The organism is Frankia sp. ACN1ag (genome assembly GCF_001414035.1).
GTDB lineage: Bacteria > Actinomycetota > Actinomycetes > Frankiales > Frankiaceae > Frankia > Frankia torreyi.
Genome location: NZ_LJPA01000048.1, coordinates 1 through 47,541 on the forward strand (window position 1 = coordinate 1; position 47,541 = coordinate 47,541).

Consider the following 47,541-nt stretch of genomic DNA (forward strand, 5'->3'; position numbering starts at 1 on the left):
CCCCGAGCCGGTCCCGCGCCTTCGTGATCGCCGTGGTCGCCGGCACCTTCACCGGCCCGGCACTGTCTGCCAGCCAGTCGTCGGCGACCTTCACCTGCCGCATCACCTCGTCGTAGCCATCCGAGGGGAACAACGCCAACGCGACCACGTACCGGACCATCAGCGCCGCGGGCAGGTCCCGCGTCCGCTTCTCGCGACGACCGGTCTCGGTGACCACCCGGTCGACCAGCGCGTCCGGGAACTGCGCCGCCAGCACCCCCAGCCCGACCCGGTNCACCAACCGGTCCTCGGGCTTCTCCTTCACCTGACCGCGTCTCGGCACCCCTCGAACCTACACGATCAGAACCTAAGTTCCTGGTATTGAGCACGGGCACCATGGTGCCGTGCCTGGAGAATATGAGCAGAACCGTGACACGAGGTCCGGTGCTGAGTAGTGTGGTCGCGAACATCGACACCACCGGGAAAGGTTTTCCCGCCCGGCGAGGAGGCCTAGATGACCGCGCCCGCTCCACCGGCCCCGCGGGTCCGCCGTCCGTGGTACCGCCAGTTGTACGTGTGGGTCCTCGCCGGTATCGCCGCGGGCATCGTCGTGGGTCAGCTCGCCCCGGATTTCGCGGTCCGCCTCCAGCCGCTGGGCACGACCTTCGTCGACGCCATCAAAATGGTCATCGCGCCCATCGTGTTCTGCACCGTCGTCGGTGGCATCGCGCAGGTCGACAACCTGCGCAAGGTGGGCCGCGTCGGCCTGAAGTCCATCGTCTACTTCGAGGCCGTCACCAGCCTCGCGCTCCTGCTCGGCCTGGTCGTGATGAACGTGTTCCGACCCGGCGACGGGGTGCACGCCAACCCTGCCGCCCTCGCCGTCAACGACACCGTCGGCGGCTACATCAAGCAGGGCAGGAGCGAGGGCTGGGGCCACTACCTGTCCGACATCGTGCCGGGCAGCGTGGTCGGCGCCTTCGCCGACGGCGACATCCTGCAGGTGCTGTTCTTCGCGGTGTTGTTCGGGATCGCCCTGAACCTCATCGGGTCCGCCGGCACCGGCATCGCGTCCGGGATCGAGCGGGTCGGTACCGCGATGTTCCAGGTGATGNGGATCATCATGTACGCGGCTCCCGTCGGCGCGTTCGGGGCCATGGCCTTCACCATCGGCAAGTACGGCGTCGACACCCTGACCAGCCTCGGCAAGCTCATCGGTATCTTCTATGGCACCTCGGTGTTCTTCGTCCTCGTCATTCTGGGCGCGATCGCCGCCGCCGTCGGCGTCAACATTCTGCGGCTGCTGCGCTACATCCGCGAGGAACTGTTGATCGTCCTGGGCACCTCCTCCTCGGAGCCGGTGCTTCCCCAGCTCATGCGCAAGCTCGAAGCGCTCGGCGCCCCCCGACAGGTCGTCGGGCTGACCGTGCCCACCGGATACTCGTTCAATCTCGACGGCACCTGCATCTACCTGACCCTCTCCGCCCTTTACCTCGCCCAGGCCGTCGACGCCGACCTGTCGATCGGCCAACAGCTCGCCATCGTCGGTGTGCTCCTGCTGACCTCGAAGGGCGCCGCGGGCGTCACCGGTTCCGGATTCATCGTCCTCGCCGCCACCCTCTCCACGGTCGACACGATTCCGGTGGCCGCCATCATGCTCATCTTCGGCATCGACAAATTCATGTCCGAATGCCGGGCACTGACGAACGTCTGCGGGAACACTCTCGCCACCCTCGTCGTGGCCCGCTGGGAAGGCGTCCTCGACACCGAACGCATGCGCCAGGTCCTCGCCCACGGCTCCACCGAACCGCCCGCCCTCGTCGAACCGCCCACCCTCGTCAAGGCACCTCGAGACGTTGCCGACCGTCCGGGGGCGGGCCACCCATCCGCCGACCCGGATGACGCGGAACTGACGGAGGCGGCCGCGATCCCCGTGCCCCTGACCAGGCAGGAACCCGGGAACTGAGGTAAGCCCGGAGCCCAGCTAGCGCTTGACGGCGACGCCGCCGTAGCCGGCGACCTGGACGTCGGTCAGGTCCGCCGCGCTGCCGTCGGGACGCCAGCGGTGCACGATCTGCACGCCGGGGTCGATCAGGTCCAGGCCGGCGAACAGCCCCTCGACCTCCGCACGGCTCCGTAGCTGCAGCGGGATGCCCTGCCGGTGGTAGGTGTCCATGAGCCGCGACGCGGCGGGGGGATCGAAGTCGGCGGACAGGTGGGTGAGGACGAGGTGGCTGCCGGGCGCCAGGGCATCGAGGAGCCGGCGCAGGATGCCGTGCGGATCGTCGGTGTCCGGGATGAACGGGAAGATCGAGATCAGGGACAGGGCGACCGGGCGGGACAGGTCGAGCGTCTCGCGCAGCTCCGGGGCGTCCAGAATGCGCTCGGTGTCGTGCAGGTCGGCGTCGATGTAGGCGGTCCGCCCCGCCGGGGTGCCGGTGAGCAGGGCCCGGGCGTGGGTCAGGACGATCGGGTCGTTGTCGGCGTAGACGACCCGGGCGTCGGGCGCGATGCTCTGCGCGGCCTCGTGCAGGTTCGGGCTGGTGGGGATGCCCGTACCGATGTCGAGGAACTGACGGATCCCGACCTCGCCGGCCAGGTACCGGGTCGCCCGAATCATGAACTCCCGGTTCTGGCGGGCGGCGATGCGCGCGTTCGGGAACACCGACAGGGCCTGCTCGGCGGCCTCCCGGTCGGCGGGGAAGTTGTCCTTCCCGCCCAGGTAGTAGTCGTACATCCGGGCCGAGTGCGGCTGGTCGGTCTTCAGCGCCACCGGGACGTGCTCGTCCGCGAGGGACTTCCACCACTGCCCGTCCGTCGTGGCCCGGTCCGTCGTGGCCCGGTCCGTCGGCTGCTCGCCAACCGGGTCGGGTAGATCCGCGCTCGACACCACAACCAGCCCCCTCACCTTTTGCGACGATCCCTCCCGAATGATCCTAATGGGCGTCTGTGCGCTGCGTGCCAACGTGGTGCGAAGGAGTGACCGTGTCCGCGAACGCGGTCGCCGCGGCCGCCGGTCACCGCAGCAGGACCGAGGGCGGACGAGCCGTTCGCGGTCGGGTCTGGGGTCGCCGCGGCGGCGACCCCGCGTTGGGACAGGGCGGCGCCGGTGAGGATCACCACCGTGCCGGCCGGCTCGTTCCACGTCAGGCTTTCGCCGAGGAGCAGGACCCCGGCCAGCGTCGACACGACGGGGACGACGTAGGTGACCGTCGCCGCGACCGTCGCGCCCGCGTCCCGGACGAGCCCGTACTGGAGCAGGAACGCCCCACCCGTGCCGAGGACGCCGAGAACCAGCACCGCGAGCAGCGATCGCGTGGGGAAGCGGGTCGGGAGGTCCGAGAAGGCGGCGGTAACGACCACGAGTTCCACAGCCCCGGCGGCAAGCTGACCGGTCGAGAGCGCCAGGCTCGAACACCCCGAACCGGTCAGGAAACGCCGCACGTACACCCAGCCGACGCCCATGCTCGTCGCCGCGGCCAGGGCCAGGGCCATTCCGGTGATGCTCTGTCCCGCCGTACCATCCCAGACGCCGAGCACGACCAGGACGCCGAGAAAGCCGATCAGCAGGCCGGCGAGTTGACGTCGGACGGGCCGCTCACCCGGGAGGGCGACGAGCGAGGCGAGCGTCGTGAACAGCGGCGTGGTCGCGTTGCAGATCCCGGTGAGTGCCGAGGGGATCCGCTGCGCGGCGAAGGCGAACAGGGCGAACGAGGCCGCGTTGAGGAACATCGCCGCCACCGCGAGGTGCGCCCACAGCCCGAGCCCGCGTGGCAGCCGGTCGCGTCTGAGCACGAGGGTGGCGGTGAGGGCGGCCGCCCCGAAGGCGACCCGGCCGAACGCGACCTGCAGGGCGGGAAATCCCTGCGTGCCTACCTTGACGAGGAGAAAGCTGAGTCCCCAGATCGTCGCCAGCAGTCCGAACCGCATCCGCCAGCCGACCCTGGGCAGTGCTCGGCCGGCGACGTGCGAGGACAAGGGCTTTTCGTCGGCCTGGCCACGACTCCCGGCGGCCGGGAGCGACGCCTGCGGGCTATGACGGAATGGTGGCGGCATCGGCCCATCATTGGCGCGCCCCGGCGGAGAGAACAAGGTAAACCTACTAATGAGCACCGCGTAGCATTGCTTATATGTTGAACCTGGAACGATTGCGGGTCCTGTGCCTGGTCGCCAGGTACGGATCGGTCGGCGCAGCCGCGGACATGCTTCATGTCACCACCTCGTCGGTTTCCCAGCAGATCGCGAAGCTGGAGCGGGAGACGGGCACTGACCTGCTGCTCCGCCACGGCAGGGGAGTCCGGCTCACAGCTGCGGCGACCCTGCTGGTGGACCACGCCGAGCGCATCCTGTCGATGATGAGCGAGGCGGAGGCGCACCTTCACGCGCAGCTCGGCAAGGTGGTCGGCACGCTGACTGTCGGCGCGTTCCCGACCGCGGCCCGCGGATTGTTGCCGGCCGCGCTGCGCCTGCTGGGAGAGCGGCATCCCAGCCTTGTTGTCCGGGTCGAGGAGATGGACTTCCAGAGTCCCCTCGTGCGGGTCGGTCGGGGTGAGCTGGACCTGGGCCTGGTGCAGGACTGGGAAAACGCACCGATGACCCTGCCGGACGGACTCCACCGCGCCACGCTCATGGCGGACGTCGCGGAGGTGGCGCTGCCCGCCGACCATCCGCTCGCCGGGCCCGGCCGGGACTGGATCGCCGTCGACGAGGTGCTCGGCGAGCGCTGGATCAGCCGGACCGTGGGTTCCACCTGCCACGACTGGCTTATCCACACGCTGCGGGCCCACGATGCCCAGCCCCGGATCGAGCACACTGTGATCGAGTACTCGACCCAGCTCGCGATGGTCGCCGCGGGCATGGGGCTTGCGATGGTGCCTCGGCTCGGTCAGGGTCCGGTGCCGGCCGGGGTCCGCGTGCTCCCGCTGCGCCCGGTCCTGGGCAGGAGCATCTACGCCGTCTGGCGCGCCGACAACGCGGGTCGCCCGGCGGTGCGGCACGCGGTCGCGGCGCTGCGGGCCGCGGCACAGTCCGCGTGACGGGTCTGGTGGCACCGGGAGGTGAACGGATGTTCCCGTACGACACCGTCTCTTCCTGGATAGCCGTGCCGACGGGGCAATACGGGCATAATGGGTTCTGGTAACTCGGTACGGTATTTTGCCGTACCTGGGTGTTGTCACCAGGTTCCGGGATCGTTACGCTTCCCCTGCGCCGGTTCGAGATGCGCCTTTTCGGGCAGCCGGCTGAATCACGGGGGTTCACTTTCTGCGTCGGTGCGATGGGCCGCCGACCGTTGTGGGCTGTCTCGCGGGACGGGCCCGGCTGGTTGTTCTGTTCTCTTTCGCCGGTCGGATTCTTGCATGGGCCGAGATGCGGCCGTGCGGACAGGAAAGGTGGAAAAATGTCCCTTTACCACACCGAAATCCAGTGGGGCGGTCCGGGCGCGGACTGGCACAAGGACAGCGATCTGCAGATCGTCATCAGCAACCGGAACGGCGTCGTGCCCCAGTCGGGCCGGCCCGCCACCGGGACCCAGGTGTCCTGGTCGGGCCCGCAGGGGAACGGAAGCGTGACCTTCTTCAACGACGGCGTCTCGTTCCAGGGCACGGCCCAGTTCCCGAACGAGGGCCCGGTGGGCTACCGCGGAACGGCCGCATCGTAGGCGGCTCCATGGTGTGACAGCCGGTCGCGGTACGTGTGACCGCGGCCGGTTGCACGCATGTCGTTGTGCCATCGGACCGGCGCTGCTGCCAAGACCGCGGCGCAGGCGCAGGTCACCGCGATCACCTGGGGCACGACCTGAAGACGTTAGGCGGGCGCCGGGTCGGCGTCGACCGCCGGACCCGACGGCCACAGCTCGATCGCCCGCTCCACGGCGCTGCGGATGAGCGTGCCGTCGACGGTCAGCGTGGACTCGGCCAGGCCCCGGGCCGCCAGCGAGGTCGTGAAGGTGACCGGACCGGGCGGCGGCAGCGGTCGCAGCCAGTAGCGCAGCCGGGTCCGGCCCGGGACGCTCGAGGAGCCGCCGAAGGTGAGCGTCGCAACGGGCGTCGGGCCGGTCGCGTCCGGGCCGAGACCCGGGGGCAGCTCGAGGGGCGAATCCGGGCCGGTCGTCTCGGTACCGTCGGCAAAACGTACCCGCAGGGGCACCCGCACCGGGGCCCCGTGCAGCCAACCACGGTTCGGCGACAGCTCGGCCTCGCCGGGATCCCCCCGCCGCAACAGCACCTCGACGGACACCGCGACACCGTCCGCGCAGGCGGCCAGCCCGGCGAGCACGACGACGGTGTCGGCCGTCCGACCGATGACCGCCGTGACCGGGACGACGCCCGGAACCACGTTCTCCGGAGGGCCGTCCGCCCCGGCCTCGGCGGCCCAGGCCTGGAAGGCCGAGAACGGCTCGTCCGCAAAGGAGCTCACCCCCCGAGGATCGCCGATCATCGCGATGGACACGCCGAAATCGGCACGCATCGCCGGAAACCTCGACGCCGCCCGCCCGACGCGTCGACGTTCCCGCGGGCCGGGCCCCGTCGGGGCCCGGCCGGAGGAGAGGATCAGGCCATGACCGAGGACGCCGCACCGCCGCACCCCGCGCCCGCGGGGCCCGTCCAGTCCGAGCCACCCGCCCGGTCCGAGCCGCCTGCCCAGCCAGAGCCGCCTGCCCAGCCAGAGTCGTCCTGGCAGCAGGTGGGGGCGCGCAATCCCGAGTGGCTGCCGTGGGTGCGTGAGCTGCACTCCATCGCCCAGGCCGGGCTCGCCTACTCCCAGGACCCGTACGACCTCGAACGGTTCTCCCAGCTCCGGCGGCTCAGCTACGAGATCGCGGCCCACTGCACCGTCGTCACCGTCGAGGCTGCGGAGGGCCTTTTCGGCGGTGAGGTCGGCTACCAGACGCCGAAGGTCGACGTGCGCGGGGTGCTGTTCGACGGCGACCGGATCCTGCTCGTCCGCGAGAAGGAGGATGGCGGCTGGTCGCTGCCCGGCGGCTGGGCCGACGTCGGCCTCACCCCGGCCGAGGTCGTCGTCAAGGAGATCTTCGAGGAGGCCGGGCTGCGCGCCGAGCCGGAGCGCCTGCTCGCCGTCCTCGACAAGCGCCGCCACGCCCACCCGCCGTACCCGAACGACACCTACAAGATCTTCATCCGATGCCGGGTGGTCGGCGGGAGCCTCGGTGGCGGGCTGGAGACCTCCGAGGTCGGCTGGTTCCCGCGCGACGCCCTGCCGCCGCTGTCCGAGAAGCGCAACACCACCGGCCAGCTAGCCATGATGTTCGGCTACCTGGACGACCCCACCGCCCCGGCCGTCGTCGACTGAGCCGGCTCCGGGTATCCCCGGCATCCGGGTATCCCGGCATCCGGGCTGTACCAGTAGCCGGGAGGCGTCAGGGCGCGGCGCCGAGCGCTGCGGTGAGCCTGGTGGCAAGGTCGTCCATCACCGCCGGCGGCACCCATTCGGCCTCCGGACGGCGCAGGAACGTGAAGACGTCCGGGCCCTGGGCCGCGGCGGGCAGATCCGCGGCGCGCGGCACGACGTGGATGTGCAGATGCTCGAACCCGGCGGCTTCCGAGAACGCGGCCACGTAGGTCTTCACGCAGCCGGTCACCTCGACCAGCGCCCGGCTCAGCCGCCAGGTCAGGACCCCGAGCTCGGCGGCCTCGGCCTCGGTGAGCTCCGCCGGGGAGGTGACGTGCCGCCGGCTGACCAGGACCAGCCACCCCGGCAGCGCCGTGCGGATCGCGTGCGCCGCCCGCCAGCCCGTCCCGATCAGCACCCGCTCCCGCGGCGGCAGCCCGGCCAGCGCCGCGTTGCCCGCACACGAATAGCAGTCATTCTCTCCCACGGCCGACGCCACGCTGATGCCCATCGCCGCCCCGCCTTCCCAGCGAAGAATGCTTCACGCCTCGCCTGATGATGCGTTTCGATCCGCGTATTCAGCATCGAACACCCAGGTATCGCATGCGCCTCCACGTGCAGGTCCTGCCACGCACCGCCACAACGATGCGACGCGGAAGGAGGTTGTTGCCGGTCCCCACAGGATAAGATCATGCGCCTGGCGGGGATCGATGAACGCGCACAGGCTCAGGTGCTGGTCGATCGACTGCTCGAGCAGCCGGATGATGCTGCCGACCGGGTCGTTGCGGTCCTGCATGCGCATGCAGCCGCGCTCGCCTGGGTGCGGGACTCTGTGGGCCTCTACCCGGCGTCCCCGGAGATCGCGGCTGTGCTCAATGATCTTGCCGGGCAACTGCGCGACGTGGGCGACGAGCGTGATCCGGTCGCCGTTCTCGGTCAGGCTGCTGTTGATGCGCCCGCTGCGTACCGGGCCGCCGCAGCCGCGTGAGCGGCTACATCCTCGGTGCTCTTATCCGGCGGTCGGCGCACAGCGACAGCAAGGGGCGGACGTTGAGTAGGAACGGGCGGCGTCAGGCGGTGAACAGGCTGCTGGCCCAGAAGTCCTTGGGGTCGCGGACGCCGGGCGGGATCGCGAACACGGCGCTGCTGGTGTGGACGATGTACTCGTTGAGCGCGTCCGACGCGGCGAGCCGGCGCTGGATCGGGAGGAACCCGGTGCGGGGGTCGCGCTGGAAGGCGATGAAGAACAGGCCCGCGTCGAGCTGCCCGGTCTCCTGGTTGACGCCGTCGGTGTAGGAGTAGCCGCGGCGCAGGATCGTCGCGCCGCCGTTGGTCGACGCGGCCGCGAGCCGGATGTGGGCGTCCGCGGGGATGACCGGCTCGCCGTCGGCCCCCTTGGCGGTCAGCGGGACCGGGTCGAACTCCTCGGCCGCGCCCAGCGGCGCGCCGCTCGCCTTCGTCCGCCCGAACACCTGCTCCTGGTCCAGGAGGAAGTCGCGGTCCCAGGACTCCAGCAGCATCCGGATGCGGCGGGTGACGACGTAGGTGCCGCCGCGCATCCACGCCTGGTCGCCGTCCGCGCCGACCCAGACATGCTTGTCCAGCGACGCGGTGTCCTCGCGCTTGACGTTGTTCGTGCCGTCCTTGAAGCCCATCAGGTTCCGCGGCGTGTCCTGGCCGCTGCTGGTCGTGCTGGTCCGGCCGAAGCCGAGCTGGAACCAGCGCAGCACGGCGGTGCCCTGGGCGAGGCGGCGCAGGTTGCGCACGGCGTGGAAGGCGACCTGCGGGTCGTCGGCGCAGGCCTGGACGCACAGGTCGCCGCGGCTGCGTAGCGGGTCGAGGTTGTCGCCGGGCAGCGGCGGGATGTCGGCGAGCGCCGCGGGCCTGCGCCCGGCCAGGCCGAAGCGTCCGTCGAACAGGCTCGGCCCGACTCCGAAGGTGATGGTCAGGTTGCCGGCGGTCAGCCCGATCGCCTCGCCGGTGTCCCGCGGCGGCGAGTGCGGCGCGGCGGCGTCGTCGGCGACGGCCTGCCCGGCGGCCATCCGGGCGGCGGCCGCGGTCCATCCGACGAGCAGCTCGCGTAGCTGGTCCCGGCTCACCCCGGCGGAGACGTCGAAGGCGGCGAAGGCGAGCCGGTCCTGGGCGTCGGTGGTGATCCCGGCCTGCTGCGCGCCGTGGAACGGCACGACGCCCCGGGGCGCTGCGGCGGTCGCGGACGACGAGTCGTCCGAACAGCCCGCGGCGGTGGCCGCGACCACGCCTGCCCCGGCAAGGCCCGCGGCGCCGAACAGCGCCCGCCGGCGCGACAACGCGACTTGCTCGGCCATGTCGATACCCCTTCTCCCGTGGGTCAGGGGGTTCTCCCACGGGCCGAGGGGTCAGGCTTCCGCCCGCCCCTCGACCCCTCTGACCTGGTCGTTCGCGGTGCACGGCCGCCCGCGCACCGCCCTGCCTGTTCTGCGGCCCGGCTCTCGCCGGGGCGCGGCCTAGCTGACGACGACGCCGGCGACCTGGGACAGCGGCTCGGCCAGCGCGTCGACCGCCTGGGACAGTCCGCGGCGCTGGTCCTGCGTCACCTTGTCGTAGCTGACGTAGCCGGTGCCCTCCTTGTACGGGGCCAGCGCCTTGTCCATCGCGGTGAAGCGGGTGCGCACGGTGCTGGCGAGCTTCGGGTCGAGCGACTTCAGCGCCGGCTCCAGCAGCGTGAACGCCTTGTTCGCACCCTCGACGTTGCCCTGGATGTCGACGAGGTCGAGCTTGCTGTACCGCTCCTCCTCGCCGGTGATCTTCGTCTTGCCGACCTCGTCGAGCAGCGTGGTGGCGCCGTTGGCGATCTGCGCCGGCTGGAAGGTCGTCTTCGCCACGAGCGTGTTGAGCTTGCCGACGTCGGTGTTGAGCTTGTCGGCGATCGGCCCGGTGCCCGCCAGCGAACGGTCGGCGAAGATCGCCTTCTCCAGTCGGTGGAAGCCGGTCCAGCTCGCGGCGTCGGGGGCGTCGTCGATGCGCGCGTCGATCGCGGGGTCGAGGTCCCCGAACGATTCGGCGACCGGCTCGATCCGCTCGTAGGCCAGCCGCGGCGCGGCGTAGAGCGTGGCCGCCCGGTCGAGGTCGCCGGCCTTCACCGCGGTCACGAGCGCACCGGTCGAGGTGACCAGGTCCGCGACCTGCTGGCGGACGTAGGTGGCGTAGCCGGTGGTCGCGGTGGTCAGCGCCGTGGTGACCTCGGCGCTGTGGGTCGCGGCGGGGGCCGAGCCGGCGGCCTGGGTGACGGTGAAGTCGACCTTCTCCGTGTCCGCGCCGGGGCAGTAGAGCTGGTACTTGCCGGCCTTCACATTCAGCGAGAACGTCCCGGACAGGCCGGGGGTGATGTTCTCCTTCTCGCCGATGATGGTGTCGCCGTCGACCAGCTCGGCCTCGGTGACGGCATCCGCGCCCTTGTTGACCACCTTGAATATGGTCGGGCCCGACGGAATCGTCGACACGTCCGGCGTACACGCCTTCGAGGTGATCGTGACGTTGACCGTCTGTTTCGCCCCGGCGGCGGCGCCCGAGCCCCCGGAACTGCCCGAGTCACTTCCTCCGCAGGCGACGGCGCCCGTCGCGATCACAACGGCGATGGCGCTATACGCGACAGGTGCGCGGCGCACGTGTGCCCCCACTCTTCTCTCTTCCGGATCAGTGAAATGGATATGCATGGCGACTGGTCCCATGTGACGGCAGGGACCTGACCGGCGGCCCGGGGGCGGTCACTGGGCCGCGGGCGCCGGGTCGGTGGCCGGCGCGCCCGTGGCGTCCCGCTCCGCGGTGGTCGTGGGCCGAGGGGCGGCGGGCGGGCGGCGACGGGCCGGCCAGGCGACGTACGCGGTCAGCGGCACCAGGTACACGAGCCAGGCGATGACCTCGGCGACCACGGGTCGGGGCTGCAACCCCAGCACTCCGGTCAGCACGCTCGCCAGCGGCGTACCCGGTCGGACCAGCCACGACAGGTCGAACGTCCGCTGCTGGCCGATGTTGAGCCAGCCCGCCTCGTGCGCGGTATGCGCCGCGGTCGCCAGCAGGCCGGCCGCGATCAGCACGAGGACGAGGCCCGTCACGCGGAAGAAACGCGCCAGGTTGACGTGCACGCCGCCGCGGTAGATGCCGAAGCCGACCGCCACGGACACCAGCACGCCGAGCAGCGCGCCCCCGCCGGCGGTGCCCGGCGAGCTGCTCGCGTTGAACGCCGCGATGAGGAACACGGCCGTCTCGAATCCCTCGCGCAGCACGGCCAGGAAGGCCATGAACACCAGCGCCCGGGTCGAGCCGGTCTCCAGCGCCGACGCCGTGGCCGACTCCAGCGACCCCCGCAGGTCGCGGGAGTGACGCCGCATCCAGACCACCATGTAGGTCACCATGGCCACCGCGATGAGTCCGATGACCGTTTCGAGCCCCTCCTGCTTGCGCTGGGGCAGCTCGCGGTCCAGGACGTGCAGCGCGATGCCGATGCCCAGGCAGAGCAGCACCGCGAGCGAGACGCCGAGCCACACCTGGCGCAGGGCGTCCCGGCGGTCCCGCTGCCGGAGGAAGGCCGCGACGATGCCGACGATCAGCGACGCCTCAAGGCCCTCCCGAAGGCCGATCACAAACGTGGGAAGCAAACCCTGCCTCCGTCTCTGTTCGCCCGCGACTTCCCGGCCTTGCGGATGTGCGGCCCGTCACCTGCGGTTAACCTCAGCTAAGTTAGGGCAACCTAACGGCGTTGGCAAGAGAACCGTGACGGACGGGGCGGGCCGGGGCATCGCGGCCGCCGGGTGGGCCCGCCGCGCCCGCCACCTGCCCGAACGACGGTCACGCCCCGCCGCGGGCGTCGCCGGTCCGCCACCAGCCGACCACTCCGCCGGGCGAGGTGGGGTCGCCCGTCCACCCTGCGCGTCAGGCAGTCACCAATGGTGTGCGGATGAACCGTCACGGTGGCTTTTCGGGCCGCTTTCCGGCTCCGCGGTTGCTCGGGCGGACGGATCCTGCGCGTTCGCCGGAAAAGTGACTCGTTCCCGAGCAACCTTCACTAACCCGACCGAAAAAGGGGAAATGGCGACTGATCGGTCGGGATGACAGGAATCACACCGCTCCGGCGGCCGGTGCCCAGCGACGGGGCTGCCCGTTACTCACGGTGGTCGACCTGGAGGCGTGCGGGGTCTCTACGGTGGCCGAACGGTTGCGGCCGCATCGGTCTGCGACCGGGGGCGATGTCGACGGTCGGCCGGGACGGTCCCGGATGTCCCTGCTGTGCAGCTTCGTGCGTGCATCCGCATCTACGGATCAAGATGCGTTCTGGCACACGTAGATGCGTTTATTTTTAGCAGAATGCTCCGCTTTTGCGGATCCGTAATCTTCGTTTTCGGGTGGGGTGTGAGGATCCTGGGCGGACTGCGCCGTTCATCGCGGTCCGGTCGGAAGGTGGCATCCTTCCGTATCGTCGACACTGCCCGCCTTAGTTGGCACAACAGCTCGTCCCGGATGCTCGGGTCGCCGCAGATGTCAACGAAATGAACGCGGGATCTCGTGGATTATGCTCGCCTGGAAGTTCATGCTTCCGGCGCGTGGTCTTCCCCGAGGTCGCCGCGAATCGCTGGCGAGGCCGGCCATTTCGTGGTCGGGTATCGGTGATGCGGCTGCGCAGGCGGTCCGCTTCGTGGCTGCCGGCCTGATCGTCAGTCCTGCGCCAGATGGGGACGGACATGAATGAAGATCGTGAGAGTTCCAGTATGACGGACGGAAGCGGATCTTATAACGGAGCGCATTTCGTCGGACGCGAACAGCGCTCGCCGGAGGGGGCGGCAGACTATGTGGTGGACGGTGGAGTGCCCACCGTGACCCGATCGGCCTCCAGTGGCGAGATCCCGCCGATGGCGCGGCCCTATGTAGCCGCCGGCGCCCTGTTCTTCGACGACGACGGCCGAGTCATGCTCGTCGAGCCGTCCTACAAGCCCGGGTGGGACATTCCGGGCGGTTTTGTCGAGCCCGGAGAATCTCCGTACTCCGCCTGCGTGCGTGAGGTGGAGGAGGAACTCGGCATCACCCCGCCGATCGGCGAGCTCCTCGCGGTCGACTGGGCCCCGCGTCCCAAGGACGGCTGGCTGGAGGGGGAGATGCTGCTGTTCGTCTTCGACGGCGGCCTGCTGCCCGCCGCCTGGCGCGAGCGCATCCGGCTCGACATGGATGAGCTCGTCAACTTCGCCTTCGTGCCGGTGGACGAGGTCGACCGGCTGCTCCCGCCGTTGCACGCCCGCCGGGTCGCCGCGGCCGCCCGCCTGCGGCGCACCCCGCACCGGGCCGGCTACCTGGAGCACGGCGAGCAGATTCCCGTCCAGACCCTGGCGCGTGGGACGGCTGGGCGTAGCGCGGTGCGCCGTCCTCCCGACCCCGCGCCCGGTCCCGAGCTCGCCGACTGGCCGGCCGATCTCGGTGCGCTGTCCGTCAACACCCGGGAGAGCCACGGCTGACCGATCCGTGGGCTCGGCCCGATCCGTGGGCTCGGCCCGCTCTGCGCCCGCGGCGAGTCGGGGTCGGCGGCGAGTCAGGCTGGGTCGATGGCCAACTCGGCAAACGACGCGACGCAGTGATGAGTGCCGGCGACGTGGTGCGGCTCGCCGGGCCGCAGGACAGCGACGGTGGCGAACCCGGCGGCCCCCGCGGCGTCGAGTTCGGCGGACACGTCGGACAGGAACACCGCGCGCGGCGGCGTCACGGCGAGCTCGGCGGCGATCCGGCGGTAGGCGGCCGGATCGCGTTTGGGCCCGGCGCTGTCGATGTCGAAGTATCCGTCGAACAGGCTGGTCAGATCGCCCGCCGGGGTCGCGGCGAACCAGGCCCGCTGGGCGCGGGCCGAACCCGACGAAAACACCGCCAGCCGGACCCCCGCCGCGTGCCAGCGCCGCAACGCGGGGGCGACATCGTCGAACAGCTCACCGTCGAGCTCCCCGGCCGCGAAACCCGCTGCCCAGATCAGCCCCTGCAGCGCCTTCAACGGCGCCACCTTGCGGTCATCGTCGCTCCACCGGGCGAGCGCGGCGACGACCCGCTCCACCGGCGCGTCGGCCTCACCGAGCAGCGACCGTGCCTCGGTGACGATCCGGCGCACCTCGGGATCATCACCGTGCTCGCGGACCCACGGCCCCAGCCGCGCCCGGGCATACGGAAACAGGGTGCCCAGCACGGCGGCGGTGGGACTGGTCGTCCCCTCGATGTCGAGCAGGGCGAGCCCGGCGCTCAGGCGCGGCGGGTTCACGAGGCTGCGGCCGGCCCTTCGGTGGCCGGCGCTCCGGTGGCCGGCGCTTCCGCCGCCGGCTGGGCGGCGCTCGCGGCCCGCCGGGCGAGGGCGTCGAAATCAGGAATCCGGGTGGCGATGTCGCTGCCGGTGAACGCGCCGACCCAGCCGTCCTCGGCGCGGAAGAACCGGACGGCGGCGAAATCCGGATCGACGCCCATGTCGAACCAGTGGGTCGTGCCCTTCGGCACGCTGATCAGATCGCCGGCCTCGCAGCGCACCGCCTGCACCCGATCGTCGACGTGTAGGTAGAACACGCCGCTGCCGGCGGCGAAGAACCGGATCTCGTCGTCGTCGTGGGTGTGCTCGGCGAGAAAACGCTCCCGCGCGGCGGCCGCCACCTCGCGCCAGTCGGCCGCCGCGGTCGGGTGCAGGGCGGCGACGTCGACGAGGACGAATCCCTCGGCGGCGGTCAGCGTGTCAATCCGCGAGCGGTAGGCGGCGAGGATTTCCTCGGTTCCGGCGCCGGCCGGCAGCCCGGGGGCCAACGGCCACCGCTCGAAACGCACGGATATTCCGGTCAATACCGCCGCGATCCGCGCGGGATCGGCGGTTTCTTCGAGAAGGCGCGGCCGGGTATCGGCCGTCCACGTCGTGAGATAGGTCATCGCCCGTCAATGTTCCGCCGGGCCGGGATGCGGGTCAAGGCCGGTGTCCGGTGCCGCCGACCGGGTGTATCCCGGTCGTTTCGCCGGGCGCGACCCACGGTCATCGGTTACGGTCCGATCATGGTAGATGCCGGCGACCCCGAGCCGCGGCCGCTGGTCTGGACGGGCACCTCGCTGCGCCTGCTCGACCAGACCGCGTTGCCCGAGACGCTGGTCCACCTGGAGGTGGACGACCCGGACGAGCTGGTCGCCGCGATCCGCCGGCTGGCCGTGCGCGGGGCACCCGCGCTCGGGGTCGCCGGGGCGTTCGGCGTCGTGCTCGCGCTGCGTAACGCCGAGCGTGACGGCTGGGCACCCGGGCGGCTCGACGCGGCGCTGCGCCGTTTGCGGGCCGCCCGGCCGACCGCGCTGGCGCTCGCCGCCGGCGTCGACGCGGCCGCCCGGCGCATCCCCGACGGCCTGCCGGCGGTGCTGGCGGTGGCCGAGCGGCTGGCCGCCGAGGACGAGGCCGCCAACCGGGCGATCGGTCGGCACGGCGCCGACGGCGTGCTCGCCCGCACGACCCGGCGCCCCCTGCGGGTGCTGACGCACTGCAACACCGGCTCGCTCGCCACCGCCGGATGGGGGACCGCGCTCGGCGTCATCCGCGAGCTGCACGCCCGCGGCGCCGTCGAGGTCGTCCACGTCGACGAGACGCGGCCGCTGCTGCAGGGCAGCCGGTTGACCGCCTGGGAGCTCGCCCGGGCCGGCATCGACTGCCGGATCCAGGCCGACGGCGCCGCCGCGGGCGCGATCCTGCGCGGCCTCGTCGACGTCGCGCTGGTCGGCGCGGACCGGATCGCCGCCAACGGGGACGTCGCGAACAAGGTCGGCACGGTCGGGATCGCGCTCGCCTGCGCCTACGCGGACATCCCGTTCGTCGTCGCCGCGTCGCGCTCGACGATCGACCCGGACACCCCGTCGGGGACGGACATCCCGATCGAGGAGCGCGACGGCGCGGAGGTACTCACGCTGGCCGGCCACCCGATCGCGCCGCCGGGCGTCCGCGGCTTCAATCCCGCGTTCGACGTCACCCCCGCCCACCTGGTCAGCCTCCTCGTCACCGAGGACGGCGCGAGGCCCGGCGGCCCGCTCCCCACGGTCACCTGACCGTCCGCTCCGCCGGATGGTCTCGGCGTCACCCGACCGTCCGCTCCGCGCTGCGCACGGCCCACTCGCACAGCCACTCCACCGCTTCGGCCCGGTGCCGGGCGGCGACCAGGTCGGTGCCCCAGACGTACATCCCGTGCCGGGCGACGAGGACCGCGGGCGTCGCCGGGTCCCACGCCGCGCTCACCCGCCCGGCGAGCACGGTCATGTCCTGGCTGTTCGCGACGACCGGCAGCCGGACCGGATCGCCGTCGGCGGCGCGGCCGAGCGCCTTGAGCATCTCGTGGTCGCGCAGGGTCAGCCCGGCCGGGAACCGGTCGGCGGCCAGCACCGAGGCGACCGTGTGCAGGTGGACGACCGCACCGGCCCCGGTCAGCGCGATCAGCCGGGCATGCAGGACGGCCTCCGCCGACGGCCGCCGCAGCGGGCCGCCCGCCGCTCGCGACCTGCCCGCACCCGGCGGCTGCGCCAGCTCGGTCGGCACCCCGCTGGTCGGCGCCCCGCTGGTCGGCAGCCGTCCCGTCGGTACCCCGGCGCCGTCCAGCTCGACGACGTCGGTCGCGGCGAGGGCACCCTTGTCCAGGCCGCTCGCGGTGACGAGGATCCGCACGGGATCCGTCCCGACGACCACCGAGAGGTTGCCGGAGGTCGCCCGCATCCAGCCGAGCCGCGCGTAGCGCGCCGCCTCCCCGGCGAGCGCGGCGCCCGGTTCGAGCCCACCGCCGCCGTTGCCGCCGTCATCCCTGAAGCTGTCGTCGCCGGGCGCCGCCGGTGCCGTGGCCATGCCCATGGCGCGAGTATGGGCGCGCGGCGGGCCCATCGCGGCACATCCGGCCCGGCCACCGATGGCTCACACATGATCATCTGGCGGGGTTGAGGACCCTGTGAAACGATTCATGCGCTTGGAGTAACTAGGTGGACGTGTCCTCCGGCCGCGGCCGGGGCGGTCCCGGCGGCGGAGGGGGTGCCGTGTGCGCAGGTATCTGGTCGAAGGTCTCGGAACGTTCGTGCTGGTCCTCGGCGGGGTGGGGACGGCCGTGCTGGCCCGCGACGCCGTGGGCGTGCTCGGGGTCGCGCTGGCGTTCGGGCTTGCGCTGCTCGTGTTGGTGTACGTGATCGGGCCGATCTCCGGCTGCCACGTGAACCCGGCGGTGACCCTCGGGCTGCTGCTGTGCCGGAAGATCGAGCCGAGGCACGCGCTCGGCTACGTGGCGGCGCAGTGCGTGGGCGCGATCGTCGCCGCGGGCACGGTCTGGCTGCTCGCCGACGCGGGGCCGTTCGGGTACTCGCCCGGCCTGCAGGGGCTCGGCGCCAACGGCTACGGCGTGCACTCGCCGGGCGGCTACGGTCTCGGCGGCGTCTTCCTCGTCGAGATCCTGCTCACCGCGCTGCTGGTGTTCACGGTGCTCGGCGCGACCGACGTCCGGGCCCCGTTCGGCTTCGCGGGACTCGCGATCGGGCTGGTCCTCGTCCTGTGCAACCTGATCAGTATCCCGCTCGACGGCACCTCGGTGAACCCGGCCCGCTCGCTGGGTCCGGCCGTCTTCGTCGGGGGCTGGGCGCTCGGGCAGTTGTGGTTGTTCATCGTGGCGCCGGCGATCGGCGCCGCCCTCGCCGCGGCCTCCTACCTCGGCCTGCGCCCGGGATCGCAGGTCAGCGCGTCCACCGCCGAGGCCGAGCTGCCGCAGGAGTCGCTGAGCCGGATCGCCCGGGAGACCGCCCGGCTCATCCGCGGCGGCGTCGAGTAGACCAGATCGGCGAGGGCTCAGCCCTGGGCGGCGTCGGCGAGCGCGTCGGCGGTCGCCTCGATGAGCTCGTCGGCGATGAGCCCGACGGTGACGCGCAGGTGGTCGCCGTCCAGCGGGGCCGCCTCGAACGGTGTGCCGGGCGCGGCCCCGATGCCGCGGGCGGCGAGCGCGACCAGGGCGACCTGTTCGTCGGCGACGTCGACCCACAGGTTGATGCCGTCCGCGCCGACCGCGCGGACCCCGCGCGCGGCGAGCGCGGCGAGCATCCGTTCCCGGCGCGCGGTGTAGCGGGCGCGGGCGGCGGCGAGCGTCCGCTCGGTCGCCGGGTCCGCCAACAGCTCGGCGAGGACGGCCTGCAGCAGCCGGCTCGACCACCCCGGGCCGAGCAGGCGGCGGGTGGCCACCGCCTCGACGGTGGCGGCGACCCCGCCGACGGCGGCCAGGCGCAGGTCCGGGCCGTGGCTCTTGGAGAAGCTGCGGATGTGCACGCAGGATGCCGGCAGATGGCGGCCGAGGCTCACCGGCGCCGCGAGGGCCACGTCGCCGGCGTGGTCGTCCTCGATCACGGTCACCCCGGTGCCGGCGAGCAGCTCGGCGAGTTCGCGGGCGCGGTGCTCGGTCATGCTCACCCCGGTCGGGTTCTGCGCCCGCGGTTGCAGGTACAGCGCGACCGGGCGGGTGGTCAGGGCCTCGCGCACCGCGTCGGGACGCACCCCGGCGGCGTCCGACGGAAGCGCGACGACCTCCGCTCCGACCAGTTCCAGCAGGTCGAGCAGCGGCGGGAAGCAGGGGTTCTCCACCAGCACCCGGCTGCCGTAGCCGACGAGCGAGCCGGTCACCCGGTCGAGGGCGTCCATGGCCCCGTCGACCACCGTGATCGCCTCGGGAGAGAACGGCCAGCGGGCCCGTAGTGCCTTCTCCAGTTCGGGCAGCACGGGGTCGTCGAGGTAGCTGGTGGTCAGGTTGCCGCGGGCGATCCGGGCCAGCGCGGGGGCGAGGTCGGGCAGCAGCGCCGGGTCGGGCGTTCCGGTGGAGTAGTCCCGCCCGATCCGGCCGGGACTGCGGGTCACCCGCCGGTAGCGCCGCGCCCCGCCGACGGTGGGCGCGGCGCTCTCCAGCACGAAGGTCCCGGCCCGCCCGCGCGGCACGATGACCCCGGCGCGCGCCAGCGTGCGCCAGGCCTGGCTCACCGTGGTCGGGCTCGTCCCGAGGATCGCAGCCAGTTCCCGCACGGTGGGCAGCCGGGCCCCGCCGGGCAGGCTCCCCGCGGAGACCAGCCGGCTCACCGCCCCGGCGATGCCCCGCGCGGAGCGGTCGTCCACCGCGGCGGCGATCAGTTCGAGCATGGCGTTCGTCCCCTGCCTGTAACAAATGGTAACAACAGGACGATTGTCCGGGTTGAAGTGTGACAGTAGTCTGCGGTCAAGCAAAACCGATCCTCCGGCGTGCGCGGACCGGCGGCGGGGTAAGGCGAATGGCGCCGGACCGGCCCGCGGCGGTGCGCCGAACCGGTGCACGGCGGATCTGACACGACAAATTTCTACGGCAGACCGTCGGGCGAACACGCAGCGGCCCGGCCGGCCGGCGACAGGGGTGGTGCAGGCATGTCCAGGGTGATTCGAGCCGCTCTCGTCCAGGCCCGCTGGACCGGCGACAAGGAAACGATGATCAAGGCGCACGAGGAGTACGCCCGCTCCGCCGCCGCCGCCGGGGCGAAGGCGATCTGTTTCCAGGAGCTGTTCTACGGCCCGTACTTCTGCCAGGTGCAGGACCCCGCCTACTACGCCTACGCCGAGTCGATTCCCGGGCCGACGACCGAGCGTTTCCAGGCGTTGGCCGCGGAGCTCGGCCTGGTCATGGTGCTGCCGATGTACGAGCAGGAGCAGCCCGGCGTGCTGTACAACACCGCGGCCGTCCTCGACGCCGACGGCCGCTATCTCGGCAAGTACCGCAAGACCCACATTCCACACGTGACCGGGTTCTGGGAGAAGTTCTACTTCCGGCCGGGAAACCTGGGATTCCCGGTCTTCGACACCGCGATCGGGCGGGTCGGCGTCTACATCTGCTACGACCGGCACTTCCCCGAGGGCTGGCGGGCGCTCGGCCTCAACGGCGCCGAGATCGTGTTCAACCCATCGGCGACGTCGCGTGGCCTGTCGAACTATCTGTGGAAACTGGAGCAGCCGGCCGCGGCGGTCGCCAACGAGTACTTCATCGGCGCCATCAACCGGGTCGGGATCGAGGACCTCGGCGACGACGACTTCTACGGCACGTCCTATTTCGTCGACCCCGAGGGCGCGTTCGTCGACGGCACCGGCGACGCGCACGAGCCCGAGCTGATGGTCCGCGACCTCGACCTGGACCTGCTGGCCGAGGTGCGCAACCGCTGGGCCTTCTACCGGGACCGCCGGCCGGACGCCTACGGCGACCTCACCGCCCCCTGACCCCACCCCGCCGCAAGGAGGGATCTGACGCATGAGAACGCTCATCACGGGTGGGACGCTGGTCGGACCGCTCGGCGCGGCCCCGACGGACGTGCTCGTCGACGGCGAGACGGTGGCCGCCCTGCTCGCCCCGCCGGCCGCGCTCGATGCGTCCGCCCGGGGTGCGGCCGGCGGCGGGCCGGCGGCGAGCGGCGTGGGCCGCCCGGCGGTCGACGCCGACCGGGTCATCGACGCCACCGGCAAGTACGTCATCCCGGGCGGGGTCGACGTGCACACCCACATGGAGCTGCCCTTCGGCGGCACCGCGGCCTCCGACACGTTCGCCACCGGCTCGGCCGCCGCGGCCTGGGGCGGCACGACCACGATCGTCGACTTCGCCGTGCAGCGCACCGGCGAGGTCGTCGAGGAGGGCCTGGCCGCCTGGCACGCCAAGGCCGAGGGGCAGTGCGCGATCGACTACGGCTTCCACATGATCATGGGTGGGGTCGACGAGGCCGCGCTCAAGGCGATGGACTCCCTCGTCGCCCACGAGGGCGTCACCAGCTTCAAGCTGTTCATGGCCTACCCCGGCGTGTTCTTCAGCGACGACGGCCAGATCCTGCGGGCGATGCAGCGCGCCGCCGACTCCGGCGCCACGATCATGATGCACGCGGAGAACGGCCTGGCCATCGACGTCCTCGTCGCGCAGGCGCTGGCCCGCGGCGACACCGACCCGATCCACCACGGCCTGACCAGACCGTCGGCGCTGGAGGGCGAGGCCACCCACCGGGCGTCCGTGCTCGCCCAGGTCGCCGGCAACCCCCCGCTGTACTTCGTGCACCTGTCCGCCTCCGAGGCCCTCGGGGTGGTCAGCGCCGCCCGGGCCGCCGGGCGCAACGTGTTCGCCGAGACCTGCCCGCAGTACCTGTACCTGAGCCTGGAGGAGCACCTGGGCGCCCCCGGCTTCGAGGGCGCCAAGTACGTCGCCTCTCCGCCGCTGCGCACGAACACCGCCCCGCACGCCGACGACCTCTGGCGGGGGCTGCGCACCGACGACCTCGCCGTCGTCTCCACCGACCACTGCCCGTTCTGCCTCAAGGAGCAGAAGGAGCTCGGCCGCGGCGACTTCTCGAAGATCCCGAACGGGATCGGGACCGTCGAGCACCGCATCGACCTGATCTACCAGGGCGTCGTCACCGGGAAGATCTCACTGCAGCGCTGGGTCGAGACCTGCGCGACCACCCCGGCGCGGATGTTCGGCCTTTACCCGCGCAAGGGCGTCATCGCCCCCGGCTCGGACGCGGACATCGTCGTCTACGACCCGAACGCGACGACGACGATCAGCGCCGCCACCCACCACATGAACCTCGACCACTCGGCCTGGGAGGGCTTCGAGATCGCCGGGAAGGTCGACACGGTGCTCTCCCGCGGGTCCGTCGTCGTCTCCGGCGGGCAGTTCAGCGGCCGTGCCGGCCACGGCCGCTACGTGCCCCGCGGCCTGTCCCAGTACCTGCGCTGACCTGCGCTGACCTGCGCTGACCTGCGTTGACCTGCGTTGACACGGAAGAGGAGGTGCGGCGATGCGGACGATCGGCCATCTCATCGGCGGGGCCGAGGCGGCGGACGCCGCCGGTCGCTACGCGCCAGTGTGGAACCCGGCGACCGGCGAGCAGCAGGCCCGCGTCGCGCTCGCCTCGGCGCAGGAGGTGCGCGCCGCGGTCGGCGTCGCCCGCGCGGCGGCCCCGGGCTGGCGGGCGACGCCGCTCGGCCGCCGGGCCGAGGTGATGTTCCGCTTCCGCGACCTGCTCGACGCCGGCCGCAAGGAGGTCGCCCGGCTGCTGACCGCCGAGCATGGCAAGACCCTCGACGACGCGCTCGGCGAGATCGCCCGCGGCCTGGAGAACGTCGAGTTCGCCTGCGGCGCCCCGCACCTGCTGCGCGGCGGCTACTCGGAGGAGGTCTCCGCCGGCGTCGACGTCCACGAGGTGCGCCAGCCGCTCGGCGTCGTCGCCGGCATCACCCCGTTCAACTTCCCGGCGATGGTGCCGCTGTGGATGCTCGCGAACGCGCTGGTCTGCGGCAACGCGTTCGTGCTCAAGCCCAGCGAGCGCGACCCGTCCCCGGCGCTGTTCCTCGCCGAGCTGCTGGGGCGCGCCGGGCTGCCCGACGGCGTGCTCAACGTGGTGCAGGGCGACAAGGTCGCCGTCGACGCGCTGCTCGACCATCCCGACGTCGCCGCGGTGAGTTTCGTCGGCTCGACCCCGATCGCCCGCTACGTCTACGAACGCGCCACCGCCGCCGGCAAGCGGGTGCAGGCCCTCGGCGGGGCGAAGAACCACATGGTCGTCCTGCCCGACGCGGAGATCGCCGCGGCGGCGGACGCCGCGGTCTCCGCCGCCTACGGCTCGGCCGGCGAGCGTTGCATGGCGGTGTCGGTGGTCGTGGCGGTCGGGGAGGCCGCCGACCCGCTGGTCGAGGCGATCGCCGCGCGGGTGCGCGGCATCCGGGTGGGACCCGGGTATGACGCGGCCAGCGAGATGGGGCCGCTGATCACCGCGGCGCACCGGGACCGGGTCGCCGCCTACCTCGACACCGCCACCGCCCAGGGGGCGAGCGTCGTCGTCGACGGCCGCACCGACCCCGCCACCAGCGGCCCCGGCTTCTTCCTCGGCGCGAGCCTCGTCGACCACGTGCGGCCGACCAGTGCCGTCTACACCGACGAGATCTTCGGGCCGGTGCTCGCCGTCGTGCGGGTCGCCACCTACGACGAGGCACTGCGGCTGATCGAGGACAACCCGTACGGCAACGGCGCGGCGATCTTCACCCGCGACGGCGGGGCCGCCCGGCGGTTCACCGCCGAGGTGCAGGCGGGGATGGTCGGCGTCAACGTGCCGATCCCGGTGCCGGTCGCCTACTACAGCTTCGGCGGCTGGAAGGGTTCGCTGTTCGGCGATCTGCACATGTACGGCCCGGACGGGATCCGCTTCTACACCCGGACCAAGGTCGTCACCTCCCGCTGGCCCGACCCGGCGACGAGCTCGGTCGACCTCGGCTTCCCCCGGACGCGGTGACGCGGTGGACGTCGGAGTGGTGCTGCAGACGAACCCGCCCGCCTCCCGGGTGATCGACCTCGCCCGGCAGGCGGAGAACCTGGGCTTCAGCCACGTCTGGACCTTCGACTCCCACCTGCTGTGGGAGGAGCCGTTCGTCATCTACAGCCAGATCCTCGCCGCGACCCGCAAGGTGCTGGTCGGGCCGATGGTGACCAACCCGGCGACCCGCGACTGGACGGTCACGGCGTCGCTGTTCGCCACCCTCAACGAGATGTTCGGCAACCGGACGATCTGCGGGATCGGCCGGGGCGACTCGGCGGTGCGGGTCCTCAACGGCAAGCCCACGTCCCTGGCCACCCTGCGGGAGTGCATCGAGGTCGTGCGCGAGCTCGCGAACGGGCGCAGCGCGCAGGTCGGCGGCAGCACCGTGCGCTTCCCGTGGGGCGCGGCGAGCCGGCTCGACGTCTGGATCGCCGCCTACGGGCCGAAGGCGCTGGCGCTGACCGGGGAGATCGGCGACGGGTTCATCCTCCAGCTCGCCGACCCGGACATCGCCGCCTGGACCATCCGGGCGGTGCGCCGCGCCGCCGAGCGGGCCGGGCGGGACCCGGCGGCGGTGAAGTTCTGCGTCGCGGCGCCCGCCTACATCGGCGCCGCGGACCCGCTGTCGCTGGCCCACCAGCGCGACCAGTGCCGCTGGTTCGGCGGGATGGTCGGCAACCACGTCGCCGACCTCGTCGCCCGCTATGGCGCGGACGGCTCCGTGCCGACCGCGCTGACCAGCTACATCGCCGGCCGCACGGGCTACGACTACAACGAGCACGGTCGGGCCGACAACGCCCACACCACGTTCGTCCCCGACGAGATCGTCGACCGGTTCTGCCTGCTCGGCCCGCCGGAGGCCCACATCGAGCGGCTGGCGCAGCTCGCCGAGCTCGGCGTCGACCAGTTCGCCGTCTACCTGCAGCACGACGCCAAGCTCGCGACCCTCGAGGCGTACGGCGAGACGGTGATCCCCGCCGTCGCCGGCACGGTGCGCGCCACCTCCGCCGGCACCCAGCCCCCCGCCCCGGTCACCCCGGCGACCTCGGCGCCGTCGGCGACGCCGCCCGCGGTGTCTCCTGCAGGGCCGCCAGCGGACCCGACTCCGGCGGCCGGCGGATGACCGACGCCGCCCTGTCGACGGCCGCGGCGGCGACCGTGGCCGGTCCCGCCACCGGGGCCACGCCCACCGGCGACCCCGCGGGCCCCGACCCGCTCGGCCTGCCGCCGCGGCGGCAGGCCGCGGGCGTGGCGGCGCGGGACCGACTGCGCCGGGGTGTCCTCGCGCTCGTCGCGCTCGTGCTGCTGTGCGCCGTGTGGGAGGGCTACAAGGCGGTCGGGTCGCCGCAGGGCACCCGGCTGTGGGGCGCGCCGGTGCTGCCGCGGACCACGGACGCGGCCATGCCGCACGTCTGGTCGGTGCTGGCGGAGCTGGGCCGGCCCGAGCTCAGCCTGCGCGACGACCGCACCGTCGGGGAGTCGGTGCTGCGTGGGATGTGGTTCTCGCTGCGGGTGGCGCTCGCCGGCTTCGGGGTCGGGGTCGGGGTCGGCGTGCTGCTCGCCGTCGCGATGGCCCGCCTGCGGGTGCTGGAGCGCGGGCTGCTGCCGTACGTGATCGCCAGCCAGACCATCCCGCTGGTCGCGCTCGCCCCGCTGGTAGCCGGCTGGGGCGGCCGGCTGCACCTGGGCGGTCTGGACTGGCAGCGCTGGATGTCGGTGGCGCTGATCGCCGCGTACCTGGCGTTCTTCCCGGTCGCCGTCGGGATGCTGCGCGGGCTGCAGGCGCCGGCGGCGGAGTCGGTGGAGCTGATGCGCAGCTACGCGGCGTCGTGGTGGCAGACGCTGATCCGGCTGCGGCTGCCGGCGTCGGTGCCGTACCTGATGCCGGCGCTGCGGCTCGCGGCGGCCTCGGCGGTGATCGGCACGGTCGTCGCCGAGATCTCCACCGGCACCCGCGGCGGCGTCGGGCGACTGATCATCGACTACTCCATGTCGGCGAGCAGCGACGCGACCCGGCTGTACGACGCGGTGCTCGGCGCCGCGGCCATCGGGCTGGTCATGGCCGCCGCGGTGGCGCTGTTGGAAGCGGCGGTCGGCCGCCGGTGGGGCCGTCATGCCTGACGGGCCGCGCGGGCGGCGCACGGAAGCGAGGACGAGCGGCATGACGGCGGAGGCGGTAGTGGAGGCGGTGGCGGCGGCGGAGGAGGAGGCGGCGGTGGTGGTGCGCGGGGTGACGAAGGCGTTCGACGTCGCCGGGGCGGCGCCCGCCGTGGCACTGACGGACATCGACCTGACGGTCGCCCGCGGCGAGTTCGTCTCGCTGATCGGGCCATCCGGCTGCGGGAAGTCGACGCTGCTGCGGCTGGTCGCCGACCTGATCCCGCCGACCCGCGGGGAGATCCTCGTCGGCGGCCGGCCGGCCCGCCAGGCCCGCCTCGACCAGGACTACGGCATCGCCTTCCAGCAGGCCGGCCTGTTCGGCTGGCGCACCGTGCTCGGCAACGTCGAACTGCCGCTGCAGGTCCACGGGATGCGCAAGGCCGAACGCCGGGCCCGCGCCCGGGAGCTGCTCGACCTGGTCGGGCTCGCGGACTTCGCCGGCCACTGGCCCGGCCAGCTCTCCGGCGGCATGCAGCAGCGGGTGGCCATCGCCCGCGCCCTCGCCGAGCGGCCCCGGCTGCTGCTGCTCGACGAGCCGTTCGGCGCCCTCGACGAGATGACCCGCGAGCGCATGCAGGCGGAGCTCGCCCGCATCCGGCGGGAGACCGGGACCACCGTCATCCTCGTCACCCACTCGATCCCCGAGGCGGTGTTCCTCTCCGACCGGGTGGCGGTCATGTCGGCGCGGCCGGGGCGGATCACGGCGATGGTCCCGGTGGAGCTGGCGGCGCGGGCCGGCGTGGGCCGCGGCGTCGACAGCACCGACCTGCGGGAGCAGCCCGAGTTCTTCGCCGCGGTCACCGCCGTGCGCGAGGCGCTGCGCGCCGGCGAGTCCGCCCTGCTGCGCGTTGCGTCGGGCGGCGGCGCGCCGGCGGGGGCAGGTCCGGCGGGGGGAGGTCCGGCGGGAGTCGGTCCGGCGGGGGGAGGTCCGGCGGGAGTCGGTCCGGCGGGAGTCGGGGCTTCGTGAGCGGGGTTCGGCCGACCGCCCGGGTGCTGGCCCGCGGGCGGGCGATCCTGCCACCGCTCGTCGTCGCGGTCGTCGTCCTCGGCGCCTGGCAGGCGTTCGTCGACCTGGGCGACGTGCAGCCCTACCTGCTGCCGAGCCCATCGGCGATCGCCCACCAGTTTCGCGAGCACGTCGGTCCGATCCGGTCGGCGGCATGGGTCAGCGGGGTCAACGCGGCGGTGGGGTTGGCCCTCGGCGCGGTCGCGGGGCTGGTCGCGGCGATCGTGGCGGCGCGCTCCCGGCTGATCGACGGGATGCTCGCCCCGGTCGCCGCCGCGATGAACGCGATCCCGATCATCGTGCTGGCCCCGCTGTTCAACGCGATGTTCTCGACGACGTCGTCGGTGCCGCGGCGCGCGGTGGTCGCGGTCGTCGTGTTCTTCCCGGTGTTCGTCAACACCGCCCGCGGGCTGCGCGAGGTCGCCCCGGTGCACCGCGAGCTGATGCGCAGCCTCGCGGTCGGGCCGTGGCGGTTCGCCCGGACCGTGTCGCTGCCCGGGGCGCTGCCGTTCTTCTTCACCGGGCTGCGGCTGGCCTCGTCGCTCGCGGTCATCGCCGCCGTCGTCGCCGAGTACTTCGGCGGCCGGCAGAACGGCCTCGGTTCACGGATCACCTCGGCGGCGGCGAACAGCGCCTACCCCCGGGCGTGGGCGTTCGTCGTCGCGGCCTGCCTGCTGGGCCTGCTGTTCTACCTGGTCGTCCTGGCGGTGGAGAGGGCGGCGATGCCCTGGCGCCGACACGCCGGTCGGTAATGCCACCAACCGGGAATCCGGCATTTATTCACAAGGGGTAACGGGAGCGATATGAGAAGGAAAAGGACGCTGGGTGGGCTCGCGGCCGGGTTGGCCGCGGTGCTGGCCCTGGCCGCCTGCGGCTCGGACGGGGGCAGCAGCGGCTCGGATGCGTCGACGACCGGCACCGGGGCGAAGCTCACCCCGGTGAAGCTGCAGTTGCAGTGGTTCACCCAGGCGCAGTTCGCCGGCTACATCGCCGCGAAGGAGAAGGGCTTCTACCGCGACGCCGGTCTCGACGTCAAACTGCTGGAGGGCGGCACGGACATCGTGCCGCAGACGGTGCTGGCCCAGGGGCAGGCCGACTTCGCCGTCGCCTGGGTGCCGAAGGCGCTGGCCTCCCGCGAGCAGGGCGCGCAGATCACCGACATCGCGCAGATCTTCCAGCGTTCCGGCACCCGGCAGGTCAGCTTCGCCGACGCCGGCATCAGCGGGCCGGCCGACCTCAAGGGCAAGAAGGTCGGCAACTGGGGCTTCGGCAACGAGTACGAGCTGTTCGCCGGCATGACCAAGGCCGGTCTCGACCCCGGCAAGGACGTCACCCTCGTCCAGCAGCAGTTCGACATGAACGCGCTGCTCTCCGGCGACATCGACGCCGCCCAGGCGATGAGCTACAACGAGTACGCCCAGGTGCTGGAGGCGAAGAACCCGAAGACCGGCGAGCTGTACAAGCCGTCGGACTTCACCGTCGTCGACTGGAACGACGTCGGCACCGCCATGCTCCAGGACGCGGTGTGGGCCTCCACCGACAAGCTCCAGAACGACCGGGCGTACCAGCAGACCGCGACGAAGTTCCTGACCGGCTCGCTGCGTGGCTGGATCTACTGCCGCGACCATGCCCAGGAGTGCCGTGACCTGGTCGTCGCCGCCGGCTCCAAGCTCGGCGCCAGCCACCAGCTCTGGCAGACCAACGAGGTCAACAAGCTGGTCTGGCCGTCGCCGGAGGGCATCNGCATGGTCGACAAGGCGGCCTGGGACCGGACCGTCCAGATCGCCAGGGCGACGAAGAACGCCGACGGCCAGACCGTCCTCACCAAGGCCCCCGAGGGGCTCGCCTACACCAATCAGTACGTCGAGNAGGCGCTGTCGGCGCTCAAGGGTGACGGCGTCGACGTCACGGGGTCGAGCTTCAAGCCGCTGACCGTCACCCTGAACCCGGGCGGCGGCTGACCCGTCCCCCCGTCTCCGCCGTCACACCGACGGCGCCCCCGCTCCCGGCGCCGGTGAGATCCGATGGTCCGTGGCGCCGCCGCGCGCCCGCCGGCCCGACCGTGGGTCGGTGGCGCGCGGCGCGTCCGCCCGGACCGGGCGGTCCCACCCGCGGGACGCCGACGACGAGGAGAGGACCCGATCCCTTGACGACCACCCCCGCCACCCCCGCCACCTCCGCCACCCCCGGCACCCCGGGCGTCGCCGGCCGCAGCGAGGCGTACCTCGACGATCGTCGGCACGTGTTCCACTCCTGGTCGGCCCAGGCCAGCCTCGACCCGGTGGTCGTCGCCGGCGCCGAGGGGAGCTGGTTCTGGGACGAGTCCGGCCGGCGCTACCTGGACTTCTCCTCGCAGCTCGTCAACGCCAACATCGGCCACCAGCACCCGGCGGTGGTCGAGGCGATCGTCGCGCAGGCCCGCTCGCTGACGACCGTCGCGCCGTTCCACGCCCACGAGGTGCGCTCCCGCGCCGCGCGCCTCATCGCCGAGCGCGCGCCGGGCGACCTCGACCGCGTCTTCTTCACGAGCGGCGGGGCCGAGGCCACCGAGAACGCGGTGCGTATCGCCCGGCTCGCCACCGGCCGCCACAAGATCCTCGCCGCCTACCGCTCCTACCACGGGGCGACCGGCGGCTCGATCACCCTGACCGGGGAGCCGCGGCGCTGGCCCAGCGAGCCGGGGATCCCCGGCGTGGTGCACTTCTTCGGGCCCTACCCGTACCGCTCGCCGTTCCACGCCGCCGACGCCGCCCAGGAGTCCGACCGCGCGCTCGCCCACCTCGCGGAGGTGATCACGCTGGAGGGCCCGGCGACGATCGCGGCGATCATCGTCGAGCCGGTCGTCGGCACCAACGGGATCCTGGTACCGCCGCCGGGGTACCTCGCCGGGGTGCGTGAGCTGTGCGACACCCACGGCATCGTGTTCATCGCCGACGAGGTGATGTCCGGCTTCGGCCGGTGCGGCGAGTGGTTCGCCGTCGACCACTGGGGGGTCGTCCCGGATCTGATCTGCTTCGCCAAGGGCGTGAACTCCGGGTACGTCCCGCTCGGCGGGGTGATCCTCGCCCCGCACCTCGCCGACGCCTTCGCCGAGCGCCCCTACCCGGGCGGGCTGACCTACTCCGGGCACCTGCTGGGCTGCGCCGCCGCGGTCGCCTCGATCGAGGCGTTCGAGGCGGAGGGGATTCTCGACCATGTGCGGAGGCTCGGCACCGAGGTGATCGGGCCGGAGCTGGCGAAGCTGGCAGCCAACCATCCCTCGGTCGGCGAGGTCCGCGGGCTCGGTGTGTTCTGGGCACTGGAGCTGGTCCGCGACGGCGCCACCCGCGAACCGCTCGTGCCGTTCAACGCCGCCGGCCCGGCCGCGGCCCCGATGGGTGCGGTCGCCGCGGCCTGCCGCGAGCGCGGCCTGTGGCCGTTCACCCACTTCAACCGGGTGCACGTGGTACCGCCGTGCACCATCTCCGAGGCGGACGCGCGCACCGGGCTGGCGATCCTCGACGAGGCGCTGACGGTCGCCGACGGCTTCACCACGGGCTGACCGCACGCGCCGGGGCCCCGACAGGCACGTGCCTGCCGGGGCCCCGGTTCGTCAGTTCAGCGGTCCGCGTGGGGACGCCCCCTGTTCGCGGGCGGACCTGGCGGGTCGCCTCAGTGGGTGGGTTCCCCCGCGCGGGGGCTGCCCTCCTCCCGTCCCGGCTGGCCGGGGACCTGGCGGACGTGACCGCCGGTGCCGACCGGCTGGCCGGCGGAGGTCAGCGCGTCCGGGGGCAGCGGGGTGTGCTGCAGCTCCTCGATGTCCTCGGCGGACTCGACGGAGATCCGCGGCAGGATCCGGTCGAGCCAGGCCGGCACCCACCAGTTCGCCTTGCCGAAGACGTGCATGAGCGAGGGCACGAGCACGGTCCGGATGATGAACGCGTCGATCACGATCGCGCTTGCGAGCCCGAGGCCCATCAGCTTGATCACGCGTTCGTCGCCGAGGATGAACGAGGCGAACACCAGGGTCATGATGGCGCCGGCGGCGGAGATGACCCGGCCGGTCTCGGCCTGCCCGAGCGAGACGGCGAGCCGGTTGTCCCGGCGCGCGGTCCACTCCTCGTGCATCCGGCTGACCAGGAACACCTCGTAGTCCATGGACAGGCCGAACAGGATCGCGAACAGGATGACCGGGATGAACGCCTCGACCGGGCCGCCGGTGATGCTGAACAGCGACGAACCCCAGCCCCNCTGGAACACCGCGACGACGACGCCGAAGGCGGCGCCGACCGCGAGCAGGTTCATCACGGAGGCGGTCAAGGGCACCAGCAGGCTGCGGAAGACCGCCACCAGCAGCAGGAAGGCGAGCACGACCACGACGCCGATGAACAGTGGCAGCTTGCTCGACAGCGTGCTGGAGAAGTCCTCGAAGATGGCCGTGATGCCGCCGACGTAGATCCCGGTGTGGGACGGGTTGGCCTGTGGGACCACGTCGTCGCGCAGCTTCTTCAGCAGCTTCGAGGTGTCCTCGGCCTGGGGACTGGTCGTCGGGTACAGGGAGACGATCGCCGCCTGGCCGTTCGGGCTCGGCCGCGGCTCCGACACCGACGCGACGCCCGGAGTGGCGCGGGCCGCCTTCACCACGGCGTTCAGGTTGGCCGTGTCCTGCGGCGACTTGATCTCCGCGACGATCGTGAACGGGCCGTTGAAGCCGGGGCCGAACCCGTCGGCGAGCAGGTCGTACCCGCGCTTGGTGGTCTTCGAGCTGTCGCCGTTGCCGAGGTCGGAGGAGCCGAGCCGCAGCGAGAAGAACGGGATCGCGATGATGAGGATCACCACGGCGCTGATGACGGCGAACAACTGGGGCCGGCGCTCGATGCCCTTGGCCCAGCGCCACCAGAAGCCTCCGGTGTTCTCATGCTCCGGGCCGCTGTCGGCGAGCTTGCGCCGATCGCGCTTGCTGAGCACCCGCATGCCGTAGAAGCCCAGCAGGGCGGGCAGCAGCGTGACGGCCGCCGCCATGGTCATCGCGACGGCCACCGCCGCCGAGATCGCCACGCCGTACAGGAAGCTCACCCCGAGGGCGAACATGCCGAGCAGCGCGATGCAGACCGTGATGCCGGCGAACAGCACGGCGCGGCCCGAGGTGTTCACCGCGGTGACCGCGGCCTCCTCGGGAGACTTGCCGGCCCGCAGGCCGATGCGGTGCCGGTTGACGATGAACAGCGCGTAGTCGATCCCGACGCCGAGGCCGATCAGGGTCGCCAGGATCGGGCTGAACTCGGCGATGGTGAGCACGTGCGAGAGCAGGATGATCAGCAGGCTGCCGACGCCGAGCGCGACGATAGCGGTGATCAGCGGCAGCGTCATGGCAAGCAGCGAGCCGAAGGCGATGAACAGGATGATCGCCGCGGCGGCGATGCCGATGAACTCGCTGTAGCTCTGCTGCTGCTGCTCGGTGATCGACACGACCTGACCGGTGGCCTCGACCTGCAGGGTGCTGGAGTCGTAGCCGCGGGCGGTGTCGACGAGCTGCTGGATGTCGTCCTTGGGCAGGTCGATGCCCTGCTCGTCGAAGTCGATCGTGGCGAAGGCGGTGTGCCCGTCGGAGCTGATCTGCGAGGCCCCGCGCGGGCCGTAGGGGCTGCCGACGTCCGAGACGTGCGGGACCTTGGCCAGCTTGTCGAGCATCTCCGTCGCCGGCGCCTTCAGGGCCGGGTCGGTGACGGCGACGCCGTTCTTGCTGTGCAGCACGATGGTGGCGCTGTCTCCCGAAGCCGCCGGGAAGTCGCGCTGCAGCAGGTCGATCGCCTTCTGCGAGTCGGTGCCGGGCAGGGAGAAGGCGTCCTTGTAGTCGCTTCCGGCCGCCTGGCTGACCCCTCCGAGGACGGCAATCGCGGCGATCCACAGGAGCAGTACGAGCCGGCGGTGCCTGAAGCACCATCGGGCGAGCGAAGCCACGGTTTCCCCTCGAGCGTTGATGATCGGTCGGTGTCGTCACCTGCGACGTCTTGATCGGCAGCGGTCCGTTGCTTGCTACCTGGGAACTTACCGGTCGTTTAGTAGGTAAGCTTGAGGGTAACATTCGTCGCGGACTCGATCGGAGGGGTGCAGGGCTGCCATGGTCGAGTCGACGTCACCCGGGTCAGCGAGCGATACCAGGTCGCGGATCCTTGCCGCCGCGGTGAGCCTCTTCGGAGAGCAAGGGTATGCCGGCACTTCTGTGAGGGACATCTCCGAGCGACTCGGCGTGACGAAGGCAGCACTCTATTACCACTTTCCGTCGAAGGAGACGATCCTCGACGCGCTGTTGGAGCCCTTCGTCTCCGAACTGGGCCGGCTGGTCGAACTGGTCCGGCAGTCGCCGCCGCCGAGCGCCCGGGTCCTGCTGGAGCGGCTGGTGGACATCATGGCCGGCCCCGGCGGCGTCCTGCTCGCCTTCGTGAACGATCCCTCGGTGATCCATCGCAAGATCGGCAAGAGCGACATGCTCTCCCTGCAGCAGGCCCTGGTCGGGGCGCTCGCCGGTCCGGCGCCGTCGGACCTGCGGCTGCTGCGGGCGCACTGCGCGGTCGGCGCGCTGCGCGCGGGGATTCTCGGGATGGCGTTCGAGCGCGCCCACGCCCAGGCCCGGGCTGAGGACGCCGACGGCGCCGGGGCGGTTCCCGGTGACGCGCGGGTCGCCTTCGGCGGGTCCGATCTGACCGGTGCGCCCGGCCGCGGGGAGCCGCTCTGCTCGGCGGCGCTGCGCACCGTGGCGGCCCGGCTGCCGCAGAGCATGCGCCCGCTGGTCTCCGCCACCGAGCGGCGCGAGATCGTGGCCGCCGCGCTCGCCGCTCTCGGCGCCGAGGAACCGGCGCCCTGGTCGTCGGGATCCGTCTGCTGCCCCGGTGCGGGCGAGGGTGCCCGGTCCCCCGGGGCCACCGGATCGTGCGTGGAATCCGCGACATCCGGGGCGCTGTCCGTGCCGTCGGTTTCTTCCCCATCCGCGCTTCCCGGTGTGCGCGGAGTTGGGATCACCCGGATCGGTGGGGTGAATCCCTCGGGCATCCACCCGGGGTAGTCCATCCGCTGGATGGATGGGTGGATTGAACCGGCATTCGTACGGGTGATCGACTGGTGCGGTTGAGTGTCCGATTGGGGTAGTCGGCACCCCCGGTAGCCACCGAACGTGCCTCCGTCGTCGTGCCGGCGACCACTGTCGGACCTCCCGTGATGCATCTTCGGGGCCCATGTGTCGGATGTCACCGTGGCGGGTGATATCCCCGCCCGGTGGTCCGTCCATTAGGTTCGGAGAAATGCCGCTTTCGATCACGTTTGTCGAAGGCGGTAGGGTGGTCGTCGTGTGGAGGATGGATCAGTGCTCGGACGATGCCCCACCAGCCTGTCCGGCGTACGTCACAGACCGGCCCGACCCGGCGCGGGAACGATCCACGGATGAACCTGGGCGCCGACGGGGCTGCTCCGGTGGCGACCCGATCGGACTGACGGCAGGGTACTGACGGCGGAGGTGGCGGGCCTGTGCCCGCCGGTTGTGATGTCGTGGTGACGGCCCTGCCGCGGGTCGTCGCCGGGCAATTCCGGCGTGGGCAATGCGGTGGGAAATCACCCCAATACCCGGGCCGGCCGTGGGAAGCGGTTCGCACGTCCCAGCAGAAGATCCCGAATCCATCGTACGACCGCCAAATCGGACCGCACCCGCGGTCGGCGATAGCGGGACGGCTCCGATAGCGGGGGTCGTGACGATAGAGGGAGTGTGATAGGGAGTCCGGAGCCGCGCATGTGATCCGCCCGCCCCGATGTCGCCCATCTGACCATGGACGATCCGACTGCGGGACGGTGAAATGGTGGGAGTCGTGGACCTGGTGGCGCTCGCGCGCCCGGGGTCCTGGAGTCCGACGCTTGAGAAGCAGTAGCTGTCCGGATCGGCACGGCCATCGAGTGTGGTCGAAGCGGTGGTCCGACGGGAGAGCTCGTGCCATCGGACCATGCCGATCATGCTCGGTCGGGCCACCTCGCGACGCGGGGCGAGATGAGTGGGGAAAGCAGCAGGTGACGTGCAACCAGTGCCCGCGGGGGAGAACTGCGTGAAAGGAACGACCGGAAGTGGTGTGTCATGAGCACACGGTCCCGGCCTGCTTTCCGTGAGGGAGGGTTGACCGTCCTCACCAACCGGACCGCGCGAACGGGCACAGCCCCCGCCACCTGGCCGCCTCGAACGGCCGTCGTGACCGGCGCATCCAGCGGCATCGGCCGGGAGGCCGCCCTGCTGCTGGCCGCCGGCGGCTGCCGCTCGCTGTTGGTCGGCCGCAACGGCGCGGCGCTGGATGAGGTCGCTGCCGCCACGGAGGGTCACCGCATCTCCGTCGACCTGTCGGCCGCCGGCTCGGAGGTGGCGGTCGCCTCCCGGGCCAGTGAGCTGCTCGGCGACGTCGATCTGCTGGTGTGCTCGGCGGGGCTCGGCGCCGCCGGCCCGTTCGACGTGATGTCGCCGGAGGCGATCGCGGAACTCGTCGCGGTCAACGTCCTGTCGCCGATGGCGCTGGTCAGGGCCATGCTGCCGGCCATGCTCGATCGTGGGCAGGGGCGCATCCTGATCGTCGGCAGCATCGCCGGTGCGCTCGGCGTGCGCGGCGAGGTGGCCTACTCCGCGACGAAGGCGGCGATGGTCGGCTTCGCGGACGCGTTGCGGGCCGAAGTCGCCGGACGTGGCATCACGGTGACGTTGTGTTTACCTGGCGTCGTAGACACCCCGTTCTTCCACCGCCGCGGGGCGCCGTACGTTCGGCGATGGCCGCGGCCGATCCCGGCCGCGCTGGTCGCCGAGCGCATGCTGGCGGCGGCGGGACGGGGCAGCGCGGAGGTCTGGGTGCCAGGTTGGCTGCTCGGCGCGGTGCGGATCCACGGCGCGGTGCCGTCGCTGTACCGCAGGTTGGCGGGTGTCTTCGGATGATCCGGTACCGGGAGCGTGCTGCCGGCTGGCCTGTGTCGCCAATTGGGGGTGAGTGACACCGACCACAGCTCCGGCGGCCTTCGGGCCGTCGGCGGCAGACGCGCCGGGTGGGGCCGGCGGCGCATGGCGCCGTCGGCCCCGCGCCGCCGGAACCCCGGGTGGCACCATGGCGCGCCTGCCAGGACCGGTCGCCTGAGCCGGTCCGTCCGGACCTGCGGAGCAGGTCCGCGTGAGGCGCGCCCATGACCTCCGGTGCGAACGGGCGCCCTGGTCCCGTCGGCGGACCGGGTCGTCGCCAGCGCAGAACCCGCCGAGCCTCGGCGCTGCCCCAAGGTCCTGGCGCCGACCAAGGTCCCGGCGCTGTCCAGGTTTCTGGCGCCGGCCGCGGCCTCCGCGGGGACCCCCATCCCGGCACACCGCGCCCGGAGTGCAGACCGTCATCGAAGGAGAGGCGTATGACCGCCATCGACGCCCCAACCGGCCCACCACGCACGCCTGCGCTGTCGGGCGCGACGGGCCTGTCCACTCCCGCCGAACACCTCCTGCGCGCCGCGCCGGCGGAGAACTTCCCGGTCTCGCCGATCGTGCTGCCCGCGGCCGTGCGCGCCCACTTCAACGCCCTGTACGCCTTCAGTCGGTTCGTCGACAACATCGGCGACGAGGCCGCGGGCGATCGGCTGATCCTGCTCGACCGCCTCGCCGACGATCTGTCGGTGATCTGGGCCGGCGGTGAGCCGGAGCTCCCCGTCCTGCGCCTGCTCGCGCGCACGGTGCACACCTGCGACCTGCCCGCCGAGCCCTTCGAGCGGCTCGTCGAGGCCAACCGCCAGGACCAGCGGGTCACCCGCTACGAGACGTTCGACGACCTGGTCCGCTACTGCACCCTGTCGGCCGATCCGGTCGGCCGGATGGTGCTCGGCGTGTTCGGGCTCGCCACCCCCGACCGGGTCGTGCTCTCCGACCGGGTGTGCACCGCGCTGCAGCTCGCCGAGCACTGGCAGGACGTCGCCGAGGATCTCGCCGCCGGGCGCATCTACCTGCCGCAGGAGGACCTCGACACCTTCGGGGTGACCGAGGACGACCTGCGGGCGAAGGTGGCGAGCCCGGCGGTGCGCCATCTGATGGCCTTCGAGGTCAGCCGCGCCCGCACCGTGATCGACCAGGGCGCGCCGCTGGTCTCGATGGTGCCGGGCAGACTGAGGCTGGCGCTGGCCGGCTTCGTCGGCGGCGGCCGCGCGGCGCTCGACGCGATCCGCCGCGCTGGCTACGACGTGCTCGGCGGCCCGCCCAAGGCACCCAAGCCGCGGATGGCACGCTTCGCTCTGGTGGCGCTCGCGCAGTCGGTGGCTCCGGGAGCGCCGGCGGCGGCCCGCACCGCCGCGGCGGTGGCGACCGCGACCAGCGCGACCGGCGTCGCGGCCCGACGCGGCTCGGAGGAGGGTCGATGAACAGCCCGGCGTCGAACTCGGCGCGCCGGCCGACCGTGGCCGAGGCGTACGCCGCCTGCGAGGCTCTGACCAAGGAGGCGGCGCGGAACTTCTCGTACGGCATCCGGCTGCTGCCCCCGGAGAAACGGGGCGCGCTCAGCGCCGTCTACGCGCTGGCCCGCCACCTGGACGACATCGGTGACGGGGACCTGCCGGCCGAGGAGAAGCTCGCCGGGCTGGCCCAGGTCCGGGCCGAGGTCAACAACCTGGGCGCGGGTAGCTCCGACCCGATGTACGTCGCCCTCGACGACGCCGCCCGGCGCTTCCCGATCCCGCTGGAGGCGTTCATCGAGCTTGCCGACGGCGTCGAGAGTGACGTGCACGGCACCACGTACGACACGTTCGACGACATGGTCGGCTACTGCCGGCTCGTCGCCGGCACGATCGGCCGGCTCTCGCTGGGCATCTTCGGCACCGAGCAGGCGGCCTCCGACCGCTCCGCCCCGGCCATCGCCGACGCCCTCGGGGTGGCCCTGCAGCAGACGAACATCCTGCGCGACGTCCGCGAGGACCTGCTCGGCGGGCGTATCTACCTGCCGGCGCAGGAGCTCAAGGCCGCCGGGATCGAGCTCGCCGTGGACGCCAGCGGTCGTCTCGGCGGGCCGCCGACGGCACTGCTGGGCTACCTGCGGTCCTCGGCGCAGCGGGCCGAGGAATGGTACGACCGCGGCATGGTGCTACTCGACCTGCTCGACCGGCGCAGCGCGGCCTGTTGCGGCGCGATGGCCGGCATCTACCTGCGGCTCAACCGGCGGATCAAGAACGAACCGGCTGCTGTGCTGGACCGTCGGCTGGCGCTGCCGGGGTGGCAGAAGGCGGTCGTCGCCGCCCGCAGCCTCGCCGGGCGACCGGAGACGAGCGCCGCATGACTTCCGGGGCACGCGGGATGGGCGAGGCGGCCGGGGTGGCCGGCGCGGCTGTGGCGGCGGGTCGGGACGAGTCCCGACCACACCTGGTCGTCGTCGGCGGCGGTCTCGCCGGGATGGCCGCGGCGCTGCTCGCCGTGGACAGCGGCGCGCGGGTGACGCTGCTGGAGGCCCGGCCGCGCCTGGGCGGCCAGACGACGTCGTTCCGGCGGGGAGACCTGTGGATCGACACCGGTCAGCACGTGTTCATGCGCTGCTGCACCGCCTATCGCGGGCTGCTGGCGCGCCTCGGGGTGGAGCACCTGACCACCCTGCAGCCCCGCCTGGACGTCCCGGTGCTCCTCGGGGACTCGCTCACCCGGACCCGGCTGCGGCGCACCAGCGTGCGCCTGCCCGCGCCGCTGCACCTGGCCCCGGCGCTGCTGGGCTACCGGGCACTGCCGCTCGCCGAGCGGCTGCGTGCCGGGCTCGCGGCCTTCCAGCTCGGCCGCCTCGACCAGCGCTCCGCGGCGGTGGACGAGCGGTCGTTCGGTGCGTGGCTGACCAGCCACGGCCAGGGCCCGGCAGCGACGAAGGCGCTGTGGGAGCTGCTGACCGTGGCGACGCTGAACGCGCCGGCCGCCGAGGCCTCGCTGGGCCTGGCGGCGAAGGTCGTGCGCACGGGCCTGCTGGACGGCGCCGACGCCGGCGACCTCGGCTGGGCGGAGGTCCCGCTGGCCCGGCTGCACGGCGACGCGGCGATGGCCGCCCTGGCCGCAGCCGGCGCCGACGTGCACCTGGGGGCCAAGGTCCGCGCCATCACCGCCGCGGGCGGCGGCTGGGAGCTCGCGGTCACCGCCGGCGGCACCAACCGCGGCGAGGCGGTGCCCGGCACCGACGCCGCGGGCAGGCTGCGCGCCGACGCCGTGGTCCTCGCGGTGCCGCCACCGGCGGCGGCGGACCTGCTGCCGGCCGGCGCCGGCCCGCGGCCCGAGCGGCTGCGCGAGCTGGGCGACTCGCCGATCATCAACGTGCACATGATCTATCCACGGCAGGTGATCGAGGGGCCGTTCCTGGCCGTCGTCGACTCGCCGATCCAGTGGATCTTCGACCGGACGATTTCCTCCGGCCTGGCCGCCTCGGGCCCGCCGGGTGCCCAGTACCTGGCGCTGTCCCAGTCGGCTGCCGAGCCGTGGATCGACCGGTCGGCGAACGAGCTGCGCACGTTGTTCGTCGACGAGATGGCCCGGCTGTTCCCGGCCGCCCGCGCGGCCGCGCCGCTCGAGGTCTTCGTGACCCGGGAGCGCACGGCCACCTTCCGGCAGGCGCCCGGTTCGCTCGCATTGCGTCCGGGTACCTCGACCGGACTGCCCGGCTTTGCTCTGGCCGGCACCTGGACCGACACCGGGTGGCCAGCGACCATGGAATCTGCTGTGCGTAGCGGACTCGCTGCAACCCGTGAGAGCCTGGCCGGCATGGGGGTCGTCGTCAACGGGTTGGCCGGGTCCGCCGGGGGAGACCGGGGGGCCGCCGGACCATCACCGACATCGGCTCGCGCCCTTCCGCGGCAGGGCGCCGACGGGGCGCCCGCCACGAGCACCACACCTTCATCAGACCCATCGCTTGTGCTGGATACAGCGGTTGCACCGAATGCATCGGATTCGTCGGATTCTCCGGATCCACGGGGGGAGAACACGGTGACCGCCGCAACGAAGGCGGTCACCGGGCCGGTGCCCACCGGCCAGCCAGGGCACTCATCCACAGGGGGATTCCCGGTATGACCATGACGGTTCCGGATGCGATCGAGCGGGGGCGGACCCTCACCGTGCCGGCGCTGCGCGCCGTGGTGGACCGCCTGCACCCGCGCCTTCGCCACGTCGTCGCCTACCACCGCGGCTGGGTGGACGCCGCCGGCGAACCGCTGCCCGGTGGCGGCGGCAAGCTCGTGCGCCCGGCGTTGGCGCTGCTGTCCGCCGAGGCGGCCGGCGCGCCGGCGGAGGTCGGCCTGCCGGCTGCGGTTGCCGTCGAGCTCGTGCACGACTTCTCGCTGCTGCACGACGACCTGATGGACGGCGACACCGAGCGCCGCCACCGGCCCACGGCCTGGACGGTCTTCGGTGCCGACGGCGCGATCCTGGCGGGCGACGCCCTGCTGGGGCTCGCCACCCAGGTCCTGCTGGAGGTCGAGGGGGACGCCGCGCGGCGCGCGGCGCTGATCCTCGGCGCCGGCGTCCAGGACCTGGTTCGCGGCCAGGCCGAGGACCTGATGTTCGAAAGCCGGTCCGACGTCACCGTGGCCGACACGCTGCGGATGGAGGACGGCAAGACCGGCGCGCTGCTGGCCTGTTCGGCGTCGCTCGGCGCCGTGCTCGCCGGCGCCGCCGACGAGATGGTCGACGCGCTCGCCGAGTACGGCTCCCGCCTCGGCACGGCCTTCCAGCTCATCGACGACCTGCTCGGCATCTGGGGCGACCCGGCGGTCACCGGCAAGCCGGTGCTGTCGGACCTGCGTTCCCGCAAGAAGTCCGTGCCGGTGGTGGTCGCGCTGGAGGCCGGCGGCGGCGCCGCCGAGGAACTGCGTGCCTTCCTCGTCGGCACCGGGGAGTCGAGTGAGGCGGAACTCGCGCACATCGCCGAACTGGTCGAACAGGCGGGCGGGCGGGACTGGACCACCGCCGAGGCCGACCGGCAGCTCAAGGCGTGCGAGAACGTGCTGCGCTCGCTGTCGATGCCGGCCGCGGTCGAGGCGGAGCTGCTCGCCCTCGCCCGCTTCGTGACCGAGCGCGATCGCTGAGGAGGCCGCAGGTGAGCACAGGCGCCCATGCCGCCTGGTCCACCCGCCGCCCCGTACCAGGCCGGGGTGATGCCGGGAGGCCGGGCGGCGCCCCGCCACGGCTCGACCGGCGGGCGGCCCCACCGGGCCGCCGCGACGCCGGACAGACCGGCGATCAGCCTGGTGATCGCCCGCTTGACCATCGCACGTACGACGAGGGGAGTCGTCGATGAGCCTGACCTCGGACCCGTCCCCGGCTGCTCCGACTGCCGAGAAGAGCCCGAAGCGGCCCACCATCCCGGTGCCCGCCACGGCCGACGCCTACGGGATCTCCCGGTCCTCACCACCGCTGCCCGCCGGTACCGGCAGGCCGCACACGGCCGGCCCGATCAACGCGGGCGTCGCCGCGGCCCGCGCGCGGGACCATCTCCTCGCGCTGCAGTCGGATGAGGGCTGGTGGAAGGGCGACCTCGAGACGAACGTCACGATGGACGCCGAGGACCTGTTCATGAAGCAGTTCCTCGGCATTCGCGGCGACGACGAGACCGAGCAGACCGCCCGCTGGATCCGTTCCCAGCAGCTCGCGGACGGCGGCTGGCCCACTTTCTACGGCGGCCCGGCCGACCTGTCCACCACCATCGAGGCGTACATCGCGCTGCGCCTCGCCGGCGACGCGGTCGACGCCCCGCACATGGCGCGGGCCGCGGAGCTCGTGCGCGCGCAGGGCGGGGTGGCCGCCTCCCGGGTGTTCACCCGGATCTGGCTGGCGGCGCTCGGCCAGTGGTCCTGGGACGACGTGCCGGTCATCCCGCCGGAGCTGATCTTCCTGCCGTCGTGGATCCCGCTGAACGTCTACGACTTCGCCTGCTGGGCGCGCCAGACGATCGTCGCGCTGACGATCGTCGGTTCCCTGCGGCCGTCGCACGACCTCGGCTTCACCATCGACGAGCTCAAGGTGCCGGCGGCGGGGCGCAAGCCGGCCCCGCTGCGAAGCTGGGAGGGCGCCTTCGAGCGACTCGACAAGCTGCTGCACCGCTACGAGCGCCGGCCGATCAAGCTCCTGCGCACCCTGGCGCTGCGGCGGGCCACCGAGTGGGTCGTCGCCCGGCAGGAGGCCGACGGGTGCTGGGGCGGCATCCAGCCGCCCTGGGTCTACTCCGTCATGGCGCTGCACCTGATGGGGTACCCGCTGAACCACCCGGTGATCGCCACCGCGTTTCGCGGAATGGAGCGGTACGTGATCCGCCGGGACACCCCGGAGGGTCCGATCCGCCAGATCGAGGCCTGCCAGTCGCCGGTCTGGGACACCGCGCTCGCGGTCGTCGCGCTGGCCGACGCCGGCGTCCCCGGCGACCATCCGGCGATGGTGAAGGCCGGCCGGTGGCTGGTCGACGAGGAGGTCCGGGTCGCCGGGGACTGGGCGGTGCGCCGCCCCGAGCTCGCCCCCGGCGGCTGGGCGTTCGAGTTCGACAACGACTTCTACCCGGACGTCGACGACACCGCCGAGGTGGTGCTGGCGCTGCGGCGGCTGCTCGGCGCGGGGCACGTCGCCCCGCCGGCATCCCGGCAGGGCCGCGCCGAGGCCCCCGCGGTGAACACCGTCGAGGACGCGGACCCGCGGCTGGCCGCGGCGATGCGCGCGGCGGCGGCCCGCGGGGTCGACTGGAGCGTCGGGATGCGCTCGTCGAACGGCGCCTGGGGTGCCTTCGACGCGGACAACGTCCGGACGCTCACCACGAAGATCCCGTTCTGCGACTTCGGCGAGGTGGTCGACCCGCCGTCGGCGGACGTCACCGCGCACATCGTGGAGATGCTGGCCGACCTCGGCCGCTCCGACCACCCGATCACCCAGCGGGCGGTGCAGTGGCTGCTGGACAACCAGGAGCCGGGCGGCTCCTGGTTCGGCCGGTGGGGCGTCAACCACCTCTACGGCACCGGGGCGGTCGTGCCGGCGCTGATCGGCGCCGGGGTGCCCACCGACCACCCGGCGATCACCGCCGCGGTGCGGTGGCTGCTCGAGCACCAGTCGCCCGAGGGCGGCTGGGGCGAGGACCTGCGCTCCTACACCGACCCCGCCTGGATCGGCCGGGGCGAGCTCACCGCGTCGCAGACGGCGTGGGCGCTGCTCGCGCTGCTGGCGGTGGACCCGCACAGCCTGGCCGTGAAGCGCGGGGTGCGCTGGTTGTGCGAGACCCAGCGGCCGGACGGCACCTGGGACGAGCCCTACTTCACCGGCACCGGTTTCCCCGGCGACTTCTCCCTGAACTACCACCTGTACCGGCTGGTCTTCCCGCTGACCGCGCTCGGCCGGTACGTGGGCCTGACCGGGGTGGCCACACCATGAGCACCTCCACCTCCCCAGGCGGCGACGGGACCGCTCCCGACGCTGTCGTGACCCCCGCCGACCGCACGGCCCCGGCGGCCGCGGCGGGGGGACCCGCCGTGATCCCCAACCAGGACCCGGCGTCGCCGTCGGTCCCCTCGTCCGCCGGGGCGCGCCGGCCGGGTGCGCCGGCCGCGTTGCCGCTCGTCGCCGCGGCGGGCCGCGGCGGCTCGGCGAGCGTCGCGACCGCGCCGGCACCGGCGGGCGCAGGCCCGGCCGCGGTGGGCCCGTCCGCCGCGGTGGGCTCGTCCGCCGGGGCGCCGGCCGGCGGCGTGCAGGCGCCGCCGCGGCCCGCCGAGCCGGCCGCGCCCGTGGCCCGGCCCCGCCGCCGCGGGCGGCTCGTGGTCGCGACGGCGCTGCGCTTCGAGGCGATGGCGGCCGGCCGGTCCGGCCTGCCCTCGGACACCGTCATGGTGCGCACCGGGATGGGCCCCGACAAGGCGGGCCGAGCCGCCCGGGTGGTCCGTCAGGCGCGCCCCGACGCCGCCGCCATCGTGGGCCTGTCCGGCGGCCTCGCCCCCGGGATCAAGCCCGGGGACATCGTCGTCGCCAGCGAGGTCCGCGCCGCCGACGGTTCGGTCGCCGCCCGCTGCGCGTCCGCCCCGCTGCTGGCCGGTGACCTGCGCCGGCTCGGCCTGACCGTCCACGTCGGCCCGATCGTCACCGTGGCGAAGGTCGCCACCGGCGACGAGCGCACGCGGCTCGCCGCCACCGGCGCCATCGCGGTCGACATGGAGAGCGCCCCGATCGCCGCGGGGGTCGGGGACGTCCCGTTCGCCGCGGTGCGGGTCATCGTCGACACCGCCGACGAGCCGCTTGGCCGCCTCGACCTGGTCCGCCGCGGCGTGCTGGGCCTGCGCACGATGCGCCGGCTCGGCCTGCCGATCGGCGCCTGGGCAGCGGCGGTGGGCCGGCGCACCGTGCTGCTCGCCGAGCCGCGGGCGTTCTGCGCCGGGGTCGAGCGCGCCATCGAGGTCGTCGAGCGCGCCCTGGAGCTCCACGGCGCGCCGGTCTACGTCCGCAAGCAGATCGTGCACAACTCCCACGTGGTGGCCGACCTCGCCGCCCGCGGAGCGATCTTCGTCGAGGAGCTCGACGAGGTGCCCGCCGGCGCGACCGTGGTCTTCTCCGCGCACGGGGTGGCCCCGGCGGTGTGGAACCAGGCCGACGGGCGCCAGCTCTCCGTCATCGACGCGACCTGCCCGCTGGTCGAGAAGGTGCACGCCGAGGCCCGCAGGTTCACCTCCCGAGGCGACACCGTGCTGCTCATCGGCCACTCCGGTCACGAAGAGGTCGACGGCACGCTGGGCGAGGCGCCCGGGCGCATCCGGCTGGTGCAGTCGCCCGAGGAGGTCGACTCCCTCGACGTCCCCGACCCCGAGCGGGTCACCTACCTCATGCAGACCACGCTGGCGATGGACGAGGCCGAGGAGGTCGTCGACGCGCTCAAGGAGCGCTACCCGGCGATCGTCGGCCCCGGGTCCGCCGACATCTGCTACGCCACGTCCAACCGGCAGAACGCGGTGCGCAAGGTCGCCCAGGAGGCGCAGCTCGTCCTCGTCGTCGGGTCGGCCAACAGCGCGAACTCGGTGCGGCTGGTGGAGGTCAGCCGGCGCGACGGGGTGGCCTCCCACCTCGTCGAGAACGTCGGCGACGTGGAGCTGTCCTGGCTGGACGGGGTGGAGACGGTCGGCATCTCCGCCGGCGCCTCGGCCCCGCCGTCACTGGTGGAGGAACTCACCGCCGCGCTGTCCGGTCTCGGCACGACGGACGTGACCACCCGATCCGTCGGTACCGAGACGGTCGCCTTCCACCTGCCCAAGGAGCTGCGCCGCGCCGGCGCCACTGCGGCCGGCGCCACTGCGGCCGGCGCCACTGCGGCCGGCGCCGCCTCGCCGGCGCACGTACCCGGCTCGTCGTAATCCGACTCGCGGTCCCGACCGCCGGTTGCCCGACCGCTCGGCGGGGATCGCCGTGCGCGATCCCCGCCCCCGGCGTCTCCCTAGGCTGCTGACCATGACCGCGATGGAATCCGCGCCCGCCGTTCCCGAGCCCGACCCCGCGCTGTGGGGCGAGCCGCGTAGCAAGTCCGTCACCTGGTACGACCCGATCCGGGTCGCGTCGGCCGCAGCCACCCTGAGCGGCCTGGAGTTCCTGACCGCGATGCGCGACGGCCATATCCCGCCGCCGCCCATCTCCCGGCTGTTCGACTTCCGGCCGGTCGAGGTCGCGCGCGGCGACGTGGTGTTTACCTGCCAGCCTGACGAGTCGGCGTACAACCCGATCGGCCTGGTCCACGGCGGCCTGCTCTGCACGATCCTCGACACCGCGGCCGCCTGCGCGGTGCAGACCACGCTCGACGCCGGCGTCGCCTACACCTCGATCGAGATCAAGGTGAACTACCTGCGGCCGGTGCGGATCGCGGCGGGCCGGCCCAACCGGCTGACGGCGCACGGCTGGACCACGAGGCCGGGGCGCCGGGTGGCCTTCGCCGAGGGGGACGTCCGCGACGACGACGGCAAGATTGTTGCCACGGCCAGCAGTAGCTGCCTGATCCTCGCCTGAGACGGCTCCGGTCGCCGGGAACCCCAAGGTGTGTGACGCTGCGTGACGGGTCAGTGTCGTCGCCGGCATCCCGTCGTCCGGCCAGTGGAACCTGCGGGCGAGTTGGAGGTTGTCCCCACACCTCCGACGCCTCGTCGAAGGTTGACGATGCGAGGCCGGTGGAGGCCGTCATCGGCGTCATTGAGCCGTCGAGCGAGGGCTCTGACCTGGCCGAATACGTTCCGCGACCGGCTGCTCGGACGGTCGGGTCGGCTACGGGACACGGCTGTGCGACAGTTCATCGCTCGATCCACATGCAGGCTGTACGTACAGCCTGTATGGTCAGTGCAGAGATCATCGGTCATCCCACCGGCGACCTGAGGAGAGGGGAGCTACGCCGTGGCGGTCGAGTGGCGGTACCAGCTCCGTATCGGTACCTACCTGGCGAAGCAGAAACTGCGGCGCCGCAAGCACTTCCCGCTCGTGTTGGAGCTGGAGCCACTGTTTGCCTGCAACCTGTCCTGCACGGGCTGTGGGAAGATCCAGCATCCGGCGTCCGTCCTGAAGCAGCGGATGAGCCCCGAGGACGCGCTTGCCGCGGTCAAGGAGTGTGGCGCTCCGGTCGTGGCGATCGCGGGCGGTGAGCCGCTCATGCACCCGCAGATTCACGAGATCGTGAACGAGCTGGTGAAGCGCAAGAAGTTCGTGATCCTGTGCACGAACGGCCTGCTGCTGCAGAAGAAGCTCAAGAACTTCACCCCGTCGCCCTACTTCACCTTCGTGCTGCACATCGACGGGCTGCGCGAGCGNCACGACTCGGTGGTGGAGAAGGAGGGCACGTTCGACGAGTGCGTGCGGGCCTTCCACGCGGCGAAGGCGGCCGGCTTCCGGGTCGGCACCAACTCCACGTTCTTCAACAACGACAGCCCGCAGGACGTCATCGACATCCTGACCTTCCTCAACGACGACCTCAAGGTCGACCAGATCCAGCTCTCGCCGGGTTACGCGTACGAGAAGGCTCCGGACCAGGAGCACTTCCTCGCCGTCCAGGAGACCCGCGAGATGTTCGGGAAGGTCTTCGCGGAGGGCCGGCGCAAGAAGTTCCGGCTCAACCACTCGCCGATCTTCCTGGACTTCCTCGAGGGGAAGAAGGAGCTCGACTGCACCGCCTGGGGCATCCCGAGCTACTCGCTGTTCGGCTGGCAGAAGCCCTGCTACCTGATGAGCGACGGGTACGTCTCCTCCTACAAGGAGCTCGTCGAGACCACCGACTGGGACTCCTACGGTCGCGGCAAGGACCCGCGGTGCGCGAACTGCATGGCGCACTGCGGCTACGAGACCTCGGCCGTGCTGGCGACGATGGGCTCGCTGAAGGAGTCCATCCGCGCCGTCCGCCAGGTCTGACGGTCTGACCCGGCGGCGGCCCTCCCGCCGCCGTACAGCCTGCACGACGAAACGCCGCCCCGACCGCTCCCACGGTCGGGGCGGCGTTTGGCGTTTGCGGGAGGCTGCGTGGGAAGCCGGCTACAGGGGTCCTTCTGGTGGGCATCGCGTCCGGTTTGTCTCCACAGAGAGACCCGCCTGGACCCTTGCCCCTGCAGCCCCCTGCGCGCGTCGTTCCCGTTCTCGGGTTGGCGGAGGGGGCTGTGGCCGCGGCGGCTAGCCCTGTCCTTCGCACGTTCGTGCGATGTGACAGTTCCGTGATCTTTTGGTTGTTCCGTGTCGGGTTTGCCGCGGGGTGGAGTGGTGGGCC

Annotated in this window: 40 protein-coding genes and 3 pseudogenes; 29 read left to right on the forward strand and 14 right to left on the reverse strand. The window is 72.5% G+C overall.

Translation table 11 applies throughout. The features are described from left to right. The coding region (locus UK82_RS27895; RefSeq protein ID WP_236706541.1) for a transposase domain-containing protein at window positions 1-273 on the reverse strand (273 nt) is incomplete at both ends. Window positions 274-493: 220 nt separating this feature from the next. Here UK82_RS27895 and UK82_RS40635 point away from each other — a divergent pair. Further along, on the forward strand, window positions 494-1,093 hold a 600-nt coding region (locus tag UK82_RS40635; RefSeq protein ID WP_236706532.1), incomplete at its 3' end, for a cation:dicarboxylate symporter family transporter. Window position 1,094: 1 nt separating this feature from the next. Then, a pseudogene (locus UK82_RS40640) lies at window positions 1,095-1,945 on the forward strand (cation:dicarboxylate symporter family transporter); the annotation flags it as partial. Window positions 1,946-1,963: 18 nt separating this feature from the next. Here the strand turns inward: UK82_RS40640 and UK82_RS27905 are convergent. Both UK82_RS27905 and UK82_RS27910 read right to left on the reverse strand, forming a co-directional pair. Beyond that, on the reverse strand, window positions 1,964-2,878 hold the full coding sequence (locus UK82_RS27905; protein WP_370657227.1) for an SAM-dependent methyltransferase: 915 nt from the start codon (window positions 2,876-2,878) through the stop codon (window positions 1,964-1,966). 5 nt (window positions 2,879-2,883) lie between these two features. Beyond that, window positions 2,884-4,035, reverse strand: coding sequence for a DMT family transporter (locus tag UK82_RS27910; protein WP_083507408.1), 1,152 nt, complete (start codon window positions 4,033-4,035; stop codon window positions 2,884-2,886). A gap of 74 nt (window positions 4,036-4,109) precedes the next feature. Between UK82_RS27910 and UK82_RS27915 the strand changes: the two genes are divergently transcribed. After that, on the forward strand, window positions 4,110-5,015 hold the full coding sequence (locus UK82_RS27915) for a LysR family transcriptional regulator (protein WP_055410289.1): 906 nt from the start codon (window positions 4,110-4,112) through the stop codon (window positions 5,013-5,015). Window positions 5,016-5,377: 362 nt separating this feature from the next. Continuing rightward, a complete protein-coding gene (locus UK82_RS27920) occupies window positions 5,378-5,638 on the forward strand; it encodes a hypothetical protein (RefSeq protein ID WP_044887428.1) in 261 nt (86 codons plus the stop codon). Window positions 5,639-5,784: 146 nt separating this feature from the next. Here UK82_RS27920 and UK82_RS27925 read toward each other — a convergent pair whose 3' ends face one another. Next, window positions 5,785-6,447 (reverse strand): hypothetical protein, encoded by a 663-nt coding sequence (locus UK82_RS27925; RefSeq protein WP_044887427.1) that lies wholly within the window; start codon window positions 6,445-6,447, stop codon window positions 5,785-5,787. 90 nt (window positions 6,448-6,537) lie between these two features. Between UK82_RS27925 and UK82_RS27930 the strand changes: the two genes are divergently transcribed. Continuing rightward, window positions 6,538-7,290 carry an NUDIX hydrolase gene (locus tag UK82_RS27930; RefSeq protein ID WP_082122184.1) on the forward strand — a complete coding sequence of 251 codons (753 nt, stop codon included), beginning with the start codon at window positions 6,538-6,540 and terminating at the stop codon, window positions 7,288-7,290. 67 nt (window positions 7,291-7,357) lie between these two features. Here UK82_RS27930 and UK82_RS27935 read toward each other — a convergent pair whose 3' ends face one another. After that, window positions 7,358-7,840 carry an HIT family protein gene (locus tag UK82_RS27935; protein ID WP_044887426.1) on the reverse strand — a complete coding sequence of 161 codons (483 nt, stop codon included), beginning with the start codon at window positions 7,838-7,840 and terminating at the stop codon, window positions 7,358-7,360. 180 nt (window positions 7,841-8,020) lie between these two features. Here UK82_RS27935 and UK82_RS27940 point away from each other — a divergent pair, with 180 nt between their 5' ends. Continuing rightward, on the forward strand, window positions 8,021-8,317 hold the full coding sequence (locus tag UK82_RS27940) for a hypothetical protein (protein WP_236706535.1): 297 nt from the start codon (window positions 8,021-8,023) through the stop codon (window positions 8,315-8,317). 82 nt (window positions 8,318-8,399) lie between these two features. On the opposite strand, the gene efeB is transcribed toward UK82_RS27940, so the two are convergent. From efeB to efeU, 3 genes are all read right to left on the reverse strand, one after another. Then, the gene (gene efeB / locus UK82_RS27945) at window positions 8,400-9,656 is read right to left on the reverse strand and encodes an iron uptake transporter deferrochelatase/peroxidase subunit (RefSeq protein WP_044887425.1); all 1,257 of its coding nucleotides are present in this window, start codon (window positions 9,654-9,656) and stop codon (window positions 8,400-8,402) included. Window positions 9,657-9,815: 159 nt separating this feature from the next. After that, window positions 9,816-10,976, reverse strand: a complete 1,161-nt coding sequence (efeO, locus tag UK82_RS27950) for an iron uptake system protein EfeO (protein ID WP_044887424.1) — start codon at window positions 10,974-10,976, stop codon at window positions 9,816-9,818. Window positions 10,977-11,075: 99 nt separating this feature from the next. Then, complete coding sequence (gene efeU, locus UK82_RS27955) at window positions 11,076-11,966, reverse strand: iron uptake transporter permease EfeU (RefSeq protein ID WP_044887423.1); 891 nt, start codon at window positions 11,964-11,966, stop codon at window positions 11,076-11,078. 1,248 nt (window positions 11,967-13,214) lie between these two features. Here efeU and UK82_RS27960 point away from each other — a divergent pair. Beyond that, a complete protein-coding gene (locus tag UK82_RS27960; RefSeq protein WP_055410291.1) occupies window positions 13,215-13,811 on the forward strand; it encodes an NUDIX hydrolase in 597 nt (198 codons plus the stop codon). Window positions 13,812-13,885: 74 nt separating this feature from the next. On the opposite strand, the gene mtnC is transcribed toward UK82_RS27960, so the two are convergent. Both mtnC and UK82_RS27970 read right to left on the reverse strand, forming a co-directional pair. Next, window positions 13,886-14,596 (reverse strand): acireductone synthase, encoded by a 711-nt coding sequence (gene mtnC / locus UK82_RS27965; RefSeq protein WP_055410293.1) that lies wholly within the window; start codon window positions 14,594-14,596, stop codon window positions 13,886-13,888. Beyond that, window positions 14,593-15,243: an acireductone dioxygenase gene (locus UK82_RS27970; RefSeq protein ID WP_044887421.1), complete on the reverse strand. Its 651-nt coding sequence runs from the start codon at window positions 15,241-15,243 to the stop codon at window positions 14,593-14,595. Before UK82_RS27970 ends, mtnC begins: the two co-directional genes overlap by 4 nt. Before the next feature lie 120 nt (window positions 15,244-15,363). On the opposite strand from UK82_RS27970, the gene mtnA reads away from it, so the two are divergent. Continuing rightward, a complete protein-coding gene (gene mtnA, locus UK82_RS27975) occupies window positions 15,364-16,392 on the forward strand; it encodes an S-methyl-5-thioribose-1-phosphate isomerase (protein WP_044887436.1) in 1,029 nt (342 codons plus the stop codon). Between the two features lie 28 nt (window positions 16,393-16,420). On the opposite strand, the gene UK82_RS27980 is transcribed toward mtnA, so the two are convergent. Further along, window positions 16,421-17,176, reverse strand: coding sequence for a class II aldolase/adducin family protein (locus UK82_RS27980; protein WP_044887435.1), 756 nt, complete (start codon window positions 17,174-17,176; stop codon window positions 16,421-16,423). 187 nt (window positions 17,177-17,363) lie between these two features. Between UK82_RS27980 and UK82_RS27985 the strand changes: the two genes are divergently transcribed. Further along, on the forward strand, window positions 17,364-18,140 hold the full coding sequence (locus UK82_RS27985; RefSeq protein ID WP_044887420.1) for an aquaporin: 777 nt from the start codon (window positions 17,364-17,366) through the stop codon (window positions 18,138-18,140). Window positions 18,141-18,157: 17 nt separating this feature from the next. Here UK82_RS27985 and UK82_RS27990 read toward each other — a convergent pair whose 3' ends face one another. Further along, complete coding sequence (locus UK82_RS27990) at window positions 18,158-19,486, reverse strand: PLP-dependent aminotransferase family protein (RefSeq protein WP_055410295.1); 1,329 nt, start codon at window positions 19,484-19,486, stop codon at window positions 18,158-18,160. A 258-nt stretch (window positions 19,487-19,744) separates the two neighbouring features. Here UK82_RS27990 and UK82_RS27995 point away from each other — a divergent pair, with 258 nt between their 5' ends. The 9 genes from UK82_RS27995 to UK82_RS28035 all read left to right on the forward strand — a co-directional run bounded on the left by UK82_RS27995 (window position 19,745) and on the right by UK82_RS28035 (window position 30,365). Beyond that, window positions 19,745-20,584: a nitrilase-related carbon-nitrogen hydrolase gene (locus UK82_RS27995; RefSeq protein ID WP_055410297.1), complete on the forward strand. Its 840-nt coding sequence runs from the start codon at window positions 19,745-19,747 to the stop codon at window positions 20,582-20,584. A gap of 31 nt (window positions 20,585-20,615) precedes the next feature. Then, entirely contained in the window at window positions 20,616-22,082 is a 1,467-nt protein-coding gene (gene hydA, locus UK82_RS28000; protein WP_055410300.1) for a dihydropyrimidinase, read from the forward strand. Between the two features lie 61 nt (window positions 22,083-22,143). After that, on the forward strand, window positions 22,144-23,634 hold the full coding sequence (locus UK82_RS28005; protein WP_044887417.1) for a CoA-acylating methylmalonate-semialdehyde dehydrogenase: 1,491 nt from the start codon (window positions 22,144-22,146) through the stop codon (window positions 23,632-23,634). A gap of 4 nt (window positions 23,635-23,638) precedes the next feature. Then, entirely contained in the window at window positions 23,639-24,781 is a 1,143-nt protein-coding gene (locus UK82_RS28010; RefSeq protein WP_055410302.1) for a TIGR03842 family LLM class F420-dependent oxidoreductase, read from the forward strand. Further along, on the forward strand, window positions 24,778-25,779 hold the full coding sequence (locus tag UK82_RS28015; protein ID WP_083507409.1) for an ABC transporter permease: 1,002 nt from the start codon (window positions 24,778-24,780) through the stop codon (window positions 25,777-25,779). Before UK82_RS28010 ends, UK82_RS28015 begins: the two co-directional genes overlap by 4 nt. A 40-nt stretch (window positions 25,780-25,819) precedes the next feature. After that, complete coding sequence (locus UK82_RS28020) at window positions 25,820-26,785, forward strand: ABC transporter ATP-binding protein (RefSeq protein ID WP_236706537.1); 966 nt, start codon at window positions 25,820-25,822, stop codon at window positions 26,783-26,785. Next, window positions 26,782-27,576 carry an ABC transporter permease gene (locus UK82_RS28025; protein WP_044887415.1) on the forward strand — a complete coding sequence of 265 codons (795 nt, stop codon included), beginning with the start codon at window positions 26,782-26,784 and terminating at the stop codon, window positions 27,574-27,576. The genes UK82_RS28020 and UK82_RS28025 overlap by 4 nt, the downstream gene beginning before the upstream one ends. 51 nt (window positions 27,577-27,627) lie before the next feature. Further along, window positions 27,628-28,566, forward strand: a 939-nt coding sequence (locus UK82_RS28030) for an ABC transporter substrate-binding protein (RefSeq protein WP_236706538.1), incomplete at its 3' end; no start/stop codon positions are given. Window positions 28,567-28,970: 404 nt separating this feature from the next. Continuing rightward, complete coding sequence (locus tag UK82_RS28035) at window positions 28,971-30,365, forward strand: aspartate aminotransferase family protein (protein ID WP_055410306.1); 1,395 nt, start codon at window positions 28,971-28,973, stop codon at window positions 30,363-30,365. Window positions 30,366-30,475: 110 nt separating this feature from the next. Here the strand turns inward: UK82_RS28035 and UK82_RS40645 are convergent. Together UK82_RS40645 and UK82_RS28040 are read right to left on the reverse strand one after the other, a co-directional pair. After that, on the reverse strand, window positions 30,476-31,053 hold a 578-nt coding region (locus UK82_RS40645), incomplete at its 5' end, for an MMPL family transporter (protein ID WP_236706539.1). 1 nt (window position 31,054) lies between these two features. Next, a pseudogene (locus UK82_RS28040) lies at window positions 31,055-32,764 on the reverse strand (MMPL family transporter); the annotation flags it as partial. A 160-nt stretch (window positions 32,765-32,924) separates the two neighbouring features. On the opposite strand from UK82_RS28040, the gene UK82_RS28045 reads away from it, so the two are divergent. The 11 genes and pseudogenes from UK82_RS28045 to hpnH all read left to right on the forward strand — a co-directional run. Continuing rightward, entirely contained in the window at window positions 32,925-33,866 is a 942-nt protein-coding gene (locus tag UK82_RS28045; RefSeq protein ID WP_044887412.1) for a TetR/AcrR family transcriptional regulator, read from the forward strand. 1,053 nt (window positions 33,867-34,919) lie between these two features. After that, the gene (locus UK82_RS28050) at window positions 34,920-35,756 is read left to right on the forward strand and encodes an SDR family oxidoreductase (RefSeq protein WP_044887411.1); all 837 of its coding nucleotides are present in this window, start codon (window positions 34,920-34,922) and stop codon (window positions 35,754-35,756) included. A 455-nt stretch (window positions 35,757-36,211) separates the two neighbouring features. After that, window positions 36,212-37,204: a squalene synthase HpnC gene (hpnC, locus tag UK82_RS28055; RefSeq protein ID WP_044887410.1), complete on the forward strand. Its 993-nt coding sequence runs from the start codon at window positions 36,212-36,214 to the stop codon at window positions 37,202-37,204. Next, on the forward strand, window positions 37,201-38,112 hold the full coding sequence (gene hpnD, locus UK82_RS28060) for a presqualene diphosphate synthase HpnD (protein WP_044887409.1): 912 nt from the start codon (window positions 37,201-37,203) through the stop codon (window positions 38,110-38,112). The genes hpnC and hpnD overlap by 4 nt, the downstream gene beginning before the upstream one ends. Continuing rightward, window positions 38,109-39,869, forward strand: a complete 1,761-nt coding sequence (hpnE, locus tag UK82_RS28065) for a hydroxysqualene dehydroxylase HpnE (RefSeq protein ID WP_055410310.1) — start codon at window positions 38,109-38,111, stop codon at window positions 39,867-39,869. The genes hpnD and hpnE overlap by 4 nt, the downstream gene beginning before the upstream one ends. Continuing rightward, window positions 39,866-40,882: a polyprenyl synthetase family protein gene (locus UK82_RS28070; RefSeq protein WP_044887407.1), complete on the forward strand. Its 1,017-nt coding sequence runs from the start codon at window positions 39,866-39,868 to the stop codon at window positions 40,880-40,882. The genes hpnE and UK82_RS28070 overlap by 4 nt, the downstream gene beginning before the upstream one ends. A 208-nt stretch (window positions 40,883-41,090) precedes the next feature. Beyond that, a complete protein-coding gene (locus tag UK82_RS28075) occupies window positions 41,091-43,205 on the forward strand; it encodes a prenyltransferase/squalene oxidase repeat-containing protein (RefSeq protein WP_055410312.1) in 2,115 nt (704 codons plus the stop codon). Then, window positions 43,202-45,166, forward strand: coding sequence for a 4-hydroxy-3-methylbut-2-enyl diphosphate reductase (gene ispH, locus UK82_RS28080; RefSeq protein WP_055410315.1), 1,965 nt, complete (start codon window positions 43,202-43,204; stop codon window positions 45,164-45,166). Before UK82_RS28075 ends, ispH begins: the two co-directional genes overlap by 4 nt. Before the next feature lie 94 nt (window positions 45,167-45,260). Next, the gene (locus UK82_RS28085) at window positions 45,261-45,809 is read left to right on the forward strand and encodes a PaaI family thioesterase (protein ID WP_044887404.1); all 549 of its coding nucleotides are present in this window, start codon (window positions 45,261-45,263) and stop codon (window positions 45,807-45,809) included. A 378-nt stretch (window positions 45,810-46,187) separates the two neighbouring features. Next, on the forward strand, window positions 46,188-46,597 hold a 410-nt coding region (locus UK82_RS40650; protein WP_236706540.1), incomplete at its 3' end, for a radical SAM protein. Between the two features lies 1 nt (window position 46,598). Continuing rightward, window positions 46,599-47,192, forward strand: a pseudogene (hpnH, locus tag UK82_RS40655) (adenosyl-hopene transferase HpnH); the annotation flags it as partial. Window positions 47,193-47,541 lie beyond the last annotated feature (349 nt).

What these genes read in the sequence shown, in the direction of transcription:
- UK82_RS27910 (WP_083507408.1), bottom strand. Translation starts at nt 4,035, where the DNA reads ATGCCGCCACCATTCCGTCATAGCCCGCAGGCGTCGCTCCCGGCCGCC.
- UK82_RS27915 (WP_055410289.1), top strand. Translation starts at nt 4,110, where the DNA reads ATGTTGAACCTGGAACGATTGCGGGTCCTGTGCCTGGTCGCCAGGTAC.
- UK82_RS27920 (WP_044887428.1), top strand. Translation starts at nt 5,378, where the DNA reads ATGTCCCTTTACCACACCGAAATCCAGTGGGGCGGTCCGGGCGCGGAC.
- UK82_RS27925 (WP_044887427.1), bottom strand. Translation starts at nt 6,447, where the DNA reads ATGCGTGCCGATTTCGGCGTGTCCATCGCGATGATCGGCGATCCTCGG.
- UK82_RS27930 (WP_082122184.1), top strand. Translation starts at nt 6,538, where the DNA reads ATGACCGAGGACGCCGCACCGCCGCACCCCGCGCCCGCGGGGCCCGTC.
- UK82_RS27935 (WP_044887426.1), bottom strand. Translation starts at nt 7,840, where the DNA reads ATGGGCATCAGCGTGGCGTCGGCCGTGGGAGAGAATGACTGCTATTCG.
- UK82_RS27940 (WP_236706535.1), top strand. Translation starts at nt 8,021, where the DNA reads ATGCGCCTGGCGGGGATCGATGAACGCGCACAGGCTCAGGTGCTGGTC.
- efeB (WP_044887425.1), bottom strand. Translation starts at nt 9,656, where the DNA reads ATGGCCGAGCAAGTCGCGTTGTCGCGCCGGCGGGCGCTGTTCGGCGCC.
- UK82_RS27960 (WP_055410291.1), top strand. Translation starts at nt 13,215, where the DNA reads ATGGCGCGGCCCTATGTAGCCGCCGGCGCCCTGTTCTTCGACGACGAC.
- UK82_RS27970 (WP_044887421.1), bottom strand. Translation starts at nt 15,243, where the DNA reads ATGACCTATCTCACGACGTGGACGGCCGATACCCGGCCGCGCCTTCTC.
- mtnA (WP_044887436.1), top strand. Translation starts at nt 15,364, where the DNA reads ATGGTAGATGCCGGCGACCCCGAGCCGCGGCCGCTGGTCTGGACGGGC.
- UK82_RS27980 (WP_044887435.1), bottom strand. Translation starts at nt 17,176, where the DNA reads ATGGCCACGGCACCGGCGGCGCCCGGCGACGACAGCTTCAGGGATGAC.
- UK82_RS27990 (WP_055410295.1), bottom strand. Translation starts at nt 19,486, where the DNA reads ATGCTCGAACTGATCGCCGCCGCGGTGGACGACCGCTCCGCGCGGGGC.
- UK82_RS27995 (WP_055410297.1), top strand. Translation starts at nt 19,745, where the DNA reads ATGTCCAGGGTGATTCGAGCCGCTCTCGTCCAGGCCCGCTGGACCGGC.
- hydA (WP_055410300.1), top strand. Translation starts at nt 20,616, where the DNA reads ATGAGAACGCTCATCACGGGTGGGACGCTGGTCGGACCGCTCGGCGCG.
- UK82_RS28005 (WP_044887417.1), top strand. Translation starts at nt 22,144, where the DNA reads ATGCGGACGATCGGCCATCTCATCGGCGGGGCCGAGGCGGCGGACGCC.
- UK82_RS28015 (WP_083507409.1), top strand. Translation starts at nt 24,778, where the DNA reads ATGACCGACGCCGCCCTGTCGACGGCCGCGGCGGCGACCGTGGCCGGT.
- UK82_RS28020 (WP_236706537.1), top strand. Translation starts at nt 25,820, where the DNA reads ATGACGGCGGAGGCGGTAGTGGAGGCGGTGGCGGCGGCGGAGGAGGAG.
- UK82_RS28045 (WP_044887412.1), top strand. Translation starts at nt 32,925, where the DNA reads ATGGTCGAGTCGACGTCACCCGGGTCAGCGAGCGATACCAGGTCGCGG.
- UK82_RS28050 (WP_044887411.1), top strand. Translation starts at nt 34,920, where the DNA reads ATGAGCACACGGTCCCGGCCTGCTTTCCGTGAGGGAGGGTTGACCGTC.
- hpnC (WP_044887410.1), top strand. Translation starts at nt 36,212, where the DNA reads ATGACCGCCATCGACGCCCCAACCGGCCCACCACGCACGCCTGCGCTG.
- hpnD (WP_044887409.1), top strand. Translation starts at nt 37,201, where the DNA reads ATGAACAGCCCGGCGTCGAACTCGGCGCGCCGGCCGACCGTGGCCGAG.
- hpnE (WP_055410310.1), top strand. Translation starts at nt 38,109, where the DNA reads ATGACTTCCGGGGCACGCGGGATGGGCGAGGCGGCCGGGGTGGCCGGC.
- UK82_RS28070 (WP_044887407.1), top strand. Translation starts at nt 39,866, where the DNA reads ATGACCATGACGGTTCCGGATGCGATCGAGCGGGGGCGGACCCTCACC.
- UK82_RS28075 (WP_055410312.1), top strand. Translation starts at nt 41,091, where the DNA reads ATGAGCCTGACCTCGGACCCGTCCCCGGCTGCTCCGACTGCCGAGAAG.
- ispH (WP_055410315.1), top strand. Translation starts at nt 43,202, where the DNA reads ATGAGCACCTCCACCTCCCCAGGCGGCGACGGGACCGCTCCCGACGCT.
- UK82_RS28085 (WP_044887404.1), top strand. Translation starts at nt 45,261, where the DNA reads ATGACCGCGATGGAATCCGCGCCCGCCGTTCCCGAGCCCGACCCCGCG.